Genomic DNA, 54,464 nt, shown 5'->3' on the forward strand with positions numbered 1-54,464 from the left:
GACGTTCCGCGTCCCACTCCCGCTCTATCGCAAACCCTGGAGGCAACCGCCTGCCGGGCCAGGAGGCATGTCCGATGGAAACAAGAGAAGCGATGCGAGGGAAAAGGAGGACGAGGCTCAATAGAGCCGAGGAGTTATGACCGTCCCGCTTTGCGGGGCAATCGGTCCGGTGGACCGATTGAAGGGAAGAACGCCCGGAGCGCTACGCGCGCAGGGCTGTGGGCCAACTTTTTGGCCGCGCCGTCGCAGGCGCAGCGGAGGTCACAGCGACCAGCGTCGTGACTGGAGCGGTACGCGCCGTGAGACAAAGAGAGAGCCGGGACCTCGTGCAATCTGGTCCAGGCCCCGGATCAGGTCCGGGGTGGCCCGGCAGGATGCACCCTCAAGCCCTCACCTATGCCCTCACCCTGAGCTCGTCGAAAGGCGAACTACGAAGGGCGAGGCATTAGGGCAGAATGTAAAAGCGTCGGCGACTTGCCTTTCCCTCCCCCTTGCGGGGAGGGACGTTGAGCAGGATTTGGCTTGCCAAATCCGTCGCGAGACAGGGTGGGGGTGACACCGGATGCGACTGGGTCTTTCACTGAGACCCCCACCCGGCCCGGCTATGCCGGCCCACCCTCCCCGCAAGGGGGAGGGTTTGGGCTGTGCCAACAAAACTTATCCCCGCTTCCTCCCTCTCCCTTATTATCCCCGAACCAGCCTGCGATTGAGCGTGGTCGCGACGAACGGTCAGGTAAGCTGGGTCCGGGTCCGATGGAGGTCGCTCCAGCGGAGGCCAAAACTGCGCCGGAGCCGGCTGCCGTTACGGCGGCGGTGTACTCCCGAAAGGGAGCGGGGATTGACCCCAGCCCGTTGACGCAGTCCAAGCCCAAAATCCCGGATGAGTGGGACGCGGTGCGCCTCGCTTCTATTAGTTTACGGATGAGACGTTCCGCGTCCCACTCCCGCTCTGCTCTTTGATACCTTGGAGGTGAAAACCTGCCGGGCCTGTTGGGGTGGACGCTTGCACCCATACCGCGCTGTCCCGGCCAGCCCGCCGGCGCGAGGCAAAGAATCGGCCGGGACCCGTTGGAAATGAACCTGGCCCCGCCTCCACAAATTGTGATTTTTTACCAATTGATAAAAAAACAGGCCTGCGTTACGGTTTCCCATCAGTCATTCCATGGGGAGGCGAATGACACAGGGCATCTATAAAACCGGCGTCGCAGCCCAGCGGCTTGAAGCCGACGCCTATGCGGAAAACTTCTCGGATCTGCACCCGGCCTTTGACTGGCACGAGGCGCAGGTCGAGGCCGATCGCTGCTATTTCTGTTACGACGCACCGTGCCAGACGGCATGCCCTACGGATATCGATATTCCGATGTTCATCCGGCAGATTGCCGCCGACAATCCGATCGGGGCGGCCAAGACCATTTTCGACCAGAACATTTTCGGCGGCATGTGCGCCCGCGTGTGCCCGACCGAGACGCTGTGCGAAGAGGTCTGTGTGCGCGAGATCGCGGAAGGCAAGCCTGTGCAGATCGGCCGGCTGCAGCGATTCGCGACCGACACGGCGATGGCCGAGCAAAAGCAATTTTACCAACGTGGCCGCGCGACAGGACGGCGCGTGGCGGTGATCGGCGCGGGACCGGCCGGGCTTGCCTGTGCGCATCGCCTGGCCATGCATGGACACGCGGTCAAGGTGTTCGAGGCCAAGGAACAGGCTGGCGGGCTCAATGAATATGGCATCGCTGCCTATAAGACCCCGAACGGGTTCGCCCAGGCCGAGGTCGACTACATCACCGCAATCGGCGGTATCGATATCGAGTATGGCAAGGCCCTGGGCCGCGATCTGGCCGTCGGGGACCTGGTGAAGGACTACGACGCAGTCTTCATCGGGGCCGGGCTCGGCGCGGTCAATTCGCTCGGGCTGGGCGCTGGCGACATTGCCGGGGTCGAGAACGCGGTCGATTTCATCTCCGAGCTTCGCCAGGCGGACGATCTGGCCGGTCTGCCTATCGGGCGGCGGGTGGTCGTGATCGGTGGTGGCATGACCGCCATCGACGCGGCGGTGCAGGCCAAGCTGCTGGGCGCGGAGGATGTGACCATCTGCTACCGGCGCGGCAAGGAAAACATGAACGCCTCAGAGTTCGAGCAGGATCTGGCGACCTCCAAGGGCGTCGCGATCCGGCACTGGGTCAAGCCCGTTGCGGTCACCAGTGAAGACGGTGCGGTTACCGGGGTCGAGTTCGAGTATACGCGGCTCGAAGGCGGCAAGCTGGTGGGAACCAGCGAGTATTTCGTCGAACCGGCCGACCAGGTGTTCCGCGCTATCGGGCAGCGGCTCGACGAAACGGTCTTCGGGGACGCAGGGGTCGATCTGGACGGTGGCCGGATCCGCACGGATGCCGAGGGGAGGACCTCGCATCCCAAGGTTTGGGCCGGCGGCGATTGCACCAATCGCGGGGACGATCTGACCGTGACCGCGGTGGCCGAAGGCCGGGACGCTGCCGAAAGCATTCACAAAGCCCTTGTCGGGTAGGCCGGGAGGAGACCATGGCCGATCTCAGAAACAGTTTCGTCGGAATCAAATCGCCCAATCCGTTCTGGCTGGCCTCGGCGCCGCCCACGGACAAGGCCTATAATGTCGAGCGCGCCTTCAAGGCCGGCTGGGGCGGTGTCGTGTGGAAGACGCTGGGGGCGGAAGGGCCTCCGGTGGTCAATGTCAACGGCCCGCGCTATGGCGCCATCTGGGGCGGTGACCGGCGGTTGATCGGGCTCAACAATATCGAGCTGATTACCGACCGCGAACTGCAGACCAATCTGCGGGAAATCAAGCAGATCAAGCGCGACTGGCCGGACCGGGCGGTCGTGGTGTCGCTCATGGTGCCCTGCGAGGAAGACGCGTGGAAGTCGATCCTGCCGCTGGTCGAGGAGACCGGTGCCGACGGCATCGAGCTCAATTTCGGCTGCCCGCACGGCATGAGCGAACGCGGCATGGGCTCGGCGGTCGGGCAGGTGCCCGAATATGTCGAGATGGTCGTGAAATGGTGCAAACAATATTCCCGCATGCCGGTGATCACCAAATTGACGCCCAACATCACCGATGTGCGGCGCCCGGCGCGCGCGGCCTTCAATGGCGGCACCGATGCGGTGAGCCTCATCAACACCATCAATTCGATCACCGCGGTCAATCTCGACAGTTTCTCGCCCGAGCCTTCGATCGACGGCAAGGGGACCCATGGCGGCTATTGCGGCCCGGCGGTGAAGCCGATCGCGATGTCGATGGTCTCGGAGATCGCGCGCGACAAGGACACCTATCTGATGCCGATCTCCGGCATCGGCGGCATCACGACCTGGCGCGACGCGGCTGAGTTCATGGCTTTAGGGGCCGGCAATGTGCAGGTGTGCACGGCGGCGATGACCTATGGCTTCCGGATTGTCGAGGAGATGATCACGGGCCTGTCGAACTGGATGGACGAGAAGGGCTTTACCTCGATCGACGAGGTTGTCGGCAAGGCGGTACCCAATGTGACCGACTGGCAGTATCTCAACCTCAATTACATCTCCAAGGCCCGGATCAACCAGGATCTGTGTATCGAATGCGGCCGCTGCCACATTGCGTGCGAGGATACCTCGCATCAGGCGATCACCAACACCATTGACGGCAAGCGCGGCTTCGAGGTGATCGATGAAGAATGCGTTGGCTGCAATCTGTGCGTGAATGTTTGCCCGGTCGAGGATTGCATCACCATGGTGCCGCTCGATGCCGGGGATATCGACAAGCGGACGGGCAAGACGGTGTCGCCCGACTACGCCAACTGGACCTCCCACCCCAATAATCCCGCGGCACGCGAAGCGGCGGAATAACAGTCTTCTCCTGGCCTCCGGGACCGGTTTGGCCGGTCCCGGCTTCTTTTTAAGCGCCGGTATCGACGGTGATACTGCCTTGTAAACATTGAACTCCCGGGCGATCCTCGCAAATCGCGAAGTGGAGAATGCCCCGATGTCTGTTCAGACCCATGACCTCGCCATTGGCCGGGACCGGCTGATCGGACACCTGGCGATGATCCTCTTCGCAAGCCTGATTGCGGGATCATTTTCCCTCGGGGCGCTGACCACCCCCTATATTGGGGCAGCGGCGCTCAATTCGGTGCGCTTCCTCATTGGCGCGGCGATCATGCTGGGCTTTTCCCTCGCGGTGGCGCGTAGTCAGTTGAGATGGCCGGTGGCGCCTTGGCGGTTTGCAGTGCTCGGTGCGCTGATGGCGGTCTATTTCGTAACCATGTTCATCGCGCTTCAGTTTACCCACCCGGTGGCGACGGGGGCCATGTTCACGCTGATCCCGCTGATGAGTGCGGGCTTCGGCCTGGTTTTCCTCGGTCAGAAACCCAGTGGTATCGTGATGGTCAGCTTGGTGATCGCCGGTCTTGGTGCCGTGTGGGTCATCTTTCGGGGCGACATCGACGCGATCCTGGGGTTCGACATCGGCAAGGGTGAAATGATCTTCTTTTTCGGCTGTGTCGGTCATGCCGCCTATGCCCCTCTGGTCAGAAAATTCCGCCGGGGTGAGCCGCTGGTTGTGATGTCGTTCTGGACCCTGCTCTCTATCGCTGTCTGGGTGACGCTTTACGGCGCGGGTGAAATCATGGCGACGGACTGGGCTGCCATCCCGCTTTTTGTCTGGGCCTGTATCGCCTATCTGGCGATCTTTGCGACTGCGGGTACCTTCTTTCTGCTCCAGCTCGGTTCCGTCCGGCTGCCGGCCGCCAAGGTGCTGGCCTATGGCTATCTGACCCCGTCCTTCGTCATCCTGATCGAGGGCCTCTCGGGCCGCGGCTGGGTCTCACCGGCGGTGATCATGGGATCGCTCGTCAGCGCCGTGGGGCTGTTCATCCTGTTCTTCACCAAGGATCAGTAGGGGCCGCGCCGCCTGTTCAACGGCAGGGATGCACAGATCCTTATTGCAGATAATAATTATCCAGGATAAGAAATATCCATGAAAGAAGTTGCCGAATGAAATTGTCAGATGGTGTTGAAGCGGCAATTCACTGCGTGACCGCTCTGGCGGCGCTCGAAGGGAACGAAACCCTGCCGGCCACCGCGCTCGCCGAGTTTCATGGCGTTTCTCCGAGCTATCTGCTCAAGCACCTCAAGAAGCTGGTGGCTGCAGGTATTCTCGAATCGGTATCCGGACCGGCAGGCGGCTACAGGCTCGCCCGACGGACGGACCGGATTTCTCTCGCAGATGTGGTGTTGGCGGTGGAAGGGGCGCAGCCCGCCTTTCGATGCCATGACATCCGCAAGAAGGGTGTCGATCCACTGCCAGATGACGCTTTCCCCCTGCCATGCAACATCAATCTTGCCATGCTGCGGGCCGAGCAGGCCTATCGGGCCGAGCTGGCAAAGACCAGCATCGCCCAACTGATGGATGACTTCACCGAGCAGGCCGATCCGCGCGTGGTGGCGCGGGGCTGCGCCTTTCGCGACCGGTTCAAGCGCCCTCAGGGCGCCTGAGCGCACTCAATCACAGCAAGAAGAAAGGACCTGTCTCATGCAGGAGAGGCTCAACTATGCCAAGGCAGCGCCGGATCTGTTCCGTGCGGTGCTCAACTTCAACCAGAAGGTCAATGAAAGCGGGCTTGAGGCAAGCCTGCTGCATCTCGTCAAATACCGGGCTTCGCAGATCAACGGCTGTGCCTTTTGTCTCGACATGCATTCAAAGGAAGCGCTGGCGGATGGGGAGACTGCCCAGCGGCTCTATGTGATGGCCGCGTGGCGGGAATCGCCGGTGTTCTCATCGCGTGAGCGCGCCGCCCTGGCGTGGACCGAGGCCGTGACCCGCGTTGCCGAAGGCGACGTCGACGATGCGCTTTATGCCGAGGTCCGCGAGCAGTTCAGCGAAGAGGAAATCGCCAAACTCACCATGGCTATCGGGGTGATCAATGTGTGGAACCGGCTGAGCGTAGCGTTTCGCGCCCAGCACGAAACCGAAGACAGGGCCGCCTGAGGGCGGCGCAGGCCGGCAGTGCGGGTTCGGGTCGAATTAGGGCGTCAGGGTTCGGGTGAACATTGATTCGAGGAAGGCTTTGGCCTCTTCAAATCGTTCCTCGCCGCTGTGCTCGGGCGGCAGGACGACCCGGACCTGGACGTCGAAATCCGCATAATGCTGGGTGGTCGCCCAGATTGAGAATATGAGGTGGTAAGGGTCGGCCTTGGCCAGTTTCCCTTCGGCCATCCATTGCGAGATGATGGTCGTCTTCTCCCGCACCAGTTCGTTGAGCGGGCCGGCGAGCATGTCCATGATCCGCGGCGCGCCTTGCAGGATTTCATTGGCGAACAATCGGCTTTCCCGGGGGAAATCTCGGGCCATGTCGATCTTGCGGCGGACATAGTCGAGGATTTCCTCGAGCGGATCACCATCGGCGCTCATGTGGCGCAGCGGTGCCAGCCAGTTGTCCAGCAGCCGGGCTATGAGGGTCTGGTGAATGTCTTCCTTGGAGCGGAAGTAATAAAGGAGGTTCGGCTTCGACATCCCCGCGGCTTCGGCGATCTGGTCGATTGTCGCCCCGCGAAACCCGTGGTTGGCAAACACGTCGAGTGCTGCCTCGAGGATGATTTCGTGCTTTTCGCGCTGGATACGCGTGGTTGGGCCGTCGCCCTCGGTATCCGTGCTCATCTGTTTGCCGGTTCCGGTCGCCGGCCTGCAGCAGGCAAGGCACAGTGCATCGGAATTTTCGCCTTGAACGTCATACTGGGAGTGCTAACATTTTTCCAATCGGTCAAAAATTCTGCTCCCACACTAGCGCTCTACCGGGCAAACGCCAAGAACGAGATGTGAAGCAGGCCGCAGGTGGACAGGGCCACCTCTTTTTTGCCCGTCAACAGGGAGGAAGCGCATGGCGGACCGCCAGGATGTTGCGCCCAACGATCTCAGTGCGTTCTGGATGCCGTTCACAGCGAACCGGCAATTCAAAAAGGCGCCGCGCATGTTCGTGGGCGCCAAGGATATGCATTACACGACCTCGGATGGCCGGCAGGTGCTCGATGGCACCGCGGGCCTGTGGTGCGTGAATGCGGGGCATTGCCGCCCGAAGATCAACGAGGCCATTGCCCGTCAGGCTGCCGAGATGGACTACGCTCCGGCCTTCCAGATGGGGCACCCGCAGGTGTTCGAACTGGCCAACCGGCTGGTCGATCTGTCCCCTGAAGGCCTCGACCATGTTTTCTTCACCAATTCGGGTTCGGAATCGGTCGATACCGCCCTCAAGATCGCGCTCGCCTATCACCGCGCGAAAGGCGAGGGTTCGCGCTTCCGCCTGATCGGGCGCGAACGCGGCTATCACGGGGTCAATTTCGGGGGCATTTCGGTTGGCGGCATCGTACCGAACCGGAAGATGTTCGGCACGCTTCTGACCGGGGTCGATCACCTGCCGCACACCCATCTGCCGGGCAAGAACGCCTTCACGAAGGGCGAGCCCGAGCATGGCGCCGAACTGGCCGATGAGCTTGAGCGGATTGTCGGGCTGCATGATGCCTCGACCGTTGCTGCTGTTATCGTCGAGCCTGTCGCCGGATCAACCGGCGTGCTGGCGCCGCCCAAGGGCTATCTCAAGCGGCTGAGGGAAATCTGCGACAAATACGGAATCCTGTTGATCTTTGACGAGGTGATCACCGGCTTCGGGCGTCTCGGTACCCCGTTTGCTGCCGACTATTTCGATGTCACCCCCGATATCATCACCACCGCCAAGGGGCTGACCAATGGCGTCATCCCGATGGGGGCGGTGTTCGTGAAGTCCGAGATCCACGACGCCTTCATGAACGGGCCGGAACACCTCATCGAGTTTTTCCACGGCTACACCTATTCGGGCAATCCGATCGCCGCGGCCGCAGGCCTGGCGACTCTTGATACCTATAAGGAAGAGGGGCTTCTGACCCGTGCCGCCGAGCTCGGACCCTATTGGGAAGAGAAGCTTCATTCGCTCCGTGACGCCCCGAACGTCATCGATGTGCGCAATCTGGGGCTGATCGGCGGGATTGAACTCAAGCCCATTGATGGCGAGCCGACCAAGCGGGCCTTCTCGGCCTTCGTGAAGGCGTTCGAGAAGGGCTATCTGATCCGCACCACGGGCGACATCATCGCCCTGTCACCGCCCCTGATCATCTCGAAAGACCAGATCGACGAGCTGATCGGAGCGATCCGAACCATTCTTGAGGAGATCGACTGATGGCGGACGGGCTGGCCCGCACGGGCTATGTGATCGACAACGTGATTGGCGGCAAACGCGCGCCGTCGGGTTCCGGCCGAAAGGCTGGCATTTTCAACCCGGCGACCGGCGCCGAGATCGGCGAACTTCACCTGTCGAGCGTGGCGGAAGTCGATGCGGCGGTGCAGGCCGCCAAGGACGCGCTGCCGGGCTGGGCCAAGACGCCGCCGGCCAAGCGCGCACGGGTGATGTTCAAGTTCCTCGAATTGCTCAACGCCAACCAGGATGCGCTGGCTGAGGAAATCTCGCGCGAGCACGGCAAGACCCACGCGGATGCGCTGGGTGAGGTGGCGCGCGGGCTCGAGGTTGTCGAGTTCTGCTGCGGTATTCCCCAGCTCCTCAAAGGCGAGTTCTCCCGCAATGTCGGGTCCGGTGTCGACAGCATCGCCGACCGGCAACCGCTCGGCGTTGTGGCGGGGATCACCCCGTTCAACTTCCCGGCCATGGTGCCGATGTGGATGTATCCGGTGGCGATCGCCTGCGGGAATACCTTCATCCTCAAGCCTTCCGAGCGCGACCCGTCAGCCTCGCTGCTCTCCTATGAATTGTTCCGCGAGGCGGGGCTGCCCGAAGGGGTGTTCAACATCGTTCAGGGCGACAAGGAAGCGGTGGATGCGATCCTCGACCACCCCGATATCAAGGCGGTGAGCTTCGTGGGGTCCACCCCTATCGCCCAATATGTCTATGAGCGCGGATGCAAAGCGGGCAAGCGGGTCCAGGCGCTGGGTGGCGCCAAGAACCACATGATCGTCATGCCTGACGCCGATCTCGATCAGGCCGCCGACGCCCTGATGGGCGCCGGCTACGGATCGGCGGGCGAGCGCTGCATGGCGGTTTCCGTCGCGGTGCCGGTGGGCGAAGAGACCGGCGACCGGTTGATTGAAAAGCTCAAACCCCGGATCGAGACGCTGCGCATCGGCCCGGCAACCGACAGCCAGGCCGATATGGGGCCGCTGATCACCAGGGCGCATCAGCAAAAGGTGCTGGGCTTTATCGACAAGGGCGTCGAGGAAGGCGCCGACCTGGTGGTCGATGGGCGCGGCTTCGCGCTGCAGGGCTATGAAGACGGCTATTTCGTCGGCGGCACTCTGTTCGACAGGGTGACCCCGGACATGACGATCTACCGCGAAGAGATCTTCGGGCCGGTGCTCTCTGTCGCGCGGGCGGCGAATTACCAATCCGCCGTCGATATGATCAACGCCCATGAATATGGCAACGGCACTGCCATCTTCACCCGCGACGGGGATGCGGCGCGGGCCTTTGCCGAGGACATCGAGGTCGGCATGGTCGGGGTGAATGTCCCGATCCCGGTGCCGGTGGCCTATCATTCCTTCGGGGGATGGAAGCGGTCGCTGTTCGGGGACCATTCGATCTATGGCCCCGAAGGGGTGCATTTCTACACCCGCCTCAAGACCATTACCACGCGCTGGCCGGCGGGGATCAAGGAGGGCGCGGTCTTCACTTTCCCGAGCTAGGGAGCAAGGAACCGGCCGGCGGCGCGACAGGGGCGGTGCCGGCCTTGAATACAGGGCAGGAGGAACACTATGCCGGCACCCGGCGAAAACATGCGCATCAATGGCGACCGCCTTTGGGATTCGATCCATGAAATGGCGGAGATCGGCCCAGGCATTGCTGGCGGGAACAACCGTCAGACCGTTACCGATGAGGACGGCGAAGGGCGGCATCTGTTCCAGCGATGGTGCGAAGAGGCTGGCCTCACCATGGGTGTCGATGAGATGGGCACCATGTTCGCCCGGCGTGAGGGGACCGACCCCGATGCACTGCCGGTCTATGTGGGGTCGCATCTCGACACCCAGCCGACCGGCGGACGTTATGACGGGGTGCTGGGGGTTCTTGGCGGGCTCGAAATCATCCGCACCCTCAACGATCTCGGCATCAAGACCAAGCACCCGATTGTCGTAACCAACTGGACAAACGAGGAAGGCACGCGCTTTGCGCCGGCGATGCTCGCCTCCGGCGTGTTCGCAGGCAAGCACGACCTGCAATGGGCCTATGACCGGACCGACGCCAAGGGACTGAAATTCGGCGACGAGCTGGAACGCATCGGCTGGAAAGGCGAGGAGAAGGTTGGCGACCGCAAGATGCATGCCTTCTTCGAGTTGCATATTGAGCAAGGCCCGATTCTTGAGGCCGAGGGCAAGGATATCGGGGTCGTCACCCACGGTCAGGGCCTGAGATGGATCCAGTGCACGGTGACCGGCAAGGAGAGCCATACCGGCTCGACGCCGATGCCCATGCGCAAGAATGCCGGGCGCGGCCTGGCGCTGATCACCGAGCTGGTGCACGAGATCGCGATGAAGCATCAGCCCAATGCCGTGGGCGCCATCGGGCATATCGATATCTACCCGAACTCGCGCAACATCATCCCGGGCAAGGCGGTGTTCACCATCGATTTCCGCTCGCACCTCATGGAGGTGATCGATGCGATGCTCAACGAATTCAACGAGCGCGCACCCAAGCTGTGCGAGGATATCGGGGTGACGCTCGAAACCGAGATCGTGGGGCAGTTCAATCCGCCAGCCTTTGACAAGAATTGCGTTGCCGCCGTGCGCAACGCCGCCGAACGGCTGGGCTACTCGCACAAGGATATCGTTTCCGGCGCGGGGCACGACGCTTGCTGGATCAACGATGTGGCGCCGACCGCCATGGTGATGTGCCCTTGTGTCGACGGGCTGTCGCACAACGAGGCAGAAGACATCTCCAAGGAATGGGCGACCGCGGGCGCCGATGTGCTGTTCCATGCAGTGGTCGAGACCGCGGAGATCGTGGAGTGAGGGGGCGAGATCGTGGCACAGAGCTCACCTCTCCCTTCGGGGGAGAGGTCGATCCGAAGGATCGGGTGAGGGGGCCTTTTGACCAGTAGAAACACCGAATTCGCTGCCAAGTGTGCGAAATCGCTCAAGTCGAACATGACGGAAGCGGAGCGAGCTTTGTGGAACCGCATTCGCAATCGACAACTGCGCGGGTTCAAATTCGTGCGGCAGCATCCGATCGGACCGTACATCGCCGATTTTGCCTGCCGACAGGCTGATCTGGTCGTTGAGCTCGATGGCAGTCAGCATGCAGAATCGAGCCACGATGAGAAGCGGAAGAGAGTGCTAAACGAACACGGCTATGACGTCGTCCGGTTCTGGAACAATGAGGTTTTGCGGAACCTCGATGGCGTGCTGCACATCATTGCGGACCGTCTTGAACAGGCCCCCTCACCCGGACATCGCTTCGCGACGTCCGACCTCTCCCCCAAAGGGAGAGGTGAAGGGCGGCAAACCAACAGGCAGGGAGAAACACATGAGCAAAGTCATCAAGGGCGGAACGATTGTCACCGCCGACCGGACCTACAAGGCAGACATCAAGGTCGAGGACGGCAAGATCGCCCAGATCGGCGAAAACCTTTCCGGTGACGAGGTGCTCGATGCCAGCGGCTGTTATGTGATGCCGGGTGGGGTGGACCCGCATGTGCATCTCGAAATGCCGTTCATGGGTACCTATTCGACCGATGATTTCGAAAGCGGGACGCGGGCGGCGCTGTCGGGCGGCACCACCATGGTGGTGGATTTCTGCCTGCCGAGCCCGGAACAGTCGCTGCTCGAGGCGCTGCAGCGCTGGGACAACAAATCGACCCGCGCCAATTGCGACTATTCCTATCACATGGCCATCACCTGGTGGTCCGAGCAGGTCTTCAACGAGATGGAGACCGTGGTGAAGGAAAAGGGCATCAACACCTTCAAGCACTTCATGGCCTATAAGGGCGCGCTGATGGTGCAGGATGACGAGATGTATGCCTCGTTCCAGCGCTGCGCGGCGCTCGGGGCGATGCCGCTCGTCCATGCCGAGAATGGCGATGTGGTCGCCGACCTTTCGGCAAAGCTCCTCTCGGAGGGCAATAACGGGCCGGAAGCGCATGCCTATTCGCGCCCGCCCCAGGTCGAGGGCGAGGCCACCAACCGCGCCATCATGATCGCGGATATGGCCGGGGTGCCGCTCTATGTGGTGCATACGAGCTGCGAGCAGAGCCATGAGGCGATCCGCCGGGCCCGGCAAAACGGCATGCGGGTTTATGGCGAGCCGCTGATCCAGCACCTGGTGCTCGATGAAAGCGAATATTCGAACGAGGACTGGGACCACGCCGCCCGCCGGGTGATGTCGCCGCCCTTCCGCAACAAGCTGCACCAGGATTCGCTTTGGGCCGGCTTGCAGGCCGGGTCGCTGCAGGTGGTGGCGACCGACCACTGTGCCTTCACAACCGATCAGAAGCGGTTCGGCGTGGGCGATTTTACCAAGATCCCGAACGGGACCGGCGGGCTCGAGGACCGGATGCCGCTGTTGTGGACCAATGGGGTCATTACCGGCCGGCTGACCATGAACGAGTTCGTGGCTGTCACCTCGACCAATATCGCCAAGATCCTCAACATCTACCCGAAAAAAGGTGCAATCCTTGAAGGGGCGGATGCGGATATCGTGGTGTGGGATCCGAACAGGGAAAAGACGATCACCGCCTCGAAGCAGCAATCGGCCATCGATTACAATGTGTTCGAGGGCAAGCACGTGAAGGGGCTGCCGCGCTTCACCCTGACCCGTGGCAAGGTCGCGATCGAGGAAGACACGATCAAGACCGAGGAAGGGCATGGCGAATTCGTCAAGCGCGAGCCCTATCAGGCGGTCAACAAGGCGCTGTCGACCTGGAAGGAACTGACCGCGCCGCGCAAGGTCGAACGCACCGGCATTCCGGCGACGGGGGTCTGACCGCTTGAGGCTTGTCTGCTCGACATTTGCCAGTTTGGGATTGTCGCTGGCGTTGATGCCGGCGGCGATCGCCGAAACCGGCCTCAGCCCGGCCGAGGTGGTCGAGCGCAGCTATGCCGAGATGGATCATTCGGACCGGCTCCCGGGTGGGTCCGAACTCTGGGCCAGCGCGATCATGGCCGAGATGGAGGCCATGCTTGCCCGACGGGCGGCGGCAGGTTTGCCCGAGCGCGAACCGCATCCGGCGATGCTCCCGGGGCAGGCCGATGCGCGAATATCGGTCGAACTCGTCGAGCAATCCGCGGAAGCGGCGACGGTGCGCGGCATTTATGATGCGGGCAGGGGCGATGTGGTAACCATCTTCTCGCTTGTGCGCGAAGACGGGGACTGGAAAATTGGGGATAGTTGGCGCGAAGACGCGCCTGATCAGACGCTCAAGGCGTTGTTGGGCACACTGCCCAGGGAGGAGTAACGGGGACGTATGGCGGTCGAGGGCGAGAACGACGACAAAAAGCAAGAACAGGCAGCGCCGAGCCAGGAGAAGGCAGCGCCAAGTGTGGTTTCGGCGAAGAACCTGTCTCTGACCTTTGAGACCAATGACGGGCCGGTCCAGGCTCTTTCCGAGGTCAATCTGGAGATCGGCAAGGGCGAGTTCGTCTCTTTCATCGGGCCTTCGGGCTGCGGGAAGACGACGTTTCTGCGCGTGATCGCCGACCTCGAGACAGCGACCGGCGGTGAGATCAAGGTCAACGGCACGACACCACGAGAGGCGCGGCGCAACCGGTCTTACGGTTATGTGTTCCAGGCACCGGCGCTCTATCCCTGGCGGACCATTGCCAAGAACGTGGCGCTACCACTCGAGGTGATGGGCTTCTCCCAGAGCGAGAAACGCGAGCGGATCCGGCGCACGCTGGAGCTCGTCAATCTGACCGGCTTCGAGAACAAATATCCCTGGCAGCTCTCGGGCGGGATGCAGCAGCGCGTTTCGATCGCCCGCGCCCTGTCGTTCGACGCTGACCTGTTGCTGATGGATGAACCGTTCGGCGCGCTCGACGAGATCGTGCGCGATCATCTCAATTCACAGTTGCTCGAACTCTGGGCCAAGACCAACAAGACCATCGCCTTCGTGACCCACTCGATCCCCGAGGCGGTCTACCTGTCGACCAAGATCGTGGTGATGAGCCCGCGCCCGGGCCGGGTGACCGATGTGATCACCTCGACGCTACCAAAAGAACGTCCGCTCGAAGTTCGCGAAAGCCCCGAATTCCTCGAGATCGCGCACCGGGTGCGCGAGGGTCTGAAAGCAGGCCACAGCTATGAGGAATAGGCTGTGAGCGTGTTTTCACCCAAAGAGGCGCGGGTCGAGGTCCGCTACGGGCAGGGCGAGACGACCGTCCATATCCGGCGCCCGCGCGACTATGGCGCGGCGTTCATGATGGTACTGTTCGGCGTGTTCTGGGCGTTTGGCGGGCTGTTCGCCTTCGCGCTGCTCAATACCGGTGACGGCCTGTTCGATGTCGGTTTTCTGATTGTCTGGCTGCTCTTCTGGGCCATCGGCATGGTTGGGGACACTGTGTTGCTGCTCTGGACACTGATCGGGCGCGAAAAGATCGTCATCGATAATAACGGGGTGACCCATTACCGTTCGATCCTCATGCTTACCCGCAAGCGCCGGTTCGAAAAATCCATGCTCGGTGAGCCGCGCTGGGTGGCGGACGACCCGACCTATACGGTCAAGGTCAATGGCCGCCGGGTGAAGAAGGCGGCGCTCCTGCTGGGGCAGGGCGCGATGCTGGTGCCCGTCTTGCGCGGCATCGGCAAGATCGAGGCCGACAAGGTCATCGAAGCGGTCAATCAACGCCTGATCCGGCCGAAACGGCGGAGGACGGTATGAACGCGTTTCGTCATCACGTCCTGCCGGTTCTCACCATCGTTCTGGGGATTGTGATCGCCTGGTATGTCGGCTCGGTGGCTCTGAATTCGGCCTGGCAGCTCGGCGTCTACGAGCGGGCAGATAATACCGAGTGGACGATTACGGACCTTTGGACCGATACGCTCAATCAGAACCGGCCGGTGCTGCCGAGCCCGCACCAGGTGGCTGTGGAATTCTGGAACACGGGTATCGCGCCGCTCGGCGACCTGCCTGAGCGTGGCATGCGGGCGATATCGCCGCGCACGCTGATCTATCATGCCTGGGTGACGCTCTCGGCGACGCTGCTCGGCTTTGCCATCGGCACGGCAACCGGCATTCTGCTGGCGGTCGCGATCATCCATTCCAAGGCCATGGACAAGTCGGTCATGCCCTGGGTGATCGCCAGCCAGACGGTGCCGATCCTCGCCATCGCGCCCATGATTATCGTCGTGCTGGCTTCGATCGGGCTCAAGGGGTTGATCCCGAAAGCCCTGATTTCGACCTATCTCAGCTTCTTCCCGGTTGTAGTGGGGATGGTAAAGGGCTTCCGTGCACCCGAGGCGATCCAGCTCGATCTCATGCGCACCTATAATGCGAGTTCCGCCCAGACCTTCTGGAAGCTGAGGTGGCCGAGCGCAGTGCCCTACCTGTTCACCTCGATGAAGGTGGCGGTCGCCATTTCGCTGGTCGGTGCGATTGTGGGTGAACTGCCGACCGGCGCCATCGCCGGTCTCGGTGCGCGGCTGCTGGCCGGCTCCTATTACGGACAGACCGTTCAGATATGGTCGGCGCTGTTCATGGCCGCAATCCTCGCCGCCACGCTGGTGGGGCTGATCGGGGTCGCCGAGAGACGGGTCACGAAACGCATGGGGGTCTCCGCATGAACACCGGACTGATCGCCATTGCAATCATCGTGTGGCTCGGCGCCTGGGGCATCAATGAGGCCCTTGTGCGTGTCCAGACCACCAACCGCACCGTTTCGCGCACAATCAATCTCATCGTGCCTCTTCTGTTCGGTGTGGCGCTCCTGGTCTTGTGGGAAGGGCTGACGCGCGGCTTCGCGGTCAAGGAGGTGCTGCTGCCGCCGCCCTCGCGCATCTGGGAAGAGATCACCGACTCGCTGCCGATCCTGTGGGCCGACTTCCAGCAGACCTTCATCAAATCGGTGCTGACCGGCTACGCGATGGGCTGCGGGGCAGGATTTGCCGTGGCGATCCTCGTGGACCGCTCACCGTTCCTCAAGCGCGGCCTGCTGCCTTTGGGGAATTTCGTTTCCGCGCTGCCGATCATCGGCGTGGCACCGATCATGGTCATGTGGTTCGGGTTCGACTGGCCGTCCAAGGCCGCAGTGGTGGTCATCATGACCTTCTTCCCGATGCTGGTGAACACAGTGTCGGGGCTCAATGCGGCCGGGTCCATGGAAAAGGACCTGATGCGGACCTATGCAGCAGGGTACTGGCAGACCCTGTTCAAATTGCGGTTGCCGGCAGCGGCGCCGTTCATTTTCAATGCGTTGAAGATCAATTCCACTCTGGCGCTGATCGGCGCCATCGTGGCGGAGTTTTTCGGCACACCGATCGTGGGGATGGGTTTTCGCATCTCCACCGAGGTGGGCCTACTGAATGTCAGCATGGTCTGGGCGGAGATCGCCATGGCGGCGGTCGCAGGGTCCGCCTTCTACGGCCTAGTGGCACTGCTTGAACGTACCCTCACGTTCTGGCACCCGTCGATCCGTAGGGGATAGGCGGTTAACAGGGAAGGAGTCGAACGAATGAAAAAAATACTCTCAGGCTTGGCGGCTGGCGCGTTGCTGGCCGGTGCCATCCCCGCGATGGCGGCGGATGACGTCACCTTACAGCTCAAATGGGTCACACAGGCCCAGTTCGCCGGCTATTATGTGGCCAAGGATCAGGGCTTCTATGATGATGAAGACCTCAACGTCACCATCAATGTCGGCGGGCCGGATCTTGCACCCCCGCAGGTCATTGCCGGAGGCGGGGCGGATGTGATCGTCGAGTGGATGCCGGCGGCCCTTGCCGCCCGCGAAAACGGCGTTCCGATCGTCAATATCGCCCAGCCTTTCAAATCCTCGGGTCTGACGCTCGTCTGCCTCAAGGAACACGGCATCGAGACGCCGGCGGATTTCCCCGGCCATACGCTCGGCACCTGGTTCTTCGGCAATGAGCTGCCGCTCTTCTCATGGATGAGCAAGCTCGGTATTCCGACCGACGGTTCGGAAGGCGGCGTAACGGTTCAGAAGATCAACTTCAACGTCGATCCGTTGCTGCAAAAGCAGGCCGAATGCATCACCGCGATGACCTACAATGAGTATTGGCAGATCATCGATGCCGGTCTGACCCCGGACGATCTCGTCATCTTCAAATATGAGGACGAAGGCATCTCGACGCTCGAAGACGGTCTGTATGTGCTCGAAGAGAGCCTGGAAGACCCTGCCTTTGTCGACAAGATGGTGCGTTTCGTGCGGGCCTCGATGAAGGGCTGGAAATGGGCCGAAGAGAATCCTGACGAGGCGGCTATGATCGTCCTCGACAATGATCTCACCGGTGCCCAGACCGAAAAGCATCAGAAGCGGATGATGAGCGAAATTGCCAAGCTCACCGCAGGGTCTAACGGAACGCTCGACCCGGCCGACTTCGATCGCACGGTCGATGTGCTTCTGTCAGCCGGTGCTGATCCGGTCATCACCGAAAGGCCGGAAGGCGCCTGGACCCACATGATCACCGATGAGGCACTTGGCGACGCCATGTAATCAGCCGCCATCGGCGCAATCGGTTCGGGGCGGCCTCAGGCCGCCCCGACGTCGTTCGGATGCCCGTTGCATCCGGGCGTGGTGGTTGAGGGCAAAAAGATCAAAATAGCGTCGGGCTTGTGGTGGTTTCCGCCCCGGGATCGGCGTATGTCCAAACCTAACTTGGCAACGAAAGAACCATGTCTCGCAAGATTATCATCGATACCGATCCCGGCCAGGACGACGCCGTGGCCATCCTGCTTGCTCTGGCTTCGCCTGAAGAGCTGGACGTTCTTGGCATCGTTACGGTCGCCGGCAATGTCGAGCTGAACCAGACTACCCGGAATGCCCTGCAAACCGTCGAGCTGAGCGGGAGGACCGACGTGCCGGTCTACGCCGGGTGCGCGCGGCCTATGCGCCAGCCGCTGATCACGGCGAAATATGTGCATGGCGATACCGGCCTTGACGGTCCGGACCTTCCGGCGCCGCAGATGAAGGCCGAGGAGCAGCATGGCGTCGATTTCATCATCGAGGCCTTGCGGAGCAACCCCGCGAACACTGTGACGCTGTGCACGCTCGGGCCGCTGACCAACATCGGCATGGCGTTTGTGAAAGCGCCCGACATCGTTGAGCGCGTCGAGCGGATCGTGATGATGGGCGGGGCCTATTTCGAGGTCGGCAACACGACACCTGCAGCCGAGTTCAATATCTATGTCGACCCCGAGGCCGCCGATCTCGTCATGCGGTCGGGCGTGCCCATCACGCTCGCCACGCTCGATGTGACCCACAAGGTGTTGACCACCAAGGATCACCTCGAACAAATCCGTGCGATCGGCAAACGCGCTGCGACCGCCACCGTCGAGATGCTGGACTTCTTCGAGCGCTTCGACCGGGAGAAATATGGCTGGGACGGTGGGCCGCTGCATGACCCCTGTGTCATCGCCTGGCTGCTCAAGCCGGAACTGTTCGGTGGCCGCGATATCAATGTCGAGATCGAGACCGGTTCTGAACTCACGCGCGGGATGACGGTCGCGGATTACTGGGGAATCATGGACAAGCCCGCGAACGTTCATTTCCTCGACAGCGTGGATGCGACAGGGTTTTTTGCGCTTCTGGCGCAGCGATTGGAACGGTTGCCCTGATGCGTTCGAGGCTTTTGCCAAAGCCGTCGAGCCGTGCTAGGCGGAGCCAAATCTAGGGAGCTAGGCATGAAAATCGTCGTACCTGTGAAAAGGGTCATTGATTTCAACGTTCGGGTCCGTGTGAAGCCGGATCAGACGGGCGTGGAATTCGCCAATGTGAAAATGTCGATGAACCCGTTCGACGAAATTGCCGTCGAGGAGGCCGTGCGGCTCAAGGAAGCCGGGAAGGCCGATGAGGTCATCGCGGTGTCCGTCGGGGTGAAAAAGGCCGAGGACACACTGCGCACCGCGCTGGCAATGGGCGCCGACAAGGCGATCCTGATCGAGGCGACGGACGATGTGGAAACCGATATCGAGCCGCTTGCGGTCGCCAAGCTCCTCAAGGCGGTCGTCGAAGCAGAAGACGCCGGACTCGTCATCTGCGGCAAGCAGGCGATCGACAATGACGTCAACGGTACCGGTCAGATGCTGGCGGCTCTGTTGGGCTGGTCCCAGGGCACCTTTGCCAACACGCTCAAGGTCGAAGATGGCAAGGCGGAAGTCACCCGAGAGGTCGATGGCGGTTTGCAGATCGTCTCGGTCAAGCTGCCCGCGGTGATCACCACCGATCTCCGGCTCAACGAACCGCGCTATGCGTCGCTGCCGAACATCATGAAGGCCAAGAAGAAGCCGCTCGAGGTCAAGTCGGCGAGCGATTTCGGCGTCGATGTCACGCCGCGTCTGTCGGTGGTCTCCGTCAACGAGCCGCCCGCACGCAAGGCTGGCGTGATCGTCGGCTCGCCAGCGGAACTGGCGGACAAGTTGAAGAACGAAGCGGGAGTGCTCTGAGATGGCGGTTCTTGTTTTTGCCGAGCATGACGGCAAAGTGCTCTCCGAAGCCGTTGCCAAGACGGTCACGGCCGCGACGCAGATGGGCGGTCCGGTGCATGTTTTGATTTCCGGTACGGGTGCAGGTGATGTGGCAGGTGAAGCAGCGGCCATTGCGGGTGTCGAGAAGGTCCTGACGGCAGAGGATGCCGGTTATGATCACGCCTTGGCCGAACCGCTGGGCGATCTGATCGTCGGGCTTGCTGGCGACTACGACCACATCGTTCTGGCCGCATCGACGACCGGCAAGAATGTCGGTCCGCGTGTCGCTGCACTGCTCGACGTGATGATCGTGGCCGACATCATCGGGGTCGAGAGTGCGGATACCTTTGTGCGCCCGATCTATGCGGGCAACGCCATCCAGACCGTGAAATCCAGCGACGCCAAGAAGGTCGTTACCGTGCGCACCACCGCCTTCGAGGCGGCTGGGGAACAGGCAGCCGTTGGTATTGAAAGCCATGGCGCAACCGCAGCCGGTGGTTTGTCGGAGTGGCTCGATGACCGCTTCGCCCAGTCCGAGCGCCCGGAGCTGACTTCGGCGCGGATCGTGGTGTCCGGTGGCAGGGCCCTGGGCTCGGCCGACAATTTCAAACTCGTCGAACAGCTTGCCGACAAGCTGGGTGCTGCCATTGGCGCCTCGCGCGCTGCGGTTGATGCCGGCTATGCCCCCAATGACTGGCAGGTGGGGCAGACCGGCAAGATCGTCGCGCCGGACCTATATATCGCGGTCGGGATTTCGGGAGCCATCCAGCACCTGGCCGGCATGACCGGGTCCAAGGTGATCGTGGCCATCGACAAGGACGAAGAAGCGCCGATCTTCAAGGTCGCTGATTACGGGCTTGTCGCCGATCTGTTCGAGGCTGTGCCTGCGCTCATCGAAGCGCTCGACGACTAAATAAATCTATTCGAGCCGGGGAGGGCCGTATGGACACGCCTGAACGCGAATCCATGGATTATGACGTGGTGATCGTTGGGGCGGGGCCCGCGGGTCTCTCCGCGGCGATCCGGCTCAAGCAGCTTGGCGGCGATGATCTGTCGGTCTGTGTGCTCGAGAAGGGCGCCGAGGTTGGCGCGCATATCCTGTCGGGCGCGGTGCTTGATCCGTCAGGGCTCGATGCGCTGATCCCGGACTGGCGTGAAAAAGGTGCGCCCATCACCACCGAGGTGAAGGAGGACAAGTTCCTCGTGCTCTCCGAGAAGGGCAAGATGGGGCTCCCCACCTTCCTGATGCCGCCACTGATGTCCAATCATGGCGCCTACATCGTCTCGATGGGCAATGTCTGCCGCTGGCTCGCAGAACAGGCGGAAGCGCTGGGCGTCGAGATCTTTCCGGGCATGGCAGCCTCGGCGCTTGTGATGGGCGAAGATGGCGGTCTCAAGGGTGTGGTTGCCGGAGAGTTTGGTCTTTCGAAGGATGGTACGCCCGGCCCGAACTACGAACCGGGCATCAATCTCATCGGCAAATATGTGCTGATCGGGGAGGGTGCGCGCGGCTCGCTGGCCAAGCAGCTCATCGCCAATTTCGGCCTGGCCGCGGATTCCGATCCGCAGAAATTCGGGCTGGGGATCAAGGAAATCTGGCGCGTGAAGCCGGAGAACCATCATCCGGGCCGGGTGGTGCACACCATGGGCTGGCCGCTCAATACCGGCGATGCCGGCGGTGGCGGATTCCTCTACCACGCTGAAAACAATGAAGTTTATGTCGGGCTTGTGGTCCATCTCGACTACAAGAACCCCTATGTCTCTCCTTATCAGGAGATGCAGCGCTACAAACACCATCCGGAGATCGCCAAGGTGCTCGAAGGCGGAGAGCGCGTGGCCTATGGTGCGCGCACCATTGCGCAGGGAGGCTGGCAGGCCTTGCCCAAGGTGATCTTTCCCGGCGGAGCGCTGATCGGGTGTTCGGCGGGGCTCGTCAATGTGCCGCGTATCAAGGGCAATCATAACGCCATGCATTCGGGCATGGCTGCGGCGGAAGCGGTTACCGAAGCGATCAAGGCTGGGCGCTCCGGCGACGAGCTTGCGGTGTATGCGCAGAAACTGGCGGACGGACCGGTCGGGCGTGACCTCAAGCCGGTGCGCAATGTGAAGCCGCTGTGGTCGCGTTTCGGCGAGATTGCGGGCGTGGCGCTGGCCGGTTTTGATATGTGGTGCGCGAACCTGTTCAAATTCAATCCGTTCGGCACGCTGCATCACCTCAAGAACGATGCGCAGTCGACCGGTAAGGCGGCGGACTACAAGAAAATCGATTATCCGAAACCCGATGGCGTCCTGTCCTTCGACCGCTCCACCAATGTCGCGTTTTCGGGCACCAATCACGACGAGGACGAGCCGACCCATTTGAAGCTTACCGATCCTTTGATCCCGATTGCGGTGAACCTGCCTGAGTATGACGAGCCGGCGCAGCGCTATTGCCCGGCCGGGGTCTATGAAGTGATCGAGGGTGAGGATGGTAAGCCGCGGTTCCAGATCAACGGCCAGAATTGCGTGCACTGCAAGGCCTGCGATATCAAGGATCCGAGCCAGAACATTACCTGGACAGTGCCGCAGGGCGGATCCGGGCCAACCTATCCGAATATGTAGATTCCACCGGTTACCGGTTTCTCCCCGAGCCGGACTGTGCCACTCTGCTGCTGAATTGTCTCAGGAATTGGAGAGGGCGCCATGTGGGACTTCAAGGCAGGGCAGGCGATGGGCCTGATGCTGCAGACCATGCCGTTCATTATTTTGCGGCTGGTCATTTATTTCGGCATCACGCTGGCCTTCATCATTGTCACCGGTGTCGGTGCAGGGATCGGTTGGGGCGTGGGCATTGTCGGCGGACCGGACTTTCAGGGAGCCTCTACCTTCTGGGGTGGGCTGATCGGATTCGGGATCACGGCTGGCGTCGTCTTTCTCATCCGCGAATACCTCCTCTACATGGTCAAGGCCGGGCACATTGCGGTGCTGGTCGCGCTGCTGGACGGGCAACAGGTCAAGCAAGGTCGTGAGCAGATCGAGCTGGCGCAGGCCGAAGTGAAGGCCCGATTCGCCGAAGCCAGCGTGCTATTCGCCATCGACCAGATCGTCAAAGGCGTATTGCGGGCGGTTACCGGGCTGGCACGAGGAATCGTCTCGATTCTTCCCATTCCCGGCCTTCAAAACATGGTCGGGTTGCTGCGCGCATTCCTCAATATCGCGGTGGGGTTCATCGACGAGGTCATTCTCGCCTACGGCATCCGGACCCGATCGGAGAATCCCTGGCAGTCCGCGCAAGATGCGCTGATCCTTTATGGGCAGAACTACAAGGTGATGCTCAAGAACGCCGCGTGGTTGACGCTCTTCGTTTATGGGCTGTCGCTTCTCGTGTTCATCGTGTTCCTTGCCCCTGCCGGCGCGCTCGCGTTGTTGTTTCCAAACGGCTGGGGGGCCTTCGGTATCATCATCGCTCTGCTTGGCGCATGGAGTGTCAAGGCGGCGCTCATCGAACCGTTTGCCATCACCTGCATGATGCAGGTCTATTTCCCGGCGATTGAGGGACAGACCCCCAATCCCGAATGGGATCAGCGGCTGAGCGAGATGTCGGGCAAGTTCCGCAAGCTCAAGGAAAAGGCAGCTGACTGGATGCGCGGGCGCCCGTCGGACGGTGCATCGCATTCGGACGCTGCCTCGCAATAAGAGGGAGTGCGGGTTCGGCTAGCTCGAGGTCGATGTGTCGTTGGCTAGCGCAGTGAGAAAGCGCTGTGCCCAGTGGTCGACGGCGTAGTCTTCGATCACTGCCTTGAGGTGCCGCCAGCGGCTTTGCCGCTCGGCCAGAGGCATGCGTAGCGCTGTGTACAGAGCATCGGCCGTCTCCTGAGTGTCGTGCGGATTAACGAGCAGCGCGTCCTCGAAGATTTCGGCCGCGCCAGCGAAGCGTGAGAGCACCAGCACACCGGGGTCGGCCTCGTCCTGACAGGCCACATATTCATGCGCGACAAGGTTCATGCCGTCACGCAGCGGCGTGACCAAGGCGACGCCTGCGAGGTTGTAGAGGCCTGCAAGCGCGGCTTGCGGGTAGGCCCGTTTGACGTAGTTGAGCGGAGTCCAGTCGGGTTCCGCAAAGCGCCCCATGACGCGGCCGGCCACAAGATCGAGCCGTTCGCTGATCTCCTGGTATTCGGGAATGGTGTCGCGCGATGGCGGTGCGATCTGCAGAAAGTGCACTTCGCGGTGCAGGTCGCGATGGGCGGCGAGCAATTGTTCATAGGCCTCGAAGCGCTGGGGCAATCCCTTGGAATAGTCGAGCCGGTCGACGCCGATGATGAGATTGCGGTCGGCCATGGCCCGGGCGACGAGCTCGCGGGTCCGTTGGGCCTGTTCAGTCTCAAGAAGCGCAGCGAAGCCCGAGGGGGCTGTGCCGATGGGGAAGGCCATCACGGTCGGGGCATGCCTGCCATTGCCGGCGGAAGGGGCCAGATCGCCGAGACGGGCGTTGAGGGCGTAATCGTTGTAAGTCGCCACATCACGCTCCGCCTGCAAACCCACCACGTCAAAGGCATTGAATGCCCGCATCAGGTCTTCATGGTGAGGGATCGCGTTCAGGGTTTCGATTTCCGGGAACGGGATGTGCAGGAAAAAGCCGATGCGGTTGTTGATGCCGTGTTTGCGCAACGCCTCGGCCAGCGGGATCAAATGATAGTCATGCACCCAGATGAGGTCATCGGGCTGGATATGCGGGGCGAGGGCAGCTGCCAGGCGCTTGTTGACGGCGCGATATCCCTCATAGAATTCGGGCCGCATATCGGTGAGGTCGAGCCGGTGGTGGAAGGCGGGCCAGAGCACCGAATTGGAGAACCCCTCGTAATAGGCGTGGTGCTCATCCCGGGACAGGTCAATGCCGCCGACAGTAATGCCACCAACATCGCGAAACTGCGCCTCATCGGACGGATCCTCGGCAAATTCGCCGGTCCAGCCAAACCAGAATCCGTCCCGCTCGGTCAGTACCTTGCGCAGGGCGACAGCCAGCCCGCCCGCGGCCGTCGAGGTGCCCGGTGTCCGGTTGGAGATGATGATCTGGCGCGTCATTGAAGACTCCAATCGACTGAAAGGCTTTCGGTGGCGGCGGCGAGGTAACGGCGGACCTTGCTCACTCCGGCAAGGCGATGTCGCGCGATGGTGGAGCCTGCGCCGACCTTGATTGAGATGCCGTCGGCTGCATTGACCGCGCGAAAGCCGTCCTCATCGGTCCTGTCGTCGCCGATAAACACCGGTGTCCGACCGGAAAAAGGGCGATGGTCCATCAGCCGAGTGATCGCACCCGCCTTGGATACGTCGCGGCGCCGGGCCTCGATCACCATCTTGCCGTGCAACATGGTCCAGCCGGTCAGATCCTCGAGGGCCTCAAGCATGGCGCGTTCGCAATCCTCGCGGCTGTCGGGTGCCTGTCGATAGTGCAGGGCCACAGCGCCGGGCTTTGCTTCGACAATAAGACCTCTCGTCCTGGCCAGTGGTTCAAGCGCCTGTGCAATGGCGTCGGCCTGTTGCTGAATGTCCTGGGAAACTGGCGCATAGGTGCCATCCGGCAGGCGCCACTCCGCACCGTGAACGCCGGCAATCGGTAGCGTATGCGGCGTCAGATAACGGTCGAGCTCGGCAATTGTGCGCCCGGAAATGATGGCCAGCGCGCCATCGAGATGGATCGCGAGGTCGGCGAGGATGCCGGGCAGGCCGGGCGAGACGTCAATCTCATCTGGCGCGTCTGCGATGTCGACCAGAGTGCCGTCGAAATCCAGAAACAGGGCGCTGTCATGGCCCAGAGCCGGAGGCGCAGGCAACTCCCCCTCACGGGTGCCGGAGGGGTTATTTGCTGATTGCGCCATCGTTTCTGCTTGCCGAGGTGAGTGTGGAGATCACGTGTCCCTAACGTAGCAGAGAGGAACCAGTTCCAGGCAACAGCGTTTGCCGGGTACCGGGGAGAACGGGAGAGCATGGCTTAGATGGACTGGATATTCGAGATTTCTGCGCAGAGCACAACGATTCCTGAGCCGGTCATCGTCGTTCGTCTGTTGGCCGCCGCCGGACTCGGGGCAGTGATCGGACTAGAGCGCGAGGCTCATAATCGGGCGGCAGGGCTGCGCACACATATGCTGGTCGCCCTCGCAGCCGCGCTGTTCACCACGATCTCGCTCGAGCTCTATCATTTTGTCCGGCAGAACGGTGACGGGCTGCCTGCCGATCCGATCCGTGCAATCGAGGCCGTCACGGCAGGGGTGGCGTTCCTGGGTGCAGGGTCGATCATCAGACGCGATGGTTCCGTGCACGGCCTCACAACCGGCGCCGGGATGTGGCTGTCCGGTGCTATCGGACTCGCCTGCGCCACCGGGTATTTGTTGATTGCGGCGGTGGCGGCGGGGATGGCCCTGATCGTGCTGTGGCTGCTGCGCAAGCTCGAAGGTGCGGCGACGAAATCGAAACAGGCGGGTTAAGCCCAATTGGGCCAAAGACGCCGCAGTTGACTTCGTGCGACAATTTGTATGCTGCGAGAAAACAATCGCAATTTTATTTATTTTGTAGTAGACGCAACGCGTTAGTCGCGTTCGGGAGGAGCCGCAAAGTTGCGGCGGACGCCAATTTCGTCCCGAAACCGACTGGGAATGTACCATGCAGCGATGCGTGGTTGGGTAGGGAGGGACGAAGGGAATGCCATGCGCTGACTGGGTCAGCCTGGTTCGTCCCTCCCCCCGGGCATGACCGAGGACGCAGAGGTCATACCCGTTTCCATACGTCCATCGCTGGACGAATCTCGTGTGCGGTCAAATCGACCAAGGGCTCTACATGTCGTTTCGCCCGGTCTTTTGCACCCACAACCGCCAGACTGCGTCAATCTCACGCACATATCCGGCATAATCGGCCTGTCGGCAGAACACAGCGTCGGCACCCGCCTCCCGCAACAACTCGCCGCCTACGCCTGAACTGTCATCCCTGATGAAAGCCGCCACAACGATATGATGGCGGAAGGGTAGTTCGGCAAGGTCGGCGAGGAAATCGCGTGTCGCGCTGCTTGTCGTTTTCAAGTCCACGATGACGAGCACCGCGGGCGCGTGTCTTCCGCCATTCAATTGTGACTGAATTGTGACGAGTGCGTCAGCGCTATCGTGGTGCGCGGTGACCGGTGCCGAGATACCACAGTCCGTCAGTGCGCGGCGCAGGAGATGCTCCACATTCGGGTCGCTGTCGAGAAGAACGACATGCGGGCGCTGAGCGCTTCTGTGGTTCATAGAACGGGCAGGACTCGTTTGGCTGATGCCTGGCATCAACGGTAATCTTCCCACCTATTGAACCATCGCCTGGCATCAAGGGCGATGGTTTAACGTGTAATCACGGCGTTAGCCTTCGCGCGCGTAACATGTTAAATGGATAGGTAGAAATACAGGGCGCCCAAAGTATCGTAAGAAAAAGAGACACTTATGGATGGCCCGGGACCCGCCCTGATCACGCCTTGTGCGGTCAGAGCAGCGCTTTCCGACCTATTGCAGTCCGAAGATTTCGCGCGTTCTCCACAGCTCAGCAATTTCCTTCGCTATGTGGTGGAGAAATCTCTCTCGGGGGATGATGCGTCAATCAAGGCGTACTCCATTGCGGTCGATGTATTCGGCCGTCCAGAGAGTTTCGACCCTCAATCCGACCCCATCGTGCGGGTGCAGGCGCGTCGGCTCAGGGACATGTTGGACCGCTATTACGCGGCTGCTGATTGCCCCAGCGACATCGTGATCACTATTCCTGTGGGCGGGTACACCCCGGCATTCTCGCGCCGGGATCCGATTACCGAGCCGCGCACCGCAGGCATGACGGCAGAGCCGGTGGGGCAACCGGAGATGCTGCGTGCAAGAGATGCGGCGCGTCGCACTGACAGCCGTGACCACGCGGTTCGTCGGCATTTGCGTCATAAGTGGCCAAAAATGGCGGCGGCAATTGTCGTGGTCGTGTTGATGGCGGTCGCCGGGTACTGGGCCTGGTCCATGAACACGGTCCAGCCCAGTGCCAGTGGTCCGGGGCAGAAGCTGCATGTGGCTGTTGATCCGTTCACGATTTCGGGTGATCGCAGCGGCGTGGGTTTCAACGAGGTGTTGCGGCTTGAACTGGCCAGCCTGTTGAGCCGGTTCGGCATTTATGAGGTTTCAATCAGGGCTAGCGGGCGGTCCGCGCAGGCCGTCGGTCTTCGTCTCGGGGGCCTGGTCAAATATCAGGACGGCACGCCGGTCGGGGTGACTGCCTTTGTGATGGAGGCACCGACGCGTTCCATCATCTGGTCGGGCTTTTTTGCCATGCCGGATACTTTGGCCGAGAGAAGTGGGGCATCGAGCGCAGTCGGACGCGAGATTGCGGCGCAAGTGGGCGGCGCAAACGGGCCGTTGCGTTTGCGGGCCGCTGGGGCGCAGGACAGCTACGGGACAGCCGTGCGTTGCCTCGATGCCTTTGACCGGTTCCGAATTCAGCTCACCATTGAAACAGAAACCAGCGCAAGAACGTGCCTCGATCAGGTGGCGAATGCGCAATTGCCGCTTGATGCCTTCGCGAAATCCGCGGGCGCATTCATGGATGCGTGGCGGATGGTGCACGAGCGACCGACGGGAGAAGTTGGTCTGATGACCCTTGCCGTGCAAGTGGACGAAGCGCGCGACGCGATCCGCGCGGATCCCGATCAAAGCTTCCATCATGAACAGCTTGCCGCGGTGCTGGCGCTCGGCGGGGCAACCGAGAGCTCAATCGTGGCATTCAACCATGCCCGATCGCTGAATCCGGCCAATGCCGTGGCCACGGCTTCACTGGCCCAGACGTTGGCAATGGCAGGGCGGTACGAAGACAGTGCCCTGCTTGCCGATGAAGCACGGCGGTTTTCGAATGCACCCCCGGATTGGCTCTATCTGGCCGAGGCGACGGAGCGTTTCGCGCATGGCCGCTACGAGGAGGCCATGGAGGCTGCCATGATGGCGCGCTATTCCAGCAAGCTGGTAGCGTCGATCATTATCACCGCCTCGGCTGCCCTGCTTGGAAGAGACGAGATGGCGGCCGAATGCCTGCAGCTGCTGATCGCCGACGACGCCGTGATCAAACTGGGCGCGTTGACGGCCATGAGTGGCTACATCAAGGACAGATCAGTCCTTGAGGCTGCCGAAAAGGGGTTGGTCCGGGCCGGATTGCCAGCCCGCCTCTTGTGGCAGGGAGAGCGCAGCGGCACGCCAGTCGGGTCAGTGAGTGCCGGCTCTTGAGAACAATTGCAACACAAGCACGCCGGCCAGTATGAGGCCGATCCCCAGCATTCCGGCCGGATCGAGTGGCTGGCGATAGACCACCCACCCCACCAGCGCGATGAGGGTGATGCCAAGGCCTGACCAGACCGCATAGGCCACGCCGACGGGGATCGTGGAAAGCGTCAGGGACAGGAAATAGAACGCAGCCGCGTAGCTCACGACCACGAGCAGGCTGGGCCAGGGCTGCGTGAAGCCTTCGGCCGCCTTGAGCGCCGACGTGCCAATGACTTCGGCGACGATGGCGATCAGCAAAAACAGATAGTGCATCGGGCGGGGGAGCTCCTAGCCGAGGTGACGGCGCGCCGCGTCGAGGAAGGCGCGGCCTCGCTCCTCATAGTTGGCGAACTGATTGAAGGAAGGCGCGCCTGGCGACAGCAGCACGGTGTCGAAATACTCGGTGCGGATCGCCAGCATGGCCAGGGCCTCATCGATATCCGGTGCGGTCAGCAATGTGGCCTGGGGGGCCGCACGCTCGATCTGGCCGGCAATCCTTGCCCCAGTGTCGGGCAGGGCGATGATGAGGGCCGGGGCATTGGCGGCAATTCGATCGATCAGCAGCGAATAATCCTGACCACGGTCGAAGCCACCGATAATAAGCGCGACTCGGTCTGCCGCGAAGGCATCAAGCGCGGCGACGGATGCATGCGCCGTGGTGGCGATGGAATCGTTGACGACCTTCTTGCCACCGATGTCATGCTGTTCGAGCCGGTGAGGCAGGGGCTCGAAGGCCGCAATGCCTTCGAGAATGCCTTCATCCGTCGCTCCCGCCGCGCGGGCAAGCCGGGCTGCCAGCATGGCGTTTTCGAGATTGTGCTGGCCGACCAGTTTCGAGGCGTGGATGGCATCGAAAATCTCGTCTTCAAAGACCGGTTCGAGGGCTGGAAGCTGTGCGCCAATCGGGATGTGGCGAGCTGCTATTTGCGGGTGAAGCGCCGCCTGTGGTCCGGCCGCGAAACGATAGTCGCCGTCTTCGGGGATGAGATTGAGCTTGTCCCGGTAATAGGCCAGTTCGGTTTTGTGCCAGTCGAGATGTTCGGGGTAAAGGCTTGTGATACCAATAATATCCGGCGTGAACGCAATGTCCGCGCATTGAAAGGATGAAAGCTCCAACACAATCACATCATGGTCGCCGAGTTCGAGCGGCGGCACGCCGATATTGCCGCCCAGCCCTGCATCAATGCCCGACTTGTCGAGCATCAGATGGGTGAGGCTGGCGGTGGTCGATTTGCCCTTCGTGCCGGTGATGGCGATGGTCAGGGCACCGGCTTTGCGGAACTCGGCCCACAGATTGAGATTTGTGGTCACGGGGATGCCAGCGTCCTTGGCAGCCGTGATCTCATCCTTGTAAAGCGAAACCCCAGGCGAGCGGACGACCATGGCATAAGCATCATCTCGATAGGCGGCCGGGAGCGAGTTGATTTCGACCTGCCGGGCGTCCTCTATCTCGGCGCTACCATTGTCCACGCAGACGTCGACCGTAGCTTCAGGCCGCATTTCCTTGAGGAAGCGCCGTGTCGATCGGGCCTCGCGGCCAGCGCCGTAGAGCAGGAAGGGGCCATCAGGCAGCATGATCTCTGAGATCCTTGATCAAGTCGGACGGAATGTTGTGGTCGGCGGCGGGCGCCATCAGATCCTGCCATTCGCTGGTCAGGGTATCGGCACCATAAAATGATTCAAGCTCGGGTCTTAACGTACTGACGGTGTGAGCGTCTTTCCAGTTGGCGTCAGTGGATAGGCGCCAAAGGCAGGCCCCGGCCTCGCGGATCTCGCCGACGCACTCCCAGGGCTTGTGGCCACTGAGGCCACTGAGTTGGCGGAAGGCCTCCGTCAGGTCCGGGCGATCGAGCACATTGGTGGCCATGATGCCAATAAGCCGTTCTGGCGGCATCGCGGTGGCAAGGACGAGGCCGACAAACTGGCATTTGGGACATTCGCCGCACCAAAGGGGTCCGTCATGAGGCGCGATCGTGAAATTGCGGTTGCAGCTGGAGAAGACGGTGTCGAACCGGGTGTCGCGGGCGAACAGGGCAGCGATCCGCGCCTCGGAAAAGGGGCGCAGCAGAGAGAATGCTTCGAGCGCGCCGCCGGTGGCGTCGGCCAAGGTTTGGCGGATCAGGTTTTCGAACGCGAGGCTCTTGGAATGCTGGTGATTGGCGACCCGCCCGTCATGCTCGACATTGCCTTCGGAGGCTGAGCGCTCATTGGAAAGAACGACCCGGTCGTGGCCCGTGCACAGCGCCATCAGCGCGGCGATCATGGTGTTGATGGCCGTCGATGGGACGTGACCGTCATAGAAACCCGGCTCTGTGCGCAGGCGCAGCATCTGAGAGTCGAGCATGCGGCGGACCGACAAGGGCGTGCCCATCAGCCGGTCGAATGAGCCGAGAATCGGGCCCTTGGGGTTGACCGCAAACGGCGTGTACGTGGCGCCAGCGCGTTCAAGGATTCCGGCGGATGCCAACGAATCCTTTCCACCGCCGATCAGCAACAAATGACGCCGGGCAAGAGAGGGCGGTTCAATCGGTGTTGTGTCGCGCGTCAGGCCGGTGATGCGAATGCGGCCGAACCGGTTGAGATTGTTGCGGGCATAGAATTCGCCCAGCCCGTTCTCATAGACGTCCAGGAGGAAGGGTTCGACCGAATGCGGCAGATCCAGTGCCGAAAGGTCGATATGCTCGGGAGCCTTTAGCTTGAAATAGCTGACTCCGAGCACGGCGGCAGTGAGGTCCATTACGCGATTGAAGGCGTTGCTTGCCGCGGGCAGCGAGACGCTGTCCGCAATGCTCAGGGTCTCGGTGAAACGGTGACCGGCAAGGCGAAAGGAAAAAGCGATCCTGGCTGGCGGACCGGGCAGAAATTCCGGGGCCTCGACGACAAAGCTTTCCTGATTATTCGCATGCGGCATGGGTTCGCCTTTCCCCCGATTGCCTAGATGAATTCGCGATCGAGGGAAAGGCGTTTGGCGGGCGGCTGACTATCCGGCTTCGTTGGCCGGGATACACTCAGCAAAGGCCTCGGCGAGATGCGTGATCAACTCTCCATAGAGGGCGGCGCCCGGTTCAAGCGTCGAGCCGACAGGATCGGCCATGATCAGCGGCAGATCATGGTCGGCCGCCAGGTTTTCCGCCGCGCTCGTGGTGAATTGCGGCTCGACGATCACGCAGGCCAGCACACCGCGCTCGGCGAGCCCGCGAATCTCAACCATGCGCTCGACGCTTGGCGACTGGCCGGGTTCGATGACGATGGATTCTGTTGTCAGGCCGTAATGGGCCGAGAAATAGCCGAAGGCGTCGTGATAGGTGATCGCGGTCCCGCTGCCGAGATTTACGAGTGCCTGACGGGCAGAAAGGTCCAGCGCTTCAAGCTTGTCGGTCAGAGAATCGGCGTTCTCGGCGATGGTGCCGGCGTGTTCCGGGAAGAGCGCGACAAGGTGCGGAACAATGGCTTCGGCCATCTCGATGGCCAGTTGCGGATCGAGCCAGATATGTGGATCGCCGCCCGCATGATCATGATGCGCTTCGTCGTCGCGAGCCGTTTCATGATCGTGCCCATCCTCGTGCTCGTGATCGTCTTCGTGCTCGTGATCATACGATACAGACTCGATACCCAGCGCCTCGGTGAGGGCGAGGTGTTCGCCCGGCGCATCCTCGATAGCCTCCCAAAGACCGGTCTCAAGGGCCGGTCCGATACCGAGGATCAGATCCGCGTCCTCCAGCACACGCCGCTTTGAGGGGGTGAGCGAATAGGTGTGCGGGCTGACAGCGGTGTCGATGATCAGGGTTGGCCGCTCCACGCCTTCAAGCAGGCTGGAAGCAAGCGAATGCAGCGGCGGGATCGTGACCGCTACCCGGGATTGAGCACTGGCGGGTGCCATGGCCGCGGCGAGGCTGGCCAGGATTGAAAAGGACAACAGGGCTGAACGAGCAAGCATGGGATTACCTTGTTTCTCGCAATTTGTGGCATGAGGGGTTGATTGTGTCTCGGCCGAAGACGCTGTAATGATATAACGTAACAGTGTTGATGTTACAATATAACAATTCGGGTTGAATTCCTCCCGACCGGACACGGCGTTTGGTGGGCGGGATTTTGATGGTATGCGGGCAGGAATGAACTGCAGGAGGGCCGGGGCGTGACGAAATCGATCGTCGAGGTCGAGGGTCTTGGTGTGCGGCGCGGTGAGCGCTGGGCGGTGCGCGGCGTCTCGCTCACCGTTGGACGCGGTGAGCTCGTTACACTGATCGGCCCTAATGGCGGCGGCAAGAGCACCATTGCCAAGACGGTTCTCGGGCTTATTCGACCCGATGAGGGCACGGTCGTGCGCGAGCCGGGGCTGCGGATTTCCTATGTGCCGCAAAAGATGACAGCGGACTGGACACTTCCGCTGACGGTCTCTCGCTTCATGGACCTGACCGGCCGCCTGTCTCCGGATGACAAGATTCAGGCGCTTGAGGAGGCGGGTGCGGATCACCTGATCAGGGAACCGCTGCATGTTCTTTCGGGCGGGGAGTTCCAGCGGGTCATGCTGGCTCGTGCACTGGCCCGCAAACCGGACCTTTTGGTGCTCGACGAACCAGTGCAGGGAGTCGATTTCGCCGGTGAGCTGGCGCTTTACGACTTGATCGACAGGGCGGTCGAGCGGCTGGGTTGCGGGGTGCTGCTGGTCAGCCACGATCTGCATGTGGTGATGGCACGCACCCACATGGTCTATTGCATCCAGGGGCATGTATGCTGCGCCGGAGCGCCCCAGCAAGTCGCGGAGAACGCCGAATATGCGCGGTTGTTCGGGCCCGGCGCGACCGGCGCGATTGCCGTATTCCGACACGATGACGCGCACCACCACGCGCATGAACACGGTCACGATCATGATCATCACCACCACCACCATGAAAATGGGGAGGGTGACAGTGTTTGACCTGTCCGACTTCCTGGTGCGTGCTGCGCTGGGCGGTGTATTGCTGGCGCTGATGACGGGGCCGCTGGGCGGGTTCGTGATCTGGCGACGACTGGCCTATTTCGGGGACACCATGGCGCATTCCGCGCTGTTGGGCGTCACCTTGGCGCTGGGGTTTTCCATGTCGGTCGAGATCGGCATCTTCGTTGTCGCCCTCGCGGTGGCGCTGATCCTCAATGCGGCCCGGCTGCGGGTTGCCTTGCCGTCGGATGCGCTGCTGGGGGTGTTGTCTCACGCGGCTCTGGCCACGGGACTGGTGGTTATCTCGCTGGTCGGCCCGGTCCGTGTCGACCTGATGGCCTTCCTTTTCGGAGACATCCTGGCGCTGACCCGGAGCGATCTCCTCATCCTTTTCATCGGGGCTGCGGTGGTGCTCGCGGCGCTGGCGGCAATCTGGCAACCGCTCCTAGCCGACACGGTGAGCCCGGACCTTGCGGCGGCAGAAGGACAGCCGACTGGCGCTGCCCGATTGATTTTCATGCTGTTGCTCGCGGGGGTGGTGGCGCTTTCGATCAAGCTTGTCGGGGTCTTGCTGATCACAGCGATGCTGATCATGCCCGCGGCCACGGCGCGTATGGGCACCAGGTCTCCCGAAGCCATGGCGATCGGAGCCGCGGGCATCGGTGTCACGGCCGTGTTCGGTGGGCTCGGTTTTTCCTACGGTTTCGACACGCCCACAGGTCCGTCGATCGTCATGGTCAGCGCAATTCTGTTCGTTGTGGCAGCGATTGCCAAGGCGCTGATAGGCCGTGGAGACTAGCTTGCTGCAGCCGCGCTGCAGGCCGCGCAAAGCCCGCGCAGTTCGACCTGGGCCGAGTGCACCTCGAACCCTTCGACGTCGCTGCCCAGGGCTTCGAGCGCTTCGGGATCGGTGAGGACGACTTCTCCGACGGCGCCGCAGGCTTCGCAGATCGTGAAGGCTGCCCAGTGCCGCTCATGGCGGTCGTGGCAGGCGATGAATGCATTCAGACTCTCGACCTTGTGCACCATGCCCGCGGCAACCAGCTTGTCGAGCGCGCGATAGATCTGGACCGGTGCCTTGATGCCCTGATCGGACACGGCATCAAGCAGCGCATAGGCGCTTTGCGGAGATTTCGCCTGTTCGAGCGCGTCGAAAACGAGGCGCTGATGTTCGGTGAGCTTGACCGGTTTGTTCATGGCGCGAACCCTATCATGACGGTTCGGATTTGGGGAGTATCCGCGATCAGTGCAAGCGCAGTTCCAGCCGATGGACGACGCTTTCGCCCATGGCCTCGAACCCGTATTCATGCATGACACAGGAGAAGCCAGTCTCAAGTTTTTCGATCTCGAAGAAGTTGTAGCGGGCCGGCGGATGCCCGGTTTCGGGAGCTGTGGAGGCCGCGGCCACGCCGATCACCGGCACCTCGCTTGACGGCCCGGGAATCGCGGTCACGATCGACTGGTGAAGATGGCCGTGCAGAATCAGCTCTGCACCGGCCCGCGCTATCACGTCACGAAAGCGCTCAGCGCCATCGAGGCCGAGCCGGGGCGAGGTGGCTTCGGGTTGAGGCGGGTGGTGTATCATCACCGTTCGAAATGTGCCTTCTTCACCGAGTGCGGTCAGCATGCGTTCGAGCCGTTGCGCCTGTGATCGCCCGAACCGGCCCTTGGCAAAAAAGGGCGGGGTGGCGATGGCGCTCGAACAGCCGATCAGGGCCAGCGGCCCGGCGCGCCGGACAAAGGGGTAGGAGGCATCATCGAGCGTGACGCCTGTGCCATATTCACCCCAGGCCTTGCGGCATTTCTTGACCGCCCCCGGCACATAGGCGTCGTGATTGCCTGGGATAACGGCCACCTGTTCGGCCGGGCCGATCGTTTTCAGCCATTCGGCGCTGCGCTCTATCTCGGCGCGCAGGGCGAGATTGACGAGATCACCGGAAACAGCAACCAGATCAGGATTGCGTGGCCGCAGATCCTCAACCAACGCCGAGACCGTATCCGAATGCATGTGCCCGCGCCGGTTGATCACCCAGTTGAGGTAACCGGTGATGCGCTTGTTCATCAGCGCGGTCCACGGAACATGAGGCAGCGGCGCGAGATGGACGTCGGACAGATGGGCGAGGGTGACCATGAAGGCGCTACCTGTTGCGGTTTCGGTGGATCGCAAAGCGCGGCGCGCTTCGGTTTTCACCCCACCCGTGATAATGGCCTCGCATGGCAATGCAACCCGTAAGAATGACCCGCTGGGAACGGCTGAGAGTGAAAGTATTCCTGTTTCTGGCCGGCTTCTTCCGGCGGATGACGCTCGGTGTGCGCGCTGCGCTCATCGATGGCGACAAGGTGTTGTTGATCCGGCACACCTATGTGCCGGGCTGGCAGTTCCCTGGCGGTGGCATAGAAACCGGGGAGAATGCGCTGCTCTCGCTCGAGCGGGAGGTGCTGGAGGAGACCGGCATGGTTCTGACGGGTCCGGCCAAGCTGTACGGCTTCTACCACAACCGCAAGACCTCTGCCCGCGACCACGTGGCGCTTTATGTCTGCCGGTCCTTCGCGATGGAACGCGAATTCAAGCCCAATGCGGAGATCGCGGAGATTGGCTGGTTTCCCATGACCGAGTTGCCGGATCACACGACCGACGGAACCCGCCGGCGGGTACGCGAAATCGTAGAAGGTCTCGATCCCGCGCCAGAGTGGTGATTACTCGCCGATGAAGTCCAGTTCCGGACCGATCGGGATGATGCGGTACGGATTGATAGTGGTGTGGCTCCAATAGTAGTGGGTCTGGATGTGCTCCATGTTCACCGTCTCGGCGACACCCGGCACCTCATAGAGCTCGTGCAACAGCCTTGAAATGCCGGGATAATCGGCAATCCGGCGCAGGTTGCATTTGAAATGGCCGTGATAGACCGCGTCGAAACGGACAATGGTCGTGAACAGCCGCCAGTCGGCTTCGGTGATCTGGTCGCCGGCGAGATAGGGATAATCGCCCAGCTGTTCCTCAACCCAATCAAGCGCATCGAAAAGGGCGTTTGCCGCCTCTTCATAGGCTTCCTGCGTAGTCGCAAAACCGGCCTTGTAGACCCCGTTATTGATGTCGTTGTAGACCCGTTCGTTGATGGTCTCGATCCGCTCCTGCAGGTGCTTGGGATAAAAATCCGTGTGGTTTCCCGTCAGGTGATCGAAGGCGGAGTTGAACATGCGGATGATATCCGCGCTCTCGTTCGAGACGATGGTGCTGCGCTGCTTGTCCCACAAAACGGGTACGGTGACCCGGCCCGTGAAATCGGGATCGGCGCGCGTGTAGATCTGATGCATGAAGTCGGCGTCGAAAAGCGGGTCGCGGATCGCGCCGGGCACATCCGAAAAACTCCAGCCCGTTTCGTGCGGCATCTTGGGATCGACGATCGAGATGTCGATCAGGTTCTCGAGCCCTTTGAGCTTTCTGAAGATCAACGTCCGGTGCGCCCAGGGACAGGCGAGCGAAACGTAAAGGTGGTAGCGTCCGGCCTCGGCCTTGAAACCACCCTGTCCGGTTGGGCCGCCACTGCCGTCGTTGGTGACGAAGTTGCGGAACTTGGCGGGCTGGCGTTTGAAGCGGCCTTCGGTTTTTTTCGTGTCGTACCATTCGGTCGACCACTGGCCGTCGATGAGCATTCCCATTGCGGTCTCCTGTGCGTGTCCCAGACTATCTATGTTCGATAACGCGATGACCAATGGCCTGGTTGCAAAATGATTGTTCGAATTCATGATGCGAATGCCTGGTAAGCGATTGAAACCGCTCGACCTGATTGACCGAAACTGGTATTCCCGATTTCCTGTTTCAAAGGGAGTGTGCTCAGATGTGGAGACGATGCCGACGATAGGGGGTGTTCACCAATCACCACCACGCCAGTATCGAATCCGGATCCGAGAGATGTCGACGACCACCCCTGCCGCTTCCGGCGGTTCCACGGCCCCCATCATTGCCACGCCTGCCACCATCCGGCTCGAGCGCCCCGACGACGCCGACTGGATCGAGCCTTTGCACGATATCTGTTTCGGGCCAGGCCGTTATGCGCGAACCGCGTTCCGGGTACGCGAGCGGATCGAGCCCGACCCCAGCCTTGCCTATTGCGCGGAGATGGACGGGGTGCCCATCGCCTCGGTGAAAATGACACCGATTGCGATCAACGGGGTGAAAGGACATCTGCTCGGGCCACTGGCGACCGATCCGGTCTATCGCAACAAGGGGGCGGGCAAGGCGCTTGTAAAACACGTCACCGCCGAGGCGATGGCGCGCGGTAGCGCGTTCGTGATGCTGATCGGCGATCCGCCCTATTACAGTCCGTTGGGGTTCGCACCGACCGTCCGTGGTTTGGTGCGGTTTCCCGGGCCTGTTGACCCGGACCGTATTCTGGTTCACTGCCCCGCAGAACTAATCGCATCTCTTGATGGAGAAGTCGGCCCCTGGCGGGATTGACGGCCGAGCATGGCGGAATGGGACGAGGATATCGAGCGGATTGCTGGCCGCCTGCTGGCTGCACCGCAGCCGCGCGATGAGACCGATACCCGCGAATTCGGGCCCACCCCGCCCTTCAACCGCCATCGCCCCACGCTCGACGCCGCGGTTCTGATTGCGCTTATCCGGCGCGAAGACGATCTGCATGTCGTCTATACCGAGCGCTCGGCAGATCTGAGATCGCATTCCGGGCAGATTTCATTCCCCGGCGGCAAGATCGATCCCGGCGACGAGGATGCGGCCGCTGCCGCAGTCCGCGAAGCGGAGGAAGAGATCGCCATGCGGCCCTCGGATGCGAGAGTGATCGGGTTCTTGCCCAACTATCTGACCGGCACCAACTATCACATCACCCCGGTTGTCGCCGATGTCAGTCCGACAGCGCCATTCCGGGCCAACCCGGAAGAAGTGGCAGGGTTTTTCGAAGTGCCGCTCGCCCATTTGCGAGAGCCCGAAAATTATCGCCGGCATGTCTTCCATCCCGGCGGCAGGGAGGTGAAGACTTGGCGGATTGACTTTGGGGAGCACGCCATCTGGGGAATTACAGCGCATCTGACGCGGCTGTTCCGGCAGATGGCACTCGAAGCAGACGACAGGAGCCTTGATGACTGAAGCCCCCGATCTTTCCGGCGCCGAATGGCTGAGCCGTCCCGGCACCTGTGCTGTGTTCGAGGCACTTGGGGGCGCCGAGGGCCGGACGCGGGCGGTTGGCGGGATCGTGCGCGACACCTTGTTGGGCGAGCAGGGCGGGGACGTCGATATGGCCTCCGAGCTGACACCCGATGAGGTGATCGCACGGGCGGAGGCTGCGGGGATTGCGGCGCATCCGACGGGCATCGAGCACGGCACGGTGACGCTGTCCCATGAAGGCCAGTCCATCGAGGTGACGACGCTCAGGCAGGATGTGAAGACCGACGGTCGGCATGCCGAGGTGGTCTTCGGCACCGACTGGGTTGCCGATGCCAAGCGGCGCGATTTCACCATGAACGCGCTTTACGCCGACATGAACGGCGTCCTGTTCGATCCCTTGTTCGGGCTCGAGGATTGCCTCAATCGGGAAGTGCGTTTCATCGGGCTGCCCGAAGACCGGATCAAAGAAGATTATCTGCGCATTCTACGCCTGTTCCGCTTTTTTGCGCGTTTCGGCAAGGGCCGGCCGGACGCTGCAGCGCTCAAGGCGGTCACCCGGCTGAAATCGGGGATATCCCAATTATCCGTGGAGCGGGTCTGGAGCGAGATGAAGGCGTTGCTGGGAACCGCCGATCCAACCCGGGCACTGCTTTGGATGCGCACCACTGGCGTACTCGCGGTGGCGCTGCCTGAAGGCGAAAAGTGGGGGATCGACGCGATCCATCCCCTGATCGCCGTCGAACGACAGATGGGATGGAACCCCGATCCCATGCTGCGGCTCGAGGCCATTCTGCCGCCGATGGACGAACGGATCGGTGCGCTGGGCGACCGGCTCAAGCTGTCCAAGGCCGAGCGGGCGCGGCTCGACCAATGGGCGAAGGCGGAAACGCCTGCCTCGCGCACCAATGACATGGATCTGGCCAAGATTCTCTATCGAGGCAACCCGCCTGCGATTGCCGATCGGTTGAGACTGCTGGTTGCCGCGGCTTGGGCCAAGGATCCCGGCGACGCCGCAATCGGGCGGATTACCAGGATGATCGAACAGGCGGACCAATTCGAAAAACCGGTGTTGCCGGTGGCGGGCCGCGACCTTCTCGACCGGGGCTTCGAGGCCGGGCCGGGGCTCGGTCAGGCGCTTTCAAAACTTGAGGACGCCTGGATCGACAGCGATTTCACATTGTCGAGGCAAAAACTCATCGATCTTGCCGGCGCGCCGGAATAGCCGGCGCGAGCGACAGATTTTGATGGAGGAGAGCGTCGGCTCCCCTGAGGCCGGATCAGAACCGGGGCAGGGCACCCCACCAACGGCTGGTCGAGGCGATGTGGCCCTGACGAACGGGCCGATCCCCTTCCTGCTTATGGATGTTCTGCCGGATGCGCGCGACCAGTGAGGGACCGACATGGCGGTCGCCATGGGCGGTTTTCATATGGTCGATAGCACGTTTCACGAGTTCGGCGGTGTCATCGTCGGCGGAATGCCAATGGCAGCCGGGGACGAGGGAACCGCAGTGGAATTCCTTCATGGTACCTCCCATTGCCGCGTCGGGCGTTATACCAGGTTGATTCACTGCAGACGCATCATGCGCCCGCACGCGATCCCGCGTCAAACGCGGATATCCGCGCAAGGGAAGGTCTATCAGCCTATCAGGGCCATTTGACGGCGGGCGGCATTGACGAGAGGATCGAATCCACATTGCCGCCGGTCTTGAGGCCGAACATGGTGCCGCGGTCATAGAGCAGGTTGAATTCGACATAGCGGCCGCGCCGCACGAGCTGTTCTTCTCGGTCTGCCTCGTTCCAGTGCTGATTCAGGTTTCTGCGGACAAGTTCCGGATAAACCTTCAGAAATTGTCGTCCAACGTCCTGGGTGAAGGCGAAATCAGCGTCCCAGTCGCCAGAATTGTGCCGGTCATAGAAGATGCCGCCAGTGCCGCGCGGTTCCTTGCGGTGAGCGAGGTAGAAATACTCGTCGCACCACTGCTTGTAGCGGTCATAATCGGCGCATTCATGCGGCGCGCAGGCGGCCTGCATGGCGGCGTGGAAATCCACGGTATCCACATGGTCCTGGGTTCGTCGCCGGTCGAGCACGGGGGTAAGGTCCGCGCCGCCGCCGAACCACCACTCAGAGGTTGCGACCATTCGGGTGTTCATATGGACGGCGGGCACGAACGGGTTCCAGGGGTGGACGATCAGCGAAATGCCGCTTGCCCAGAACCCTGCACCTTGTTCGGTGCCGGGCATCTGCTTGGCAAAGTCGGGTGAGAATTCGCCATGCACGGTCGAGATATGAACGCCGGCTTTTTCAAAGACGCGGCCATGCAGCATTCCCATCTCGCCGCCGCCGCCTTCAGCGCCGGTATGGTCGGTCCGGTTCCACGGCTTCTTTTCGAAATGGCCAGCGGGCGCGTCACCGTACAGTGAGGCAGGCGCTTCCGCCTCAATCGTCTCCAGCGCGGACCAGATCTCGTCGCGCAACTGCCTGAACCAGGCGCTGGCTGTCTGCTTGTTGGCTTCGAGATCGGGATGGTCGGTCATGAGAGGCTGGCCAGTGCATTTGTCTGTCTCAGGGCCTCGCCTAGCACAAGCGCACCGGCAAGGGCGACATTGATTGAGCGGACATCGGGACGCATGGGGATGCGGATGCGGGCATCGGCTGTGTCGGCCACTGCCTCTGGCACACCGGCGCTTTCGCGCCCCAGCAACAGCACGTCATGGTCCTGATACGCAAAATCATAGGCAGAGCCGCTGGTCTTGGTGGTCAGCAATACCAGCCGCCGGTTCTCAACGGTACGCCAGGTATCGAACGCCGCGAAGCTGTCATGCTCGATCACCGAGGCGGTCTCGGCATAGTCCATGGCGGCTCGGCGCAGGTTCTTGTCGGAAAATACAAAGCCCGTGGGATGGATGATGTGGACCGGCGCACCAAGGCAGGCGCCCAGGCGGATCAGGGTCCCGGTATTCTGCGGAATATCGGGTTGATAGAGCGCAAGGGATACTCCCATGGTCAGGCCACGCCCGGCATGAAAACGATGTCGGTGTCTTGTGACGGTTTGGAACCTGCCGCTGTCAGCATGGCGTGTACCTGCCCGCGGTGATGGGTCTGGTGGTTGAACAGATGCGCGATGATCAGTGTGCGAGGGCGGGAAACCTCTTTGCCTACGGCGCCCGAATACCATTTGAGATCGCCAACCAGAGCCGCATCTTCCAGGCCCTCTGCCCATTCGATCAGGCGTTCATCCATCGTGGCGCGGGCTGCAACCAGGCTCTGCCAGTCCGGCGTTTCGGTCAACGAACCGGGAATGGTGGTGGCGCGCGGTGCCGGGTCGCCGGCGATCCGGTGCATCCAGATCCGGTCGGCCCAGTAAATGTGGTTGAGCGTTGCCTCGATTGACCCGAAGAAGGCCCCTTGATCCCGTTGGCGCTCGCCAGCGGAAAGCCGGGAGGCAGCCTCAAACAGGCTCTGATTCTGCCATTGATTGTACCGGGCGAAGGTCTGGGCATGGGCTGGGGTGATCATGGGGATCTCCGGTCAAAAGACGGTGGGGGCAAGCGGGATGGGCGTATTGACAGGGTGTTGTCGATATTAAGCTGCGGGCAGTTGAGCGAAGAAGGAAGAGCACTGCACGGTTTTCAATGCGCCAAGTGCCGGCTGCGCCCTTGATGCGGCGCGGTTGCGGCATTGGAGTGGGTATAGTGTCGCATATGCACACAGATAGGGCGGCGAGACTGGACAAGCGATGGTGACAGTGCAAAAAGAACCCCGATTTACGCGCCATTTTGCCCAATGGAGCGCGATTCGTCAGGGCTATCCGCGATCAAGCAGGGATAGCGCAACTCCGAGAGGCAACGGGGGTCAGGACTTTGCCAGATAACGATCAAAAAGATCCCAACAGACGCGACTTTTTGTATGTCGCTTCGGGGGCTGTCGGTGCGGTGGCTGTGGCCGGCGCCGTTTGGCCTTTGATTGACCAGATGAATCCGAGTGCGGCGGTGTTGGCGCTGGCCTCGATCGAATTTGATGTGTCGAGCGTGCCTGAAGGCGGCAGCGTGACCATCAAGTGGCGTGGTCTCCCGGTCTTTGTGCGTCATCGCACCGAGGCGGAAATCGAGGAGGCGCGCGCCGTGCCCATGTCGGATCTCAAGGATCCGCAGACTGACGCTGAACGCGTCAAGGAAGGGCATGAGCAATATCTCATCATGATCGCGAACTGCACGCATCTCGGGTGTGTGCCGGTTGGCGAATCCGGCGATTTCGACGGTTGGTTCTGCCCTTGCCACGGTTCGCACTACGATACGGCTGGCCGTATTCGTAAGGGCCCGGCACCGGCAAACCTGGTTGTTCCGGATTATGAATTCGTGTCCGACACTGTTGTGCGGATCGGTTAAGGGGGCAGGCAATGGCGGGTCAAAGCACCTACAAGCCGTCTAACGGCTTCACCAAGTGGCTGGATGATCGGCTGCCGATCATGCGGTTGGGGTATGATTCCTTCGTCGATTTTCCGACGCCCAGGAATCTCAACTACTGGTGGACGTTCGGCGGCATTCTCACTGTCTGCCTCGGCATTCAGATCGTTACCGGCATCATCCTTGCGATGCACTACACGCCGGAAGCTACGATGGCCTTCAACTCGGTCGAGCATATCCGGCGCGACGTGAACTGGGGGCGGATCATCCAGGGGACCCACGCTGTGGGCGCCTCGATGTTCTTCATCGCAGTTTACATCCACATGTTCCGCGGCATGTATTACGGCTCCTACAAGGCGCCGCGCGAGATCCTGTGGATGCTCGGCGTTGTCATCTTCCTTCTGATGATGGCCACCGCCTTCTTTGGCTACGTGCTGCCCTGGGGCCAGATGAGCTTCTGGGGCGCGACGGTGATCACCAACTTCTTCTCGGCGGTCCCGGTGGTCGGCGATGCGATCCTGCAGCTTCTGCGCGGCGGTTTCGCGGTCGACAATCCAACGCTCAACCGCTTCTTCTCGCTGCACTACCTGCTGCCGTTCATGATTGCCGGCGTCGTTGGCCTGCATATCTGGGCGCTGCACGTGCCGGGCAACAACAACCCGGCCGGTATCCCGGTGAAGTCGAAGCAGGATACGGTGCCGTTCCATCCGTACTACACGCTGAAAGACGGCTTCGCGATCGTGGTCTTCCTGATCCCGTTTGCCTGGTTCGTGTTCTTCGCGCCCGACATCCTGGGTCATGCCGACAACTACATCCCGGCCAACAGCCAGGTCACCCCGACCCATATCGTGCCTGAATGGTACTTCCTGCCGTTCTACGCGATCCTCCGGGCGATCACCTTCAACATCGGTATCCCGTTCACCGACATCACCTTCATCGACAGTAAGCTCGGTGGCGTGATCGCCATGTTCGGCGCGATCGTGGTGCTGTTCTTCCTGCCCTGGCTCGACCGCTCGCCGGTCCGTTCGGGTGGCTTCCGGCCGATGTTCAAGTGGTTCTTCTGGCTGCAGGTCATTTCCTTCATCGCGCTCGGCTATCTCGGATCGAAGCCCGCTGAGGGGACCTATGTGGTCTTCGCCCAGATCTTCACCGCCTACTACTTCGCCTACTTCCTGATCATCCTTCCGGTTCTCAGCCGGATCGAAACGCCCAAGGCACTGCCCGCGAGCATTTCCGAGAGCGTGTTGAAGGTCGAAGCGAAGTCGGCGACGACCGCCTAAGCGCACGAAAGATGGAGATGAAGATGAAACGCATGACCTCTTTCGTTCGCTCTGCTCTGGTGGCCGGCCTTGTGCTGGCCTCCGGCCCGGCGCTCGCCGCTGGCGAGAGCCACGGCGCCCCGGCGGAGCGGCAGGACTGGACCTTCGGGGGCCTGTTCGGCACTTATGACGAGAACCAGCTGCAGCGCGGCTTCCAGATCTTCCGTGAAGTCTGCTCGTCGTGCCATTCGGCGAACCTTCTGGCCTTCCGCAACCTCGAAGAGGATGGTGGCCCGGGCTTTACTGAGGGGCAGGTCAAGGCACTGGCGGCCGAATACACGGTGCAGGATGACACCATCGAAGATGGTGAGCGCCCCGGGATTCCGGCGGACCGCTGGCCGAACCCGTTCCCGGACGAGTTCATTGCCAAGGCAGCGAATAACGGCGTCGTGCCGCCTGATTTCTCGGTGCTGGCCAAGGCCCGCTCGATCGAGTCCCCGTTCCCGATCTGGATCGTGAATTACTTCACGGCCTATCAGGAAGGCGGTCCCGACTACATCTACAACCTTCTGACCGGCTATCACGAAGAGGCGCCCGAAGGCGTCGATATCGCGCCTGGCCAGTATTACAACGAGCACTTCCCCGGCAACAAGCTGTCGATGGCGCCGCCGCTTGCAGACGGCATTGTCGACTATGAAGGCGATGAAGTGCCGGAGACCACCGAGCAGTATGCCAAGGACGTTGCCGCGTTCATGATGTGGGTCGCCGATCCGCATCTGGTGCACCGCAAGGAAACCGGTTTCAAGGTGATGCTGTTCCTCGTGCTGTTCGCCGGGCTGCTGTATCTGGCGAAGCGCAAGCTATGGACCGACGTCGCCCACTAGGGTCGTGACGTCAGGAATTGAGGAAGGGGCCGGGTCGGCCCCTTTTTCGTTTACACACGCGGATTTTGGCGGGCTTTGCCCACAGTTTCTGCGCCCGTGTCATCGACAGCGCCGAATGGCTGGTGTTTGATGGCTCGTCCATCGGGCGGAACGCCGGGTGGACTTCAACGTTAGGCTGGAGTGTCCGGCGCGCATCCGCGAAACGATGCGGCATCCGGGTGATTTTGATTGTTTATGTGTGGAGCGGCTCGTGAAACGCGGTTGGCATAGGATCCTTTCTGGCATGGGGCTGGCAGCCATGGGCGTCGCCCTGATGGCATTGTCGGGTTGCGCGAGTACCGACACCGAACTGACCGCCACTGCACCTCAGGCGACGCTTGGCGAGGCTGCGCCGCTGACCCGCGCACCGGATGGCTATGTGCGTACCCAGGATGGCCAGCTGGTCGCTGTGGCACCCGTGGCCGAATACGGTTCATGCCAGGCAGGGCAGGTGCCCCTGACCGAGGGACCGCCTCCGGCGCCGACTGGCGAAAAGCCGCTCAGCCCCAGTCTTGCCGCCAATTCCATGGCCGGCGAATGGATCATCACCGACACCGCTACCAATTGTGGCTGCGTGGTCGAACTGGGCGAGCCCAGCTTCGGCCGTCCGGGCGTGACACCCAAAGGGTGTCAGAACCCGGCCCTCAAGCTTGTGCGCCGCTATGATCTCGGCCGCACCGAGACGGGAATCGGAGCGCCGCTGGCCCTGCTCGCCGCTGACGGCCAGCAGGTGGTGCTGCAACTCACGCGCGACGGGCTGACCCATTTCACTGGCACGGTCCAAGGGCGCTCGATCTCGATGTGGCGGCCCACCAACTAGGGCCATCCCGCGGTTTGCGGAACGGCCTAAAACGGCTAGGTTTCGCGCATGACGCTGGGGTCGGGCGGAATGCCCGGCCGGTTTGTGCTGGGGGAGAGACCATGGGCGAAGCGATTGATATCAAATCCTTGATCCGGACGATTCCCGATTATCCCAAGGCGGGTATCCTGTTCCGCGATATCACCTCGCTGATCGAACATCCGGCGGGGTTTCGCGAAAGCATCAAACAGTTGGCCGCACCGTACCGCGACAAAGGCTTTACCCATGTGGCGGGTATCGAGGCGCGCGGCTTCATTTTCGGCGCCGGGCTCGCGATCGAACTGGAGGCCGGTTTCATCCCGATCCGCAAGTCCGGTAAGTTACCGGGCGAGACCATAGGCCAGAACTATGCCCTCGAATACGGCGTAGACACTATCGAGGTACATGCGGATGCCGTGGGTCCGAATGACCATGTGCTGCTGATTGATGATCTGATCGCTACGGGCGGGACGGCTATCGCTGCGGTCAATCTCCTGCGTCGCACGGGCGCCAAGGTGACAGACGCGGCGTTCGTTATCGATTTGCCTGAGATCGGAGGGGCCGAAAAGCTGCGGGCGCACGATATCGAGGTCAAATGCCTGGTGTCCTTCGAGGGGCACTGAGCGGGCAGAAGAAGGCGGCGCCCGCCATTGCGCAACGCCGCCCCAGTTTCACTTCTTGTTCTTCTGAATCGCAGATCCCATGAGGTCATCCTTCGGCGCGTCGGGCAAGGATCCCGGCCTGGGGGGATTTACCTTGTTGGCCCCGTCTGCCCGGTTCGCCTTGGGGATGGTGTTCTGCAGTGCTCGCGGGTTGCCGCCCTTGACGAAGTGGCGGTCGCGACGGGTGTTGCCCTTGCTGGGCACGCGGGCGTGTGTGAAGTTGGCTTTCATTGCAGTTCCCTTTCTTCCCCGTCCCCGGGATAGCTCGTCAGGACGAGGAATAAATTCCTTCAGACAATAGAACCCCTGCGCGGCGCGGAGAGCCCGGCGCAGCGGCAAGCGGTATGGCTGAATGAGATGCGACAGGCGCGGCCATGCGTAAGAACGCATGTCGGATGCCAGCTCGATCAGCCAAGAGGATCAGGAATTTGTGGGACGCACCAGACGCTTGGCCCGAAAAGGGCGAAACGAGGCCTCAAGATCCACGAACGTCAGACCCGCATGCGCGCACTTCGCCTGTCGGCGAAAACGGCATATCCGGGGCGTCCGAAGATCTTAGCGCATTTCAGATGGAACCTCGTATGGAGTGCGACGCCACATAACCACAGGATTGAATTCCTGTCAATTCCCGGCGCTCAACATGGGTCAGTTTTGGGTGTCGCGTTCGTTCGTGTGCCGCTAGGCTCGGGGTGATTTGCAAACCGGGAGGACGCCAATGAAAACCCGTGCCGCCGTGGCCTTTGAGGCCGGCAAGCCGCTTGAAATCGTGGAGCTTGATCTCGAGGGCCCGAAAGAGGGCGAAGTGCTTGTGGAGATCAAGGCCACGGGGATCTGCCACACTGATGCGTTCACGCTGTCGGGCGGCGATCCGGAAGGTTTGTTTCCTTCGGTGTTGGGCCATGAGGGTGCCGGAGTTGTGGTCGAGGTCGGCGCCGGGGTCACCAGTGTGGCACCTGGCGATCACGTGATCCCGCTCTATACGCCTGAATGCCGGGAATGCCCGTCCTGCCTGTCTCGCAAGACCAATCTGTGTACGGCAATCCGCGCCACGCAAGGGCAGGGGCTGATGCCGGATGGCACCAGCCGGTTCTCGCTGAAGGGTCAGCCCATCTTCCACTATATGGGTTGCTCGACCTTCTCGAACTACACCGTGCTTCCGGAGATTGCTCTGGCGAAGATCAATCCGGCCGCGCCCTTCGACAAGGTCTGTTATGTCGGCTGTGGGGTCACCACAGGGGTCGGTGCGGTCATCAACACCGCCGACGTTGAGGCAGGGGCTACCGCCGCGGTGTTCGGGCTGGGGGGTATCGGGCTCAATGTGATCCAGGGGCTGAGGCTCGCGGGTGCCGACATGATCATCGGGGTGGATATCAACAACGACAAGCGCGAATGGGGTGAGAAGTTCGGCATGACCCATTTCGTCAATCCGACCGAGATCGAGGGCGATGTCGTCAGCCATATCGTCGAGATGACCAAGCGCGGTGCCGACCAGATCGGAGGTGCCGACTACACGTTCGACTGCACGGGCAACACTACGGTTATGCGGCAGGCGTTGGAGGCCAGCCACCGCGGCTGGGGCAAGTCTGTGGTGATCGGAGTGGCCGCAGCCGGTCAGGAGATTTCCACGCGTCCGTTCCAGCTTGTCACCGGCCGCACCTGGACGGGGACGGCCTTTGGCGGCGCGCGCGGCCGCACCGACGTGCCGAAGATGGTGGACTGGTATCTCGACGGGAAAATCGAAATCGATCCGATGATTACTCACACGCTGAGGCTCGAAGACATCAATACCGGCTTCGATCTGATGCATGAGGGCAAGAGCATCCGTTCGGTGGTGCTGTTCTAGCTCATGGGTCTTACCATCTATGTGGATGCTGATGCCTGCCCGGTGAAACCGGAGGTGTTGCGCGTCGCAGAGCGGCATGGCGTCCCGGTGACGTTTGTCGCCAATTTCGGGCTTCGGCCGTCACGCGACCCGATGATCCGCAATGTGATGGTGCCGCAGGGCGCCGACGCGGCTGATGACTGGATTGTCGAGCATGCGGGTTCTGGCGATATCGTGATTACCGCCGATATCCCGCTGGCGTCTCGGACCCTCGAGAAGGGCTGCGCGGTGCTCGGGCCGACGGGCAAGGCGTTTGACGAAACCTCGATCGGCATGGCCATGGCCATGCGCGATCTCAATCAGCATCTGCGCGAGACCGGCGAAAGCAAGGGCTACAATGCTTCCTTCACCACCCGTGACCGCTCAGCCTTTCTGGAGGCCATGGAGCTGGCCGTCAGGCGGGCGAAGACAACTGAGGCTTAGCGCCGTCCGAGCAGCGCCTTGCTGCCTGGCAGCTTCATCAGGGCCATGCCGAGGCGCATTTTGAGCGGCATCTTGTAGTCGCGCATGCGAAGAAAGGCAGCGAGCTCTTCGACGAACACCAATTCGTCGCGCTGATTGAATGCACGAAAATCGTGGATCATGACACCCCAGCCCGGCAGGGACTTCGAGGGACGCTTGCTGGTAACCTTCAACTCGTACCGCACAGTGTCACCTGGACGGACAGGCGTCTTGAAATCCATCGTGTTTACGCCAGGCGAGGGTCCGGAGATGCCAGGTTCCTCACCGGCCGCGATGATCTTTTCCTTCTCCGCCTCGAGCCGGGTGATGAACAGATACTGCCCCACACAGGCGGTATGCCAGCCGGAGGCGACCAGACCGCCAAAGGGTCCGGCGTTGGCGGCCTCGGGATCCGTGTGGAAATACTGCGGATCGTATTGTTGGGCGAAGGCGATGATATCGGGCTCGGTGAATTCATGCTCGCCGAGGTGAAAGACTTCATCGATCACGATGTCTTCGTACCAGCGGGTCATTCGCCGCCTCCCTCGCCGTCGGCACCTTCTCCGCCATCTCCGTCGCCGACCTCATCATCGCGGATGGGACTGCCCGGGTCACGCAAACCGATGAGATTGACCAAAGACATGGACATGAGCGGCTTGCCCTGCTGATTGCACATGTCAAATTCGAATGTAGCGATGCCGACCTCGGGGCGCGACCGCGAGCGGCGCAGATCAGTGACGGTGACCGTGCCAGTCAGCGTGTCATTGACCATGAAAGGCCGCTTCCATTTGAGGTCGCGAAACCCGAGCCCGCCCATGGATGCGGCTTTCCCAAGAAACGCCTCGACAAACAGGCCGAGCGCGAAGCCCGCGGTTTGCCAGCCTGAGGATGCGAGCCCGCCCAGGAGCGATTCCTTGGCAGCCTTCTCGTCGAGATGAAAAGGCAAAGGATCGTATTCGCGCGCAAAGGCGAAGATCTCCTGCTTGCCGATCGTGCGTTCACCCAGCGCGATCTGCTGGCCGACCGTAAGGTCCTCATAGTAGTGCTCGACCGTATTTGCCCTGTCGGTCATCACCTTGTCCGATTGTTGTCCCGGTTTATCCCGAGAAGCGGAACAGCATCACATCGCCGTCCTGAACCACATATTCCTTGCCCTCGTCACGTGCCTTGCCGGCTTCCTTGGCGGGCACTTCACCGCCAAGCGTCACATAGTCGTTGAAGCCGATGGTCTGGGCGCGGATGAAACCCTTTTCGAAATCGGTATGAATGACACCGGCGGCCTGCGGGGCACGGGTGCCCTGGCGGATCGTCCAGGCGCGAACTTCCTTGGGGCCGGCCGTAAAATATGTCTGCAGGTGCAGCAGTTCATAGCCTTCGCGGATCAAGCGATTGAGGCCGGGTTCCTCCAGCCCCAGTGAGGCGAGGTATTCGAGCTGTTCTTCATCATCGAGCTGAGCCAGTTCGGATTCGATGGCCGCGGAGATGATCACGGAGCCGGCGCCTTGTGCCTGAGCGTATTCGGCGACCTGCCGGGTCCACTCATTGCCCTGGGCAGCCGAATCCTCGTCGACATTGCAGACATAAAGAACCGGCTTGGCGGTCAGCAGCTGGAGTTCGCGGAAGGGCTTTTCTTCTTCGGGCGTGCGTTCGACATGGCGCGCCGCCTTGCCGTCGCGCAGCACTGCGAGGGTGCGGTTGACGAGGTCAAGGGTGATCTTGGCGTCCTTGTCCTGTCCGCGGATCTTCTTTTCGAGCGGACCGATGCGTTTTTCGAGGCTTTCGAGGTCGGCCAGCATCAGTTCGGTTTCGACCGTCTCGGCATCGGCGATCGGATCGACACGGCCGGAGACGTGAACGATGTCGTCATTTTCGAAACACCGCAGCACATAGGCGATGGCGTCGACTTCGCGAATGTTGGCCAAAAACTGGTTGCCGAGGCCCTCGCCCTGGGACGCTCCTTTGACGAGGCCGGCAATGTCCACAAAGCTCAGGCGCGCGGGAATGACTTCCTTCGGATTGACGATCTGCGCCAGTTTGTCGAGACGCTGGTCGGGCACGTTCACTTCGCCGACATTGGGTTCGATCGTGCAGAAGGGGAAGTTCGCGGCCTGTGCAGCCGCGGTGCGGGTGAGGGCATTGAACAAGGTCGACTTGCCGACATTGGGCAGGCCGACGATCCCGCATTTGAAGCCCATGGGCGATACTCCGAAAACCTTAGCGCCACCCTGTGCGGCGCAGCCGCAATGGGATAGGGCGGAGAGGGTCGTAAATCAAGCCTTGCGCGAAGGCGAACCGGGGGATGTGACCGTTCAGCCGCGCACGATCTTGAAGTTGAAATCCGTGGTGCCGAACACGCCCCAAAGACGCAGCCACAGGGGCAGGCTCTGTTCGAGGGCGCGCGCGGCCGTGATGTCGCCGAGATCGATCGGTTGGGTCCAACCGAATTCCTTGAGGATTTTCGAGACTTGCGCTTTGGCATCGCTCGAATTGCCGCAGAGGAACACGTCCCCTGGTTCGGACAATCGCGATGGATCGACCATCAGCGCCGAGTTCATGGTGTTGAGTGCCTTGACCACCCTTGAATTCGGGTAGGTCTTCTGGATGGTCTCGCCCAGCGAATTGGTGTTGGACAATTCAGGAATCAGCGAGGGCGGCATGCCGTTGGAAAAGTCCAGCGGATTGGTGATGTCGATCAACACCTTGCCCGCCAGATTGGCTTCCCCGGCTGCTGCCAGTGCCTCTAGAGCGACAGCCCCGTTGACGGCCAGAACGATCAGGTCGCCGAAGGCCGCGGCCTCCGAGAAGATGCCTGCGCGGGCATTCGGTCCGGTTTCCTTGACGAATTCAGCGGCCTTGAGGTTTCGCGCGGCGCGCGATCCCATCGTCACCTCATGGCCGAGATCGGCCAGTTTGCGGGCCAGCGACTGACCCACCATGCCCGTGCCCAAAACACCGATCTTCATGGCGGAATCCTTCCCGACGCGTGGTTTGGAGGAGATGCCAGAGCGTCCCGCAAAAATGCAGGAGATTCAATACATATAGGATTAGTCCTGACGGGATTCAGTCTTTGGAGCCGAAAAACTTCTTCAGCATGCCCGCCATCGGCCCATCGTCGGAGGGCTTTTCCTTGGCTGGGGCCGGTGGGGCTTTGGGTGCCGCCTTCGTGGCCTTGGGCTCCTGATCGATGGCCGGCCTGGTCGCCAGCGCCACCCGATTCATGAAATTGTTGGCATCCTTGCGGGCCAGCAGGGCTGCGTTGTCGGCCACCGCGTCGATCATCGCGTCGCGCCCCGGGGCTTCGGCCTTTGAAAAGTCACCAAGCACATGAGCGTGGACCCGCGCCTTGTCACCCGGATGCCCGATGCCGAGCCGGACCCGGTGAAAGTCCTTGCCGATATGCGCCTCGATCGAGCGAATGCCATTGTGGCCGCCATGGCCGCCACCGGTCTTCATCCGCACCTTGCCGGGGGCAAGATCGAGTTCGTCATAAATGACGGTCACATCGTCTGGGGTGAGCTTATAGAACTTCATGGCCGGGCCAACGCTGTCGCCCGAAGCGTTCATGAAGGTTTGCGGGGCAAGCAGAAGAATGCGCTCGCCATCGACTGTGCCGTCGGCGAGGAGGCCGGAGAATTTTTCGCGGAAGCTCGGGAAATTGTGGCGGCGCGCAATGGCGTCCACCGCCATGAAGCCGACATTGTGCCGGTTGTTTTCGTATTTCTTTCCGGGATTGCCGAGGCCGACGATGAGATGCATGGCCTGCTCCTGGAAGGAAGACGGCGGCCCTTGAGGCCGCCGTCAGCATGATCAGTCTTCGTCGTCGCCTTCGGCTTCGGCTTCAGGAGCAGCCTGTTCGGCGGCTTCTTCTTCCTCATCTGCGCCTTCTTCAGAACGCAGAGCAGACGGTGCGGCGATGGTCGCAATGGTGAAGTCACGATCCGTGATTGTCGGCGACACGCCTTCGGGCATCGGGATCAGCGACACGTGCAGGCTGTCACCAACCTCGGTGCCGGTCAGATCGATCGTGAAGGATTCGGGAACCGATTCGGCAGGCGCCGAGACTTCGACGGCGTGACGAACGATATTGAGAACGCCGCCGCGCTTGAGGCCGGGGGATTCTTCTTCGTTCACAAAGTGCACCGGCACTTCAACGGTCAGGCGCGAGGTCTTGGAAACGCGCAGGAAGTCGATATGCACGAGGAAGTCGCGGACCGGCTCGAGCTGGTAGTCGCGCGGGATCACGCGGACGGTCTCACCGTCGACATCGAGATTGATGACGTGGCTCAAAAAGCCACCATCGGTGATCCGCCGCATCGCGTCCTTGTAGACGACCGAAACAGGGACGGGGGGCTTGTTGTCACCATAGATAACGGCGGGTACGAGACCCTCCAGGCGCAGTTGACGAGCGGCCCCCTTGCCAACCCGTTCCCGCGCCGCTGCTTTAAGATCAGCGCTCATGGAATTCTCCAGGGTTTGCTGTGCGCCGAACCCCATGTCCGGCGCGGCGCCGACGTCCTCCAGGGGTGCACGCGGCGCTTCAAGCGGCGGTGTATAGATCAATCAAAGCCCCGCGACAAGGGCGTTGGCGCGCAGTTTGGCCAAGAGTGTGAATGGCAAAGGCCCCGCCGGTGCGGCCGGGCGTCCCGATTAGTCGAAAAGGCTCGAAACCGACCGCTCATGGGCGGTGCGGGCGATGGCCTCGCCGATCAGCGGTGCGATGGTGAAGCGCCGGATGTTCTTGGTGACGGCCACAAGCTCGGTCTCCGCGATGGAATCGGAGATCACCAGTTCCTTGAGCTTGGATTTGCCGACGCGTTCCGCGGCGCCGTTCGAAAGCACGCCATGAGTGATATAGGCCGAAACTTCGCTGGCGCCTGCCTCGAGCAGGGCTTCGGCCGCGTTGCACAAGGTGCCGCCTGAATCGACGATATCGTCGATGAGGATACAGCTCTGGCCGTCGACATCGCCAATGATGTTCATCACTTCCGACACGCCGGCACGGGGGCGGCGCTTGTCAACGATCGCCAGCGAGGCGCCAATGCGGCTTGCCACATTGCGGGCGCGGA

General features: G+C 61.6%; 59 protein-coding genes (1 of these 59 running past the window's edge). 36 read left to right on the plus strand and 23 right to left on the minus strand.

The features are described from left to right. The first annotated feature begins 1,174 nt into the window (after nucleotides 1-1,174). The 5 genes from G489_RS0104810 (at nucleotide 1,175) to G489_RS0104830 (ending at nucleotide 5,989) form a co-directional block, all read left to right on the plus strand. Nucleotides 1,175-2,521, plus strand: a complete 1,347-nt coding sequence (locus G489_RS0104810) for an NAD(P)-dependent oxidoreductase (RefSeq protein WP_029040579.1) — start codon at nucleotides 1,175-1,177, stop codon at nucleotides 2,519-2,521. Between the two features lie 14 nt (nucleotides 2,522-2,535). Further along, entirely contained in the window at nucleotides 2,536-3,849 is a 1,314-nt protein-coding gene (gene preA / locus G489_RS0104815; RefSeq protein ID WP_029040580.1) for an NAD-dependent dihydropyrimidine dehydrogenase subunit PreA, read from the plus strand. A 136-nt stretch (nucleotides 3,850-3,985) separates the two neighbouring features. Next, a complete protein-coding gene (locus tag G489_RS0104820) occupies nucleotides 3,986-4,900 on the plus strand; it encodes a DMT family transporter (protein ID WP_029040581.1) in 915 nt (304 codons plus the stop codon). A gap of 95 nt (nucleotides 4,901-4,995) precedes the next feature. Beyond that, nucleotides 4,996-5,496, plus strand: coding sequence for an RrF2 family transcriptional regulator (locus tag G489_RS0104825; RefSeq protein WP_029040582.1), 501 nt, complete (start codon nucleotides 4,996-4,998; stop codon nucleotides 5,494-5,496). Nucleotides 5,497-5,533: 37 nt separating this feature from the next. After that, on the plus strand, nucleotides 5,534-5,989 hold the full coding sequence (locus tag G489_RS0104830; RefSeq protein ID WP_029040583.1) for a carboxymuconolactone decarboxylase family protein: 456 nt from the start codon (nucleotides 5,534-5,536) through the stop codon (nucleotides 5,987-5,989). A gap of 36 nt (nucleotides 5,990-6,025) precedes the next feature. Here the strand turns inward: G489_RS0104830 and G489_RS0104835 are convergent, their stop codons facing one another. After that, nucleotides 6,026-6,658: a TetR family transcriptional regulator C-terminal domain-containing protein gene (locus G489_RS0104835; protein ID WP_029040584.1), complete on the minus strand. Its 633-nt coding sequence runs from the start codon at nucleotides 6,656-6,658 to the stop codon at nucleotides 6,026-6,028. Between the two features lie 220 nt (nucleotides 6,659-6,878). Here G489_RS0104835 and G489_RS0104840 point away from each other — a divergent pair, with 220 nt between their 5' ends. From G489_RS0104840 to G489_RS0104910, 16 genes are all read left to right on the plus strand, one after another. After that, nucleotides 6,879-8,207: an aspartate aminotransferase family protein gene (locus G489_RS0104840; RefSeq protein WP_029040585.1), complete on the plus strand. Its 1,329-nt coding sequence runs from the start codon at nucleotides 6,879-6,881 to the stop codon at nucleotides 8,205-8,207. Beyond that, nucleotides 8,207-9,721, plus strand: coding sequence for a CoA-acylating methylmalonate-semialdehyde dehydrogenase (locus tag G489_RS0104845; RefSeq protein WP_029040586.1), 1,515 nt, complete (start codon nucleotides 8,207-8,209; stop codon nucleotides 9,719-9,721). Before G489_RS0104840 ends, G489_RS0104845 begins: the two co-directional genes overlap by 1 nt. Nucleotides 9,722-9,790: 69 nt before the next feature. Then, the gene (locus G489_RS0104850) at nucleotides 9,791-11,041 is read left to right on the plus strand and encodes a Zn-dependent hydrolase (RefSeq protein WP_029040587.1); all 1,251 of its coding nucleotides are present in this window, start codon (nucleotides 9,791-9,793) and stop codon (nucleotides 11,039-11,041) included. A gap of 135 nt (nucleotides 11,042-11,176) precedes the next feature. Next, nucleotides 11,177-11,668 carry an endonuclease domain-containing protein gene (locus G489_RS22865; protein ID WP_155889322.1) on the plus strand — a complete coding sequence of 164 codons (492 nt, stop codon included), beginning with the start codon at nucleotides 11,177-11,179 and terminating at the stop codon, nucleotides 11,666-11,668. Next, on the plus strand, nucleotides 11,556-13,010 hold the full coding sequence (hydA, locus tag G489_RS0104855) for a dihydropyrimidinase (protein ID WP_029040588.1): 1,455 nt from the start codon (nucleotides 11,556-11,558) through the stop codon (nucleotides 13,008-13,010). Before G489_RS22865 ends, hydA begins: the two co-directional genes overlap by 113 nt. A gap of 55 nt (nucleotides 13,011-13,065) precedes the next feature. Continuing rightward, nucleotides 13,066-13,482: a hypothetical protein gene (locus G489_RS0104860; protein ID WP_155889312.1), complete on the plus strand. Its 417-nt coding sequence runs from the start codon at nucleotides 13,066-13,068 to the stop codon at nucleotides 13,480-13,482. A gap of 9 nt (nucleotides 13,483-13,491) precedes the next feature. Continuing rightward, entirely contained in the window at nucleotides 13,492-14,337 is an 846-nt protein-coding gene (locus G489_RS0104865; RefSeq protein WP_081691404.1) for an ABC transporter ATP-binding protein, read from the plus strand. A gap of 3 nt (nucleotides 14,338-14,340) precedes the next feature. Then, on the plus strand, nucleotides 14,341-14,904 hold the full coding sequence (locus G489_RS0104870) for a hypothetical protein (RefSeq protein WP_029040591.1): 564 nt from the start codon (nucleotides 14,341-14,343) through the stop codon (nucleotides 14,902-14,904). Beyond that, nucleotides 14,901-15,806: an ABC transporter permease gene (locus G489_RS0104875; protein ID WP_029040592.1), complete on the plus strand. Its 906-nt coding sequence runs from the start codon at nucleotides 14,901-14,903 to the stop codon at nucleotides 15,804-15,806. The genes G489_RS0104870 and G489_RS0104875 overlap by 4 nt, the downstream gene beginning before the upstream one ends. Then, the gene (locus G489_RS0104880; RefSeq protein WP_029040593.1) at nucleotides 15,803-16,666 is read left to right on the plus strand and encodes an ABC transporter permease; all 864 of its coding nucleotides are present in this window, start codon (nucleotides 15,803-15,805) and stop codon (nucleotides 16,664-16,666) included. Before G489_RS0104875 ends, G489_RS0104880 begins: the two co-directional genes overlap by 4 nt. A 27-nt stretch (nucleotides 16,667-16,693) precedes the next feature. Then, entirely contained in the window at nucleotides 16,694-17,692 is a 999-nt protein-coding gene (locus tag G489_RS0104885; protein ID WP_029040594.1) for an ABC transporter substrate-binding protein, read from the plus strand. Nucleotides 17,693-17,871: 179 nt separating this feature from the next. Beyond that, a complete protein-coding gene (locus tag G489_RS0104890) occupies nucleotides 17,872-18,813 on the plus strand; it encodes a nucleoside hydrolase (RefSeq protein WP_029040595.1) in 942 nt (313 codons plus the stop codon). A 66-nt stretch (nucleotides 18,814-18,879) separates the two neighbouring features. Continuing rightward, nucleotides 18,880-19,641: an electron transfer flavoprotein subunit beta/FixA family protein gene (locus G489_RS0104895; RefSeq protein ID WP_029040596.1), complete on the plus strand. Its 762-nt coding sequence runs from the start codon at nucleotides 18,880-18,882 to the stop codon at nucleotides 19,639-19,641. A 1-nt stretch (nucleotide 19,642) separates the two neighbouring features. Beyond that, nucleotides 19,643-20,575 carry an electron transfer flavoprotein subunit alpha/FixB family protein gene (locus G489_RS0104900; protein WP_029040597.1) on the plus strand — a complete coding sequence of 311 codons (933 nt, stop codon included), beginning with the start codon at nucleotides 19,643-19,645 and terminating at the stop codon, nucleotides 20,573-20,575. 29 nt (nucleotides 20,576-20,604) lie between these two features. Continuing rightward, a complete protein-coding gene (locus G489_RS0104905; RefSeq protein ID WP_029040598.1) occupies nucleotides 20,605-22,263 on the plus strand; it encodes an electron transfer flavoprotein-ubiquinone oxidoreductase in 1,659 nt (552 codons plus the stop codon). Between the two features lie 81 nt (nucleotides 22,264-22,344). Then, a complete protein-coding gene (locus G489_RS0104910; protein WP_029040599.1) occupies nucleotides 22,345-23,337 on the plus strand; it encodes a hypothetical protein in 993 nt (330 codons plus the stop codon). An 18-nt stretch (nucleotides 23,338-23,355) separates the two neighbouring features. On the opposite strand, the gene G489_RS0104915 is transcribed toward G489_RS0104910, so the two are convergent. Next, on the minus strand, nucleotides 23,356-24,726 hold the full coding sequence (locus tag G489_RS0104915; protein ID WP_035871483.1) for an alpha,alpha-trehalose-phosphate synthase (UDP-forming): 1,371 nt from the start codon (nucleotides 24,724-24,726) through the stop codon (nucleotides 23,356-23,358). Then, nucleotides 24,723-25,520 (minus strand): trehalose-phosphatase, encoded by a 798-nt coding sequence (gene otsB / locus G489_RS19105; RefSeq protein WP_081691405.1) that lies wholly within the window; start codon nucleotides 25,518-25,520, stop codon nucleotides 24,723-24,725. The genes G489_RS0104915 and otsB overlap by 4 nt, the downstream gene beginning before the upstream one ends. A gap of 117 nt (nucleotides 25,521-25,637) precedes the next feature. Here otsB and G489_RS19110 point away from each other — a divergent pair, with 117 nt between their 5' ends. Next, a complete protein-coding gene (locus tag G489_RS19110; RefSeq protein WP_051332315.1) occupies nucleotides 25,638-26,126 on the plus strand; it encodes an MgtC/SapB family protein in 489 nt (162 codons plus the stop codon). A 345-nt stretch (nucleotides 26,127-26,471) separates the two neighbouring features. Here the strand turns inward: G489_RS19110 and G489_RS0104930 are convergent, their stop codons facing one another. Next, on the minus strand, nucleotides 26,472-26,918 hold the full coding sequence (locus tag G489_RS0104930; protein WP_035871487.1) for a hypothetical protein: 447 nt from the start codon (nucleotides 26,916-26,918) through the stop codon (nucleotides 26,472-26,474). A 189-nt stretch (nucleotides 26,919-27,107) separates the two neighbouring features. Between G489_RS0104930 and G489_RS19115 the strand changes: the two genes are divergently transcribed. Continuing rightward, nucleotides 27,108-28,910: a hypothetical protein gene (locus G489_RS19115; RefSeq protein ID WP_035871488.1), complete on the plus strand. Its 1,803-nt coding sequence runs from the start codon at nucleotides 27,108-27,110 to the stop codon at nucleotides 28,908-28,910. On the opposite strand, the gene G489_RS0104940 is transcribed toward G489_RS19115, so the two are convergent. The 4 genes from G489_RS0104940 to G489_RS0104955 form a co-directional block, all read right to left on the minus strand. Continuing rightward, nucleotides 28,890-29,219, minus strand: a complete 330-nt coding sequence (locus tag G489_RS0104940; RefSeq protein ID WP_029040603.1) for a DMT family transporter — start codon at nucleotides 29,217-29,219, stop codon at nucleotides 28,890-28,892. The genes G489_RS19115 and G489_RS0104940 overlap by 21 nt on opposite strands. A gap of 15 nt (nucleotides 29,220-29,234) precedes the next feature. After that, complete coding sequence (gene murD / locus G489_RS0104945) at nucleotides 29,235-30,521, minus strand: UDP-N-acetylmuramoyl-L-alanine--D-glutamate ligase (RefSeq protein WP_029040604.1); 1,287 nt, start codon at nucleotides 30,519-30,521, stop codon at nucleotides 29,235-29,237. Further along, nucleotides 30,511-31,857, minus strand: coding sequence for a hypothetical protein (locus tag G489_RS19120; protein WP_051332316.1), 1,347 nt, complete (start codon nucleotides 31,855-31,857; stop codon nucleotides 30,511-30,513). Before G489_RS19120 ends, murD begins: the two co-directional genes overlap by 11 nt. 69 nt (nucleotides 31,858-31,926) lie before the next feature. After that, entirely contained in the window at nucleotides 31,927-32,883 is a 957-nt protein-coding gene (locus G489_RS0104955; RefSeq protein WP_029040605.1) for a zinc ABC transporter substrate-binding protein, read from the minus strand. Between the two features lie 198 nt (nucleotides 32,884-33,081). Here G489_RS0104955 and G489_RS19125 point away from each other — a divergent pair, with 198 nt between their 5' ends. Continuing rightward, nucleotides 33,082-33,864: an ATP-binding cassette domain-containing protein gene (locus G489_RS19125; RefSeq protein ID WP_245578814.1), complete on the plus strand. Its 783-nt coding sequence runs from the start codon at nucleotides 33,082-33,084 to the stop codon at nucleotides 33,862-33,864. Next, the gene (locus tag G489_RS0104965) at nucleotides 33,818-34,663 is read left to right on the plus strand and encodes a metal ABC transporter permease (protein ID WP_407059821.1); all 846 of its coding nucleotides are present in this window, start codon (nucleotides 33,818-33,820) and stop codon (nucleotides 34,661-34,663) included. The genes G489_RS19125 and G489_RS0104965 overlap by 47 nt, the downstream gene beginning before the upstream one ends. On the opposite strand, the gene G489_RS0104970 is transcribed toward G489_RS0104965, so the two are convergent. Continuing rightward, a complete protein-coding gene (locus G489_RS0104970; protein WP_029040607.1) occupies nucleotides 34,660-35,061 on the minus strand; it encodes a Fur family transcriptional regulator in 402 nt (133 codons plus the stop codon). The genes G489_RS0104965 and G489_RS0104970 overlap by 4 nt on opposite strands. A gap of 46 nt (nucleotides 35,062-35,107) precedes the next feature. Then, a complete protein-coding gene (locus tag G489_RS0104975) occupies nucleotides 35,108-35,995 on the minus strand; it encodes a metallophosphoesterase family protein (RefSeq protein ID WP_029040608.1) in 888 nt (295 codons plus the stop codon). A gap of 122 nt (nucleotides 35,996-36,117) precedes the next feature. Between G489_RS0104975 and G489_RS0104980 the strand changes: the two genes are divergently transcribed. Further along, a complete protein-coding gene (locus G489_RS0104980) occupies nucleotides 36,118-36,561 on the plus strand; it encodes an NUDIX domain-containing protein (RefSeq protein ID WP_029040609.1) in 444 nt (147 codons plus the stop codon). On the opposite strand, the gene G489_RS0104985 is transcribed toward G489_RS0104980, so the two are convergent. After that, nucleotides 36,562-37,524, minus strand: coding sequence for a glutathione S-transferase family protein (locus tag G489_RS0104985; RefSeq protein ID WP_029040610.1), 963 nt, complete (start codon nucleotides 37,522-37,524; stop codon nucleotides 36,562-36,564). A gap of 253 nt (nucleotides 37,525-37,777) precedes the next feature. On the opposite strand from G489_RS0104985, the gene G489_RS19130 reads away from it, so the two are divergent. From G489_RS19130 to G489_RS0105000, 3 genes are read left to right on the plus strand one after another with little or no spacing between them, the layout of a single operon-like run. Beyond that, nucleotides 37,778-38,323: a GNAT family N-acetyltransferase gene (locus tag G489_RS19130; RefSeq protein WP_081691406.1), complete on the plus strand. Its 546-nt coding sequence runs from the start codon at nucleotides 37,778-37,780 to the stop codon at nucleotides 38,321-38,323. A 9-nt stretch (nucleotides 38,324-38,332) separates the two neighbouring features. Continuing rightward, the gene (locus G489_RS19135; RefSeq protein WP_051332317.1) at nucleotides 38,333-38,971 is read left to right on the plus strand and encodes a CoA pyrophosphatase; all 639 of its coding nucleotides are present in this window, start codon (nucleotides 38,333-38,335) and stop codon (nucleotides 38,969-38,971) included. Beyond that, complete coding sequence (locus G489_RS0105000; RefSeq protein WP_029040611.1) at nucleotides 38,964-40,211, plus strand: CCA tRNA nucleotidyltransferase; 1,248 nt, start codon at nucleotides 38,964-38,966, stop codon at nucleotides 40,209-40,211. Before G489_RS19135 ends, G489_RS0105000 begins: the two co-directional genes overlap by 8 nt. Before the next feature lie 55 nt (nucleotides 40,212-40,266). Here G489_RS0105000 and G489_RS19140 read toward each other — a convergent pair whose 3' ends face one another. The 4 genes from G489_RS19140 to G489_RS0105020 form a co-directional block, all read right to left on the minus strand. Beyond that, on the minus strand, nucleotides 40,267-40,512 hold the full coding sequence (locus tag G489_RS19140) for a DUF1059 domain-containing protein (protein ID WP_081691407.1): 246 nt from the start codon (nucleotides 40,510-40,512) through the stop codon (nucleotides 40,267-40,269). 121 nt (nucleotides 40,513-40,633) lie between these two features. Beyond that, on the minus strand, nucleotides 40,634-41,524 hold the full coding sequence (gene hemF, locus G489_RS0105010; RefSeq protein ID WP_029040612.1) for an oxygen-dependent coproporphyrinogen oxidase: 891 nt from the start codon (nucleotides 41,522-41,524) through the stop codon (nucleotides 40,634-40,636). Further along, nucleotides 41,521-41,991 (minus strand): tRNA (cytidine(34)-2'-O)-methyltransferase, encoded by a 471-nt coding sequence (locus G489_RS0105015; protein ID WP_029040613.1) that lies wholly within the window; start codon nucleotides 41,989-41,991, stop codon nucleotides 41,521-41,523. The genes hemF and G489_RS0105015 overlap by 4 nt, the downstream gene beginning before the upstream one ends. Nucleotides 41,992-41,993: 2 nt before the next feature. Next, complete coding sequence (locus tag G489_RS0105020; RefSeq protein WP_029040614.1) at nucleotides 41,994-42,506, minus strand: DinB family protein; 513 nt, start codon at nucleotides 42,504-42,506, stop codon at nucleotides 41,994-41,996. Between the two features lie 344 nt (nucleotides 42,507-42,850). Between G489_RS0105020 and petA the strand changes: the two genes are divergently transcribed. From petA to G489_RS0105045, 5 genes are all read left to right on the plus strand, one after another. Further along, nucleotides 42,851-43,375, plus strand: coding sequence for a ubiquinol-cytochrome c reductase iron-sulfur subunit (gene petA / locus G489_RS0105025; protein WP_029040615.1), 525 nt, complete (start codon nucleotides 42,851-42,853; stop codon nucleotides 43,373-43,375). An 11-nt stretch (nucleotides 43,376-43,386) separates the two neighbouring features. Continuing rightward, nucleotides 43,387-44,673: a cytochrome b gene (locus G489_RS0105030; RefSeq protein WP_029040616.1), complete on the plus strand. Its 1,287-nt coding sequence runs from the start codon at nucleotides 43,387-43,389 to the stop codon at nucleotides 44,671-44,673. Nucleotides 44,674-44,696: 23 nt separating this feature from the next. Then, nucleotides 44,697-45,536 carry a cytochrome c1 gene (locus G489_RS0105035; RefSeq protein WP_029040617.1) on the plus strand — a complete coding sequence of 280 codons (840 nt, stop codon included), beginning with the start codon at nucleotides 44,697-44,699 and terminating at the stop codon, nucleotides 45,534-45,536. A 283-nt stretch (nucleotides 45,537-45,819) separates the two neighbouring features. Beyond that, nucleotides 45,820-46,395 carry a hypothetical protein gene (locus tag G489_RS0105040; RefSeq protein ID WP_029040618.1) on the plus strand — a complete coding sequence of 192 codons (576 nt, stop codon included), beginning with the start codon at nucleotides 45,820-45,822 and terminating at the stop codon, nucleotides 46,393-46,395. Nucleotides 46,396-46,496: 101 nt separating this feature from the next. Further along, complete coding sequence (locus tag G489_RS0105045) at nucleotides 46,497-47,036, plus strand: adenine phosphoribosyltransferase (RefSeq protein ID WP_029040619.1); 540 nt, start codon at nucleotides 46,497-46,499, stop codon at nucleotides 47,034-47,036. Between the two features lie 48 nt (nucleotides 47,037-47,084). Here G489_RS0105045 and G489_RS0105050 read toward each other — a convergent pair whose 3' ends face one another. Beyond that, nucleotides 47,085-47,306, minus strand: a complete 222-nt coding sequence (locus G489_RS0105050) for a hypothetical protein (RefSeq protein ID WP_029040620.1) — start codon at nucleotides 47,304-47,306, stop codon at nucleotides 47,085-47,087. Nucleotides 47,307-47,790: 484 nt separating this feature from the next. Here G489_RS0105050 and G489_RS0105055 point away from each other — a divergent pair, with 484 nt between their 5' ends. Beyond that, the gene (locus tag G489_RS0105055) at nucleotides 47,791-48,918 is read left to right on the plus strand and encodes an S-(hydroxymethyl)glutathione dehydrogenase/class III alcohol dehydrogenase (RefSeq protein ID WP_029040621.1); all 1,128 of its coding nucleotides are present in this window, start codon (nucleotides 47,791-47,793) and stop codon (nucleotides 48,916-48,918) included. Between the two features lie 3 nt (nucleotides 48,919-48,921). Beyond that, nucleotides 48,922-49,380, plus strand: coding sequence for a YaiI/YqxD family protein (locus tag G489_RS0105060; RefSeq protein ID WP_029040622.1), 459 nt, complete (start codon nucleotides 48,922-48,924; stop codon nucleotides 49,378-49,380). Here G489_RS0105060 and G489_RS19145 read toward each other — a convergent pair. From G489_RS19145 to G489_RS0105095, 7 genes are all read right to left on the minus strand, one after another. Next, nucleotides 49,377-49,931: a MaoC family dehydratase gene (locus G489_RS19145; RefSeq protein ID WP_051332318.1), complete on the minus strand. Its 555-nt coding sequence runs from the start codon at nucleotides 49,929-49,931 to the stop codon at nucleotides 49,377-49,379. The genes G489_RS0105060 and G489_RS19145 overlap by 4 nt on opposite strands. Then, nucleotides 49,928-50,470, minus strand: coding sequence for a MaoC family dehydratase (locus tag G489_RS19150; RefSeq protein ID WP_051332319.1), 543 nt, complete (start codon nucleotides 50,468-50,470; stop codon nucleotides 49,928-49,930). The genes G489_RS19145 and G489_RS19150 overlap by 4 nt, the downstream gene beginning before the upstream one ends. Nucleotides 50,471-50,495: 25 nt before the next feature. Then, entirely contained in the window at nucleotides 50,496-51,593 is a 1,098-nt protein-coding gene (gene ychF / locus G489_RS0105075) for a redox-regulated ATPase YchF (RefSeq protein WP_029040623.1), read from the minus strand. Nucleotides 51,594-51,707: 114 nt separating this feature from the next. Next, a complete protein-coding gene (locus tag G489_RS0105080) occupies nucleotides 51,708-52,361 on the minus strand; it encodes an NADPH-dependent F420 reductase (protein WP_029040624.1) in 654 nt (217 codons plus the stop codon). A gap of 97 nt (nucleotides 52,362-52,458) precedes the next feature. Then, complete coding sequence (gene pth / locus G489_RS0105085; RefSeq protein WP_029040625.1) at nucleotides 52,459-53,154, minus strand: aminoacyl-tRNA hydrolase; 696 nt, start codon at nucleotides 53,152-53,154, stop codon at nucleotides 52,459-52,461. Between the two features lie 51 nt (nucleotides 53,155-53,205). Then, on the minus strand, nucleotides 53,206-53,856 hold the full coding sequence (locus tag G489_RS0105090; protein WP_029040626.1) for a 50S ribosomal protein L25/general stress protein Ctc: 651 nt from the start codon (nucleotides 53,854-53,856) through the stop codon (nucleotides 53,206-53,208). Between the two features lie 189 nt (nucleotides 53,857-54,045). Next, nucleotides 54,046-54,464, minus strand: the 3' portion of a protein-coding gene (locus G489_RS0105095) for a ribose-phosphate pyrophosphokinase (protein ID WP_029040627.1). 514 nt of this gene lie beyond the right edge of the window; the window shows 419 of its 933 coding nt (coding positions 515-933); its start codon lies off the right edge, out of view; the stop codon is at nucleotides 54,046-54,048.

This window comes from Cucumibacter marinus DSM 18995, from assembly GCF_000429865.1.
GTDB classification, from domain to species: domain Bacteria; phylum Pseudomonadota; class Alphaproteobacteria; order Rhizobiales; family Devosiaceae; genus Cucumibacter; species Cucumibacter marinus.

What these genes read in the sequence shown, in the direction of transcription:
- G489_RS0105055 (WP_029040621.1), top strand. Translation starts at nt 47,791, where the DNA reads ATGAAAACCCGTGCCGCCGTGGCCTTTGAGGCCGGCAAGCCGCTTGAA.
- G489_RS0105080 (WP_029040624.1), bottom strand. Translation starts at nt 52,361, where the DNA reads ATGAAGATCGGTGTTTTGGGCACGGGCATGGTGGGTCAGTCGCTGGCC.
- G489_RS0105045 (WP_029040619.1), top strand. Translation starts at nt 46,497, where the DNA reads ATGGGCGAAGCGATTGATATCAAATCCTTGATCCGGACGATTCCCGAT.
- hydA (WP_029040588.1), top strand. Translation starts at nt 11,556, where the DNA reads ATGAGCAAAGTCATCAAGGGCGGAACGATTGTCACCGCCGACCGGACC.
- G489_RS0104900 (WP_029040597.1), top strand. Translation starts at nt 19,643, where the DNA reads ATGGCGGTTCTTGTTTTTGCCGAGCATGACGGCAAAGTGCTCTCCGAA.
- preA (WP_029040580.1), top strand. Translation starts at nt 2,536, where the DNA reads ATGGCCGATCTCAGAAACAGTTTCGTCGGAATCAAATCGCCCAATCCG.
- G489_RS0104875 (WP_029040592.1), top strand. Translation starts at nt 14,901, where the DNA reads ATGAACGCGTTTCGTCATCACGTCCTGCCGGTTCTCACCATCGTTCTG.
- G489_RS0105015 (WP_029040613.1), bottom strand. Translation starts at nt 41,991, where the DNA reads ATGGGAGTATCCCTTGCGCTCTATCAACCCGATATTCCGCAGAATACC.
- ychF (WP_029040623.1), bottom strand. Translation starts at nt 51,593, where the DNA reads ATGGGCTTCAAATGCGGGATCGTCGGCCTGCCCAATGTCGGCAAGTCG.
- G489_RS19135 (WP_051332317.1), top strand. Translation starts at nt 38,333, where the DNA reads ATGGCGGAATGGGACGAGGATATCGAGCGGATTGCTGGCCGCCTGCTG.
- G489_RS0104860 (WP_155889312.1), top strand. Translation starts at nt 13,066, where the DNA reads ATGCCGGCGGCGATCGCCGAAACCGGCCTCAGCCCGGCCGAGGTGGTC.
- G489_RS0104895 (WP_029040596.1), top strand. Translation starts at nt 18,880, where the DNA reads ATGAAAATCGTCGTACCTGTGAAAAGGGTCATTGATTTCAACGTTCGG.
- G489_RS0104985 (WP_029040610.1), bottom strand. Translation starts at nt 37,524, where the DNA reads ATGGGAATGCTCATCGACGGCCAGTGGTCGACCGAATGGTACGACACG.
- G489_RS0105020 (WP_029040614.1), bottom strand. Translation starts at nt 42,506, where the DNA reads ATGATCACCCCAGCCCATGCCCAGACCTTCGCCCGGTACAATCAATGG.
- G489_RS0104905 (WP_029040598.1), top strand. Translation starts at nt 20,605, where the DNA reads ATGGACACGCCTGAACGCGAATCCATGGATTATGACGTGGTGATCGTT.
- G489_RS0104825 (WP_029040582.1), top strand. Translation starts at nt 4,996, where the DNA reads ATGAAATTGTCAGATGGTGTTGAAGCGGCAATTCACTGCGTGACCGCT.
- G489_RS0104890 (WP_029040595.1), top strand. Translation starts at nt 17,872, where the DNA reads ATGTCTCGCAAGATTATCATCGATACCGATCCCGGCCAGGACGACGCC.
- G489_RS19150 (WP_051332319.1), bottom strand. Translation starts at nt 50,470, where the DNA reads ATGACCGACAGGGCAAATACGGTCGAGCACTACTATGAGGACCTTACG.
- murD (WP_029040604.1), bottom strand. Translation starts at nt 30,521, where the DNA reads ATGCTGCCTGATGGCCCCTTCCTGCTCTACGGCGCTGGCCGCGAGGCC.
- G489_RS0104975 (WP_029040608.1), bottom strand. Translation starts at nt 35,995, where the DNA reads ATGGTCACCCTCGCCCATCTGTCCGACGTCCATCTCGCGCCGCTGCCT.
- G489_RS0105035 (WP_029040617.1), top strand. Translation starts at nt 44,697, where the DNA reads ATGAAACGCATGACCTCTTTCGTTCGCTCTGCTCTGGTGGCCGGCCTT.
- G489_RS0105060 (WP_029040622.1), top strand. Translation starts at nt 48,922, where the DNA reads ATGGGTCTTACCATCTATGTGGATGCTGATGCCTGCCCGGTGAAACCG.
- hemF (WP_029040612.1), bottom strand. Translation starts at nt 41,524, where the DNA reads ATGACCGACCATCCCGATCTCGAAGCCAACAAGCAGACAGCCAGCGCC.
- G489_RS0104910 (WP_029040599.1), top strand. Translation starts at nt 22,345, where the DNA reads ATGTGGGACTTCAAGGCAGGGCAGGCGATGGGCCTGATGCTGCAGACC.
- G489_RS19130 (WP_081691406.1), top strand. Translation starts at nt 37,778, where the DNA reads ATGTCGACGACCACCCCTGCCGCTTCCGGCGGTTCCACGGCCCCCATC.
- otsB (WP_081691405.1), bottom strand. Translation starts at nt 25,520, where the DNA reads ATGGCGCAATCAGCAAATAACCCCTCCGGCACCCGTGAGGGGGAGTTG.
- G489_RS0104845 (WP_029040586.1), top strand. Translation starts at nt 8,207, where the DNA reads ATGGCGGACGGGCTGGCCCGCACGGGCTATGTGATCGACAACGTGATT.
- G489_RS19140 (WP_081691407.1), bottom strand. Translation starts at nt 40,512, where the DNA reads ATGAAGGAATTCCACTGCGGTTCCCTCGTCCCCGGCTGCCATTGGCAT.
- G489_RS0104840 (WP_029040585.1), top strand. Translation starts at nt 6,879, where the DNA reads ATGGCGGACCGCCAGGATGTTGCGCCCAACGATCTCAGTGCGTTCTGG.
- G489_RS19145 (WP_051332318.1), bottom strand. Translation starts at nt 49,931, where the DNA reads ATGACCCGCTGGTACGAAGACATCGTGATCGATGAAGTCTTTCACCTC.
- G489_RS22865 (WP_155889322.1), top strand. Translation starts at nt 11,177, where the DNA reads ATGACGGAAGCGGAGCGAGCTTTGTGGAACCGCATTCGCAATCGACAA.
- pth (WP_029040625.1), bottom strand. Translation starts at nt 53,154, where the DNA reads ATGCATCTCATCGTCGGCCTCGGCAATCCCGGAAAGAAATACGAAAAC.
- G489_RS19115 (WP_035871488.1), top strand. Translation starts at nt 27,108, where the DNA reads ATGGATGGCCCGGGACCCGCCCTGATCACGCCTTGTGCGGTCAGAGCA.
- G489_RS0105090 (WP_029040626.1), bottom strand. Translation starts at nt 53,856, where the DNA reads ATGAGCGCTGATCTTAAAGCAGCGGCGCGGGAACGGGTTGGCAAGGGG.
- G489_RS19110 (WP_051332315.1), top strand. Translation starts at nt 25,638, where the DNA reads ATGGACTGGATATTCGAGATTTCTGCGCAGAGCACAACGATTCCTGAG.
- G489_RS0104955 (WP_029040605.1), bottom strand. Translation starts at nt 32,883, where the DNA reads ATGCTTGCTCGTTCAGCCCTGTTGTCCTTTTCAATCCTGGCCAGCCTC.
- G489_RS0104885 (WP_029040594.1), top strand. Translation starts at nt 16,694, where the DNA reads ATGAAAAAAATACTCTCAGGCTTGGCGGCTGGCGCGTTGCTGGCCGGT.
- G489_RS0104865 (WP_081691404.1), top strand. Translation starts at nt 13,492, where the DNA reads ATGGCGGTCGAGGGCGAGAACGACGACAAAAAGCAAGAACAGGCAGCG.
- G489_RS0104930 (WP_035871487.1), bottom strand. Translation starts at nt 26,918, where the DNA reads ATGAACCACAGAAGCGCTCAGCGCCCGCATGTCGTTCTTCTCGACAGC.
- G489_RS0104810 (WP_029040579.1), top strand. Translation starts at nt 1,175, where the DNA reads ATGACACAGGGCATCTATAAAACCGGCGTCGCAGCCCAGCGGCTTGAA.
- G489_RS0104850 (WP_029040587.1), top strand. Translation starts at nt 9,791, where the DNA reads ATGCCGGCACCCGGCGAAAACATGCGCATCAATGGCGACCGCCTTTGG.
- G489_RS0104880 (WP_029040593.1), top strand. Translation starts at nt 15,803, where the DNA reads ATGAACACCGGACTGATCGCCATTGCAATCATCGTGTGGCTCGGCGCC.
- G489_RS0105040 (WP_029040618.1), top strand. Translation starts at nt 45,820, where the DNA reads ATGGGGCTGGCAGCCATGGGCGTCGCCCTGATGGCATTGTCGGGTTGC.
- G489_RS0104830 (WP_029040583.1), top strand. Translation starts at nt 5,534, where the DNA reads ATGCAGGAGAGGCTCAACTATGCCAAGGCAGCGCCGGATCTGTTCCGT.
- G489_RS0105050 (WP_029040620.1), bottom strand. Translation starts at nt 47,306, where the DNA reads ATGAAAGCCAACTTCACACACGCCCGCGTGCCCAGCAAGGGCAACACC.
- G489_RS0104940 (WP_029040603.1), bottom strand. Translation starts at nt 29,219, where the DNA reads ATGCACTATCTGTTTTTGCTGATCGCCATCGTCGCCGAAGTCATTGGC.
- G489_RS0104970 (WP_029040607.1), bottom strand. Translation starts at nt 35,061, where the DNA reads ATGAACAAACCGGTCAAGCTCACCGAACATCAGCGCCTCGTTTTCGAC.
- G489_RS0105000 (WP_029040611.1), top strand. Translation starts at nt 38,964, where the DNA reads ATGACTGAAGCCCCCGATCTTTCCGGCGCCGAATGGCTGAGCCGTCCC.
- G489_RS0105030 (WP_029040616.1), top strand. Translation starts at nt 43,387, where the DNA reads ATGGCGGGTCAAAGCACCTACAAGCCGTCTAACGGCTTCACCAAGTGG.
- G489_RS0104835 (WP_029040584.1), bottom strand. Translation starts at nt 6,658, where the DNA reads ATGAGCACGGATACCGAGGGCGACGGCCCAACCACGCGTATCCAGCGC.
- G489_RS19120 (WP_051332316.1), bottom strand. Translation starts at nt 31,857, where the DNA reads ATGCCGCATGCGAATAATCAGGAAAGCTTTGTCGTCGAGGCCCCGGAA.
- G489_RS0104915 (WP_035871483.1), bottom strand. Translation starts at nt 24,726, where the DNA reads ATGACGCGCCAGATCATCATCTCCAACCGGACACCGGGCACCTCGACG.
- G489_RS0104820 (WP_029040581.1), top strand. Translation starts at nt 3,986, where the DNA reads ATGTCTGTTCAGACCCATGACCTCGCCATTGGCCGGGACCGGCTGATC.